Annotated in this window: 48 protein-coding genes and 2 tRNA genes (1 of these 50 only partly in view); 31 read left to right on the top strand and 19 right to left on the bottom strand. The window is 66.4% G+C overall.

What is annotated here, in order from left to right; translation table 11 throughout:
* Window positions 1-353, top strand: a 353-nt coding sequence (locus BM244_RS18485; RefSeq protein ID WP_175518290.1) for a dihydroxy-acid dehydratase domain-containing protein, incomplete at its 5' end; no start/stop codon positions are given.
* Here BM244_RS18485 and BM244_RS18480 read toward each other — a convergent pair.
* From BM244_RS18480 to BM244_RS18460, 5 genes are all read right to left on the bottom strand, one after another.
* Window positions 347-808, bottom strand: coding sequence for a MaoC family dehydratase (locus tag BM244_RS18480; protein ID WP_093400360.1), 462 nt, complete (start codon window positions 806-808; stop codon window positions 347-349). The genes BM244_RS18485 and BM244_RS18480 overlap by 7 nt on opposite strands.
* Window positions 808-2,646 (bottom strand): acetyl/propionyl/methylcrotonyl-CoA carboxylase subunit alpha, encoded by a 1,839-nt coding sequence (locus BM244_RS18475; protein WP_093400359.1) that lies wholly within the window; start codon window positions 2,644-2,646, stop codon window positions 808-810. Before BM244_RS18475 ends, BM244_RS18480 begins: the two co-directional genes overlap by 1 nt.
* A 159-nt stretch (window positions 2,647-2,805) precedes the next feature.
* On the bottom strand, window positions 2,806-3,288 hold the full coding sequence (locus BM244_RS18470; protein WP_093400358.1) for a nuclear transport factor 2 family protein: 483 nt from the start codon (window positions 3,286-3,288) through the stop codon (window positions 2,806-2,808).
* Between the two features lie 4 nt (window positions 3,289-3,292).
* Window positions 3,293-4,894: a carboxyl transferase domain-containing protein gene (locus BM244_RS18465; RefSeq protein ID WP_093400357.1), complete on the bottom strand. Its 1,602-nt coding sequence runs from the start codon at window positions 4,892-4,894 to the stop codon at window positions 3,293-3,295.
* A 115-nt stretch (window positions 4,895-5,009) separates the two neighbouring features.
* Entirely contained in the window at window positions 5,010-6,176 is a 1,167-nt protein-coding gene (locus BM244_RS18460) for an isovaleryl-CoA dehydrogenase (protein WP_093400356.1), read from the bottom strand.
* Between the two features lie 108 nt (window positions 6,177-6,284).
* On the opposite strand from BM244_RS18460, the gene BM244_RS18455 reads away from it, so the two are divergent.
* Complete coding sequence (locus BM244_RS18455; protein WP_093400355.1) at window positions 6,285-7,184, top strand: LysR family transcriptional regulator; 900 nt, start codon at window positions 6,285-6,287, stop codon at window positions 7,182-7,184.
* Between the two features lie 44 nt (window positions 7,185-7,228).
* On the opposite strand, the gene BM244_RS18450 is transcribed toward BM244_RS18455, so the two are convergent.
* Together BM244_RS18450 and BM244_RS18445 are read right to left on the bottom strand one after the other, a co-directional pair.
* Window positions 7,229-7,304, bottom strand: a tRNA-Ala gene (locus BM244_RS18450).
* Between the two features lie 82 nt (window positions 7,305-7,386).
* On the bottom strand, window positions 7,387-7,713 hold the full coding sequence (locus BM244_RS18445; RefSeq protein ID WP_031395784.1) for a TIGR02300 family protein: 327 nt from the start codon (window positions 7,711-7,713) through the stop codon (window positions 7,387-7,389).
* 99 nt (window positions 7,714-7,812) lie between these two features.
* Here BM244_RS18445 and aroA point away from each other — a divergent pair, with 99 nt between their 5' ends.
* Both aroA and cmk read left to right on the top strand, forming a co-directional pair.
* Window positions 7,813-9,147, top strand: a complete 1,335-nt coding sequence (gene aroA, locus BM244_RS18440) for a 3-phosphoshikimate 1-carboxyvinyltransferase (RefSeq protein WP_093400354.1) — start codon at window positions 7,813-7,815, stop codon at window positions 9,145-9,147.
* 1 nt (window position 9,148) lies between these two features.
* Entirely contained in the window at window positions 9,149-9,787 is a 639-nt protein-coding gene (cmk, locus tag BM244_RS18435) for a (d)CMP kinase (RefSeq protein WP_093400353.1), read from the top strand.
* A 249-nt stretch (window positions 9,788-10,036) separates the two neighbouring features.
* On the opposite strand, the gene BM244_RS18430 is transcribed toward cmk, so the two are convergent.
* Window positions 10,037-10,294 (bottom strand): SemiSWEET family transporter, encoded by a 258-nt coding sequence (locus BM244_RS18430; protein WP_093400352.1) that lies wholly within the window; start codon window positions 10,292-10,294, stop codon window positions 10,037-10,039.
* A 276-nt stretch (window positions 10,295-10,570) separates the two neighbouring features.
* Here BM244_RS18430 and rpsA point away from each other — a divergent pair, with 276 nt between their 5' ends.
* From rpsA to BM244_RS18370, 12 genes are all read left to right on the top strand, one after another.
* Window positions 10,571-12,289: a 30S ribosomal protein S1 gene (rpsA, locus tag BM244_RS18425; protein ID WP_055879635.1), complete on the top strand. Its 1,719-nt coding sequence runs from the start codon at window positions 10,571-10,573 to the stop codon at window positions 12,287-12,289.
* A 170-nt stretch (window positions 12,290-12,459) separates the two neighbouring features.
* Window positions 12,460-12,738 (top strand): integration host factor subunit beta, encoded by a 279-nt coding sequence (locus BM244_RS18420; RefSeq protein ID WP_056060417.1) that lies wholly within the window; start codon window positions 12,460-12,462, stop codon window positions 12,736-12,738.
* 63 nt (window positions 12,739-12,801) lie between these two features.
* Window positions 12,802-12,885: transfer RNA gene (locus tag BM244_RS18415), tRNA-Leu, on the top strand.
* Window positions 12,885-14,336 carry an ABC transporter substrate-binding protein gene (locus BM244_RS18410; protein ID WP_093400351.1) on the top strand — a complete coding sequence of 484 codons (1,452 nt, stop codon included), beginning with the start codon at window positions 12,885-12,887 and terminating at the stop codon, window positions 14,334-14,336. The genes BM244_RS18415 and BM244_RS18410 overlap by 1 nt, the downstream gene beginning before the upstream one ends.
* A 6-nt stretch (window positions 14,337-14,342) precedes the next feature.
* Complete coding sequence (locus BM244_RS18405) at window positions 14,343-14,768, top strand: DUF4112 domain-containing protein (RefSeq protein WP_093400350.1); 426 nt, start codon at window positions 14,343-14,345, stop codon at window positions 14,766-14,768.
* A gap of 87 nt (window positions 14,769-14,855) precedes the next feature.
* Window positions 14,856-15,416 (top strand): RNA polymerase sigma factor, encoded by a 561-nt coding sequence (locus tag BM244_RS18400; RefSeq protein WP_093400349.1) that lies wholly within the window; start codon window positions 14,856-14,858, stop codon window positions 15,414-15,416.
* Window positions 15,413-16,348 (top strand): FecR family protein, encoded by a 936-nt coding sequence (locus tag BM244_RS18395; RefSeq protein ID WP_254784554.1) that lies wholly within the window; start codon window positions 15,413-15,415, stop codon window positions 16,346-16,348. Before BM244_RS18400 ends, BM244_RS18395 begins: the two co-directional genes overlap by 4 nt.
* Window positions 16,349-16,427: 79 nt before the next feature.
* Window positions 16,428-19,355, top strand: a complete 2,928-nt coding sequence (locus BM244_RS18390; protein WP_093400347.1) for a TonB-dependent receptor — start codon at window positions 16,428-16,430, stop codon at window positions 19,353-19,355.
* Window positions 19,355-20,677: a histidine-type phosphatase gene (locus tag BM244_RS18385; protein ID WP_093400346.1), complete on the top strand. Its 1,323-nt coding sequence runs from the start codon at window positions 19,355-19,357 to the stop codon at window positions 20,675-20,677. The genes BM244_RS18390 and BM244_RS18385 overlap by 1 nt, the downstream gene beginning before the upstream one ends.
* Before the next feature lie 93 nt (window positions 20,678-20,770).
* The gene (locus BM244_RS18380) at window positions 20,771-21,493 is read left to right on the top strand and encodes a response regulator (protein ID WP_093400345.1); all 723 of its coding nucleotides are present in this window, start codon (window positions 20,771-20,773) and stop codon (window positions 21,491-21,493) included.
* A 37-nt stretch (window positions 21,494-21,530) separates the two neighbouring features.
* Window positions 21,531-22,871, top strand: coding sequence for a sensor histidine kinase (locus BM244_RS18375; protein WP_254784552.1), 1,341 nt, complete (start codon window positions 21,531-21,533; stop codon window positions 22,869-22,871).
* Between the two features lie 71 nt (window positions 22,872-22,942).
* On the top strand, window positions 22,943-23,671 hold the full coding sequence (locus tag BM244_RS18370) for an EF-hand domain-containing protein (RefSeq protein ID WP_175518289.1): 729 nt from the start codon (window positions 22,943-22,945) through the stop codon (window positions 23,669-23,671).
* A 90-nt stretch (window positions 23,672-23,761) separates the two neighbouring features.
* On the opposite strand, the gene BM244_RS18365 is transcribed toward BM244_RS18370, so the two are convergent.
* Both BM244_RS18365 and BM244_RS18360 read right to left on the bottom strand, forming a co-directional pair.
* Entirely contained in the window at window positions 23,762-24,274 is a 513-nt protein-coding gene (locus BM244_RS18365; protein WP_093400342.1) for a Spy/CpxP family protein refolding chaperone, read from the bottom strand.
* Window positions 24,275-24,644: 370 nt separating this feature from the next.
* Entirely contained in the window at window positions 24,645-25,241 is a 597-nt protein-coding gene (locus tag BM244_RS18360) for a cysteine hydrolase family protein (protein ID WP_093400341.1), read from the bottom strand.
* A gap of 83 nt (window positions 25,242-25,324) precedes the next feature.
* Between BM244_RS18360 and pncB the strand changes: the two genes are divergently transcribed.
* Window positions 25,325-26,629, top strand: coding sequence for a nicotinate phosphoribosyltransferase (gene pncB / locus BM244_RS18355; protein WP_093400340.1), 1,305 nt, complete (start codon window positions 25,325-25,327; stop codon window positions 26,627-26,629).
* 140 nt (window positions 26,630-26,769) lie between these two features.
* On the opposite strand, the gene BM244_RS18350 is transcribed toward pncB, so the two are convergent.
* Together BM244_RS18350 and epsC are read right to left on the bottom strand one after the other, a co-directional pair.
* On the bottom strand, window positions 26,770-27,108 hold the full coding sequence (locus BM244_RS18350) for a DUF2794 domain-containing protein (RefSeq protein WP_056051400.1): 339 nt from the start codon (window positions 27,106-27,108) through the stop codon (window positions 26,770-26,772).
* A 13-nt stretch (window positions 27,109-27,121) separates the two neighbouring features.
* A complete protein-coding gene (gene epsC, locus BM244_RS18345; protein ID WP_093400339.1) occupies window positions 27,122-27,814 on the bottom strand; it encodes a serine O-acetyltransferase EpsC in 693 nt (230 codons plus the stop codon).
* A gap of 156 nt (window positions 27,815-27,970) precedes the next feature.
* Here epsC and BM244_RS18340 point away from each other — a divergent pair, with 156 nt between their 5' ends.
* Window positions 27,971-28,744, top strand: a complete 774-nt coding sequence (locus BM244_RS18340) for a sulfite exporter TauE/SafE family protein (protein ID WP_093400338.1) — start codon at window positions 27,971-27,973, stop codon at window positions 28,742-28,744.
* A gap of 113 nt (window positions 28,745-28,857) precedes the next feature.
* Here BM244_RS18340 and BM244_RS18335 read toward each other — a convergent pair whose 3' ends face one another.
* Window positions 28,858-29,376, bottom strand: a complete 519-nt coding sequence (locus BM244_RS18335) for an alkylhydroperoxidase, AhpD family (RefSeq protein ID WP_056051403.1) — start codon at window positions 29,374-29,376, stop codon at window positions 28,858-28,860.
* 130 nt (window positions 29,377-29,506) lie between these two features.
* Window positions 29,507-30,052 (bottom strand): peroxiredoxin, encoded by a 546-nt coding sequence (locus BM244_RS18330; RefSeq protein ID WP_093400337.1) that lies wholly within the window; start codon window positions 30,050-30,052, stop codon window positions 29,507-29,509.
* A gap of 147 nt (window positions 30,053-30,199) precedes the next feature.
* Here BM244_RS18330 and BM244_RS18325 point away from each other — a divergent pair, with 147 nt between their 5' ends.
* The 3 genes from BM244_RS18325 to BM244_RS18315 all read left to right on the top strand — a co-directional run bounded on the left by BM244_RS18325 (window position 30,200) and on the right by BM244_RS18315 (window position 32,750).
* On the top strand, window positions 30,200-31,102 hold the full coding sequence (locus BM244_RS18325) for a hydrogen peroxide-inducible genes activator (RefSeq protein ID WP_093400336.1): 903 nt from the start codon (window positions 30,200-30,202) through the stop codon (window positions 31,100-31,102).
* A gap of 241 nt (window positions 31,103-31,343) precedes the next feature.
* Window positions 31,344-31,976, top strand: a complete 633-nt coding sequence (locus tag BM244_RS18320) for a fasciclin domain-containing protein (RefSeq protein ID WP_175518288.1) — start codon at window positions 31,344-31,346, stop codon at window positions 31,974-31,976.
* A gap of 135 nt (window positions 31,977-32,111) precedes the next feature.
* Window positions 32,112-32,750 carry a fasciclin domain-containing protein gene (locus BM244_RS18315; RefSeq protein WP_093400335.1) on the top strand — a complete coding sequence of 213 codons (639 nt, stop codon included), beginning with the start codon at window positions 32,112-32,114 and terminating at the stop codon, window positions 32,748-32,750.
* A 111-nt stretch (window positions 32,751-32,861) separates the two neighbouring features.
* Here BM244_RS18315 and BM244_RS18310 read toward each other — a convergent pair whose 3' ends face one another.
* The 3 genes from BM244_RS18310 to pgsA are packed head-to-tail and all read right to left on the bottom strand — an operon-like array spanning window position 32,862 to window position 34,119.
* The gene (locus BM244_RS18310) at window positions 32,862-33,311 is read right to left on the bottom strand and encodes a molybdenum cofactor biosynthesis protein MoaE (protein ID WP_093400334.1); all 450 of its coding nucleotides are present in this window, start codon (window positions 33,309-33,311) and stop codon (window positions 32,862-32,864) included.
* Complete coding sequence (gene moaD, locus BM244_RS18305) at window positions 33,308-33,565, bottom strand: molybdopterin converting factor subunit 1 (RefSeq protein ID WP_093400333.1); 258 nt, start codon at window positions 33,563-33,565, stop codon at window positions 33,308-33,310. Before moaD ends, BM244_RS18310 begins: the two co-directional genes overlap by 4 nt.
* A gap of 2 nt (window positions 33,566-33,567) precedes the next feature.
* On the bottom strand, window positions 33,568-34,119 hold the full coding sequence (pgsA, locus tag BM244_RS18300; protein WP_093400332.1) for a CDP-diacylglycerol--glycerol-3-phosphate 3-phosphatidyltransferase: 552 nt from the start codon (window positions 34,117-34,119) through the stop codon (window positions 33,568-33,570).
* 114 nt (window positions 34,120-34,233) lie between these two features.
* Here pgsA and BM244_RS18295 point away from each other — a divergent pair, with 114 nt between their 5' ends.
* The gene (locus BM244_RS18295; RefSeq protein ID WP_093400331.1) at window positions 34,234-35,559 is read left to right on the top strand and encodes an MFS transporter; all 1,326 of its coding nucleotides are present in this window, start codon (window positions 34,234-34,236) and stop codon (window positions 35,557-35,559) included.
* Window positions 35,560-35,705: 146 nt separating this feature from the next.
* Here BM244_RS18295 and BM244_RS23230 read toward each other — a convergent pair whose 3' ends face one another.
* The gene (locus tag BM244_RS23230) at window positions 35,706-35,870 is read right to left on the bottom strand and encodes a hypothetical protein (RefSeq protein ID WP_175518287.1); all 165 of its coding nucleotides are present in this window, start codon (window positions 35,868-35,870) and stop codon (window positions 35,706-35,708) included.
* A gap of 195 nt (window positions 35,871-36,065) precedes the next feature.
* Between BM244_RS23230 and BM244_RS18290 the strand changes: the two genes are divergently transcribed.
* Together BM244_RS18290 and BM244_RS18285 are read left to right on the top strand one after the other, a co-directional pair.
* Window positions 36,066-37,184 (top strand): DUF47 family protein, encoded by a 1,119-nt coding sequence (locus BM244_RS18290; protein WP_093400330.1) that lies wholly within the window; start codon window positions 36,066-36,068, stop codon window positions 37,182-37,184.
* A gap of 306 nt (window positions 37,185-37,490) precedes the next feature.
* Window positions 37,491-38,489 (top strand): inorganic phosphate transporter, encoded by a 999-nt coding sequence (locus BM244_RS18285; RefSeq protein WP_093400329.1) that lies wholly within the window; start codon window positions 37,491-37,493, stop codon window positions 38,487-38,489.
* 120 nt (window positions 38,490-38,609) lie between these two features.
* Here BM244_RS18285 and BM244_RS18280 read toward each other — a convergent pair whose 3' ends face one another.
* Complete coding sequence (locus tag BM244_RS18280) at window positions 38,610-39,056, bottom strand: phasin family protein (RefSeq protein ID WP_093400328.1); 447 nt, start codon at window positions 39,054-39,056, stop codon at window positions 38,610-38,612.
* 131 nt (window positions 39,057-39,187) lie between these two features.
* Between BM244_RS18280 and BM244_RS18275 the strand changes: the two genes are divergently transcribed.
* The 7 genes from BM244_RS18275 to BM244_RS18245 all read left to right on the top strand — a co-directional run.
* Window positions 39,188-40,489: a UDP-glucose dehydrogenase family protein gene (locus BM244_RS18275; RefSeq protein ID WP_093400327.1), complete on the top strand. Its 1,302-nt coding sequence runs from the start codon at window positions 39,188-39,190 to the stop codon at window positions 40,487-40,489.
* 64 nt (window positions 40,490-40,553) lie between these two features.
* Entirely contained in the window at window positions 40,554-41,168 is a 615-nt protein-coding gene (locus BM244_RS18270; protein WP_093400326.1) for a TetR/AcrR family transcriptional regulator, read from the top strand.
* 315 nt (window positions 41,169-41,483) lie between these two features.
* A complete protein-coding gene (locus tag BM244_RS18265) occupies window positions 41,484-41,882 on the top strand; it encodes a hypothetical protein (RefSeq protein WP_093400325.1) in 399 nt (132 codons plus the stop codon).
* Between the two features lie 95 nt (window positions 41,883-41,977).
* A complete protein-coding gene (locus BM244_RS18260; protein WP_093400410.1) occupies window positions 41,978-43,156 on the top strand; it encodes an efflux RND transporter periplasmic adaptor subunit in 1,179 nt (392 codons plus the stop codon).
* Window positions 43,157-43,292: 136 nt separating this feature from the next.
* Entirely contained in the window at window positions 43,293-46,472 is a 3,180-nt protein-coding gene (locus BM244_RS18255) for an efflux RND transporter permease subunit (RefSeq protein WP_093400324.1), read from the top strand.
* A gap of 10 nt (window positions 46,473-46,482) precedes the next feature.
* Complete coding sequence (locus BM244_RS18250) at window positions 46,483-47,892, top strand: efflux transporter outer membrane subunit (RefSeq protein WP_093400409.1); 1,410 nt, start codon at window positions 46,483-46,485, stop codon at window positions 47,890-47,892.
* Window positions 47,893-47,975: 83 nt separating this feature from the next.
* A protein-coding gene (locus BM244_RS18245) for a hypothetical protein (RefSeq protein ID WP_139226969.1) crosses the window boundary here: on the top strand, window positions 47,976-48,200 show its 5' portion. The gene runs 45 nt beyond the window's last position; the window shows 225 of its 270 coding nt (coding positions 1-225); its start codon is at window positions 47,976-47,978; the stop codon falls past the right edge of the window.

Genomic DNA, 48,200 nt, shown 5'->3' with positions numbered 1-48,200 from the left:
TTCCCTGCATCGGCGATGGGCGCCAGTCGGGGACGTCGGGGTCGCCCTCGATCCTCAACGCCTCGCCCGAGGCGGCGGCCATGGGTGGGCTTGCGTTGATCCGGACTGGCGACCGGGTTCGCATCGATCTCGCCAAGGGCAGCGCCAACGTGCTGATCTCCGACGAGGACCTCGCCGAGCGCCGTCGCGCGCTGACCGAGGCGGGTGGCTATGCCTATCCGCGTTCGCAGACGCCTTGGCAGGAAATCCAGCGCGCCACCGTTGGCCAGATGGAGACGGGTGCGATCCTCGAAGGTGCCGAGAAGTATCAGCGGATCGCGCAGACGATGGGCCTACCGCGCGATAATCATTGAGGCGGACTTGCGCGCCGCTCGATCAGGGCGGTGCGCAGGCATTGGCAGACGATCTCGTCGCGCTGGTTGATGAGGCGGTGCGTGAAGGTGACGATGCCCGCGTTGGGGCGGGACTTGCTCGGCTTCAGCTCGGTCACTTCGGTCTCGCAGCGCATCGTGTCGCCGATGAAGACAGGCTTCGGATGCACGAGCTTGTCGTATCCGAGATTGGCGACGAGCGTGCCGAGCGTCGTCTCGCCGACCGACAGCCCGACCATCAGCGCGAAGGTGAAGGTGCCGTTGACGAGGATTTGGCCGAACTCGCTTGCCTTGGCCGCCTCGATATCGAGGTGGAGCGGTTGCGGGTTGTGCGTCATCGTCGAGAACAGGAGGTTGTCCGTCTCGGTCACGGTGCGGCGGATCTCGTGCTCGATCCGGTCGCCGATGCTCCAGTCGTCGAAATAGCGGCCGGCCATCAGGAATCCTTCTCGATGCGGACGAGCATGGTGCCCTCGGTCACCTGCCCGCCCTCGATTGCGTTGAGGTCCGCGACGATGCCGTCGAACGGGGCGGTCAGCGAATGCTCCATCTTCATCGCCTCGAGCGTGACGAGCTTCTGGCCCTTGGTGACGGTATCACCGGCCGAAACGTCGACCGCGATGATGCGGCCCGGCATCGGCGACAGGATCGCACCGTCCGCTGCTCCGCCCGCAGCGACACCCGACGCACGCCAAGGCTTGAGCTGCCAGGTCTGGCCGGCTTCGGAGATCAGGACGTCTTCGAATGCCGACGTCGTTCCGGCCTGCCCGTCGAGTTCGACCTCGACTGGCTCGCTGTCCAGCAGGAACGTCGCGGTACGGCGCGGCGCGGCGTTGAGACGGAAGCCGGCGATCGGATCGGCGGATACGAGCGCGCCTGCGGCGTCGGCCAACGCCTCTTCGGTCGGGTGGGTCGGCGGCATGAGCGCGTCGCCTTCGCGGGCGATCAGACCGGTGTCGAGTGTGCCCGCCACGAAGTCGGGATGGTCGAGCGCCTCGACGAGGAACCCGGCGTTGGAGCGTACCGGCCAGACGACCGCGCCGTCGAGCGCGTACGCCAAGGCTTCGCGCGCGGTCTCGCGGTCTTCGCCCCAGGCGATGACCTTGGCAATCATCGGGTCGTAGAAAGGCGAGATTTCAGCGCCCTGCTCTACCCCGGTATCGACGCGCGCGGTGGTGCCGAGATCGAAGCGTTCGAGCGTTCCGATCGACGGCAGGAACCCCTTGGCGGGATCTTCGGCATAGAGCCGCGCTTCCATCGCCCAACCATCAATGGCCAGTTCGTCCTGACGCTTGGGCAGCGGCTCACCGGACGCGACGCGGAGTTGCCATTCGACGAGGTCCTGGCCGGTGATCTCTTCGGTGACCGGGTGCTCGACCTGGAGCCGCGTGTTCATTTCCATGAACCAGATGCGGTCGGCGCGGAGGCCTTCGCTGGCGTCGGCGATGAACTCGATCGTGCCGGCGCCGACGTACTCGACCGCCTTGGCCGCCTTGACCGCGGCGGCGCAGATCGCTTCGCGAGTGGCGGCGTCCATGCCGGGTGCGGGGGCTTCCTCGATCACCTTCTGGTGACGGCGCTGGAGCGAGCAGTCGCGTTCGAACAAATGGACGACGTTGCCGTGACTGTCGCCGAAGACCTGCACCTCGATATGGCGCGGCGAGAGGATGTATTTCTCGATCAGGACGTCGGTGTTGCCGAACGACGAGGCCGCCTCGCGTTGGCATGACACGAGCGCGTCGGCGAACTCTGCGGCCGTATCGACACGGCGCATGCCCTTGCCGCCGCCGCCGGCGACCGCCTTGATGAGGACGGGGTAGCCGATCGCGTCGGCCTCTGCCTGCAATCGGTCGGGGGACTGGTCTTCGCCGAGATAGCCGGGCGTGACGGGTACGCCAGCGGCGATCATGCGCTGTTTCGCGGCGTCCTTCAGGCCCATCGCGCGGATGCTGTCGGGGTTGGGGCCGACCCAGATCAGTCCGGCGTCGAGCACGGCTTGGGCGAAGTCGGCATTCTCGGACAGGAAGCCGTAACCGGGGTGGATCGCCTCGGCACCGGTCTGCTCCGCGGCGGCGATGATGCGGTCGCCGACCAGGTAGCTTTCGCGCGCTGGGGAGGCGCCGATGTGGACGGCTTCGTCGGCCTGGCGAACGTGGAGCGCGTTCGCGTCGGCGTCCGAATACACCGCGATCGTGCGGATGCCGAGCGCCCTTGCGGTGCGGATGATGCGGCAGGCGATCTCGCCGCGATTGGCGATCAGGAGCGATTCGATCATTAGTTCTGCCGAGTGAAGTATAGGAAGTGTAGACGCCCGCGCGATGTGCACTTCGTGTTGGAAAGGGTGTCGCGGGCTTGGATATCGACGGACGGGATCGGCTGTTTCAGCATGGCGATCCCGGCATAGGCCGATGCGGGCGGTGTAGGACAGAGCATCTCAGTTCGCGCAGCCGGTGGTGCGCTTCGACCAGGTGAGGTTGGCGATCTTCCAGCGACCGGCTTCGCGGACCATGTCGAAATGGTCGGTGCCGCAGTGCGCGACCTTGCCGTCGATCGTGAAGACGTAGGGCGACCAGACCATCGCGATGTCGCCGTCGATGTCGACCGCGGGATCGGTGAGGCGTTCGGCGTAGCGTTCGGGACCGGGCTTCAGCGCGGCGGCGAAGTCGGTCCAGCTCGTGCGGCGGATGCTGCGCGTGCCGTCGGGTTTTTCCTCGGCGACGGTGGCGCCGCCGTCGGATCGGACCTGGGCGAGGATCGCCTGCCCGTCGCGCGCGGCGAGCGCGGCGAAGAGCGCGTCGATCGGGACCATGACGCCGGCCTCTTCGGTCATGGCCGCGGGCGGCAGGCCGGTGCCCTTGAGGATCGGCTGGACCGGGGTGACCTGACCGGCGGCGAGGAGAAGTGGCAGCAGGATCATCGGGTTACATCCTGAACACGCCGAACGCGGGGCGTTCGGGGATGGTAGCGTTGAGCGTCGCAGCGAAGGCGAGGCCAAGCACGTCGCGGGTCTGGGCGAGATCGATGATGCCGTCGTCCCAGAGGCGCGCGGTGGCGTACCAGGGGTTGCCCTCGTCCTCGTATTTCTGGCGGACCGGCGCCTTGAAGGCTTCGGCCTGTTCGGGGGTCCAGCTGTCCGCGTCGCGGTGGACGGTGGCGAGGACCGAGGCGGCCTGTTCGCCGCCCATCACGCTGATCCGGCTGTTGGGCCAGGTGAACAGGAAGCGCGGCGAATAGGCGCGGCCGCACATCCCGTAATTGCCCGCGCCGAAGCTGCCGCCGATCAATACCGTGATCTTTGGGACGGTCGCGGTGGCGACGGCGGTGACGAGCTTGGCGCCGTGCTTGGCAATGCCTTCCGCCTCGTACTTGCCGCCGACCATGAAGCCGGAGATGTTCTGGAGGAACAGCAGCGGGATGCGGCGCTGGCACGCGAGTTCGATGAAATGCGCGCCTTTCTGTGCGCTCTCGCTGAACAGCACGCCGTTGTTGGCGAGGATCGCGACCGGGATGCCCCAGATATGCGCGAACCCGCAGACGAGCGAGGTGCCGTAGAGCGCCTTGAACTCGTGGAACTCGCTGCCGTCGACGAGGCGCGCGATGACTTCGTGGACGTCGTAGGGTGCGCGGACGTCGCTCGGGACGATGCCGTACAGTTCTTCGGGGGCGAACTTGGGCGGCCTGGGCTGCTGGAGGTTCACCGCGGTCTGCGCCTGCGGTTGCAGCGTCGAGACGATGTCGCGGACGATCGTCAGCGCGTGCTCGTCGTTCTCGGCGACGTGATCGACCACGCCCGAGCGGCGTCCGTGCGTGTCGGCACCGCCCAGCTCCTCGGCCGAGATGACCTCCCCGGTCGCGGCCTTCACCAGCGGCGGCCCGGCTAGGAAGATCGTTCCCTGCCCGCGAACGATGATCGTCTCGTCGGACATCGCGGGAACGTACGCGCCGCCCGCGGTACAGCTGCCCATGACGCAGGCGATCTGCGGGATGCCGAGCGCGGACATCTGCGCCTGATTGAAGAAGATCCGGCCGAAATGATCGCGGTCGGGGAAGACTTCCGCCTGATGCGGCAGGTTGGCGCCGCCGCTGTCGACGAGGTAGATGCAGGGCAGGCGGTTTTCCTGCGCGATCTCCTGCGCGCGGAGGTGTTTCTTGACGGTGAGCGGGTAGTAGGTGCCGCCCTTCACCGTCACGTCGTTGCAGACGATCATGCACTGGCGGCCCGAGACGCGGCCGATGCCGATGATCAGGCCGGCGCCGGGGACTTCGTCGTCGTAGAGGCCGTTGGCGACGAGCTGGCCGATTTCGAGAAAGGGGGAGCCTGGGTCGAGGAGGCGTTCGACGCGGTCGCGGGGGAGGAGCTTGCCGCGCGACGTGTGGCGCTCGCGGGACTTGGCGTTGCCGCCTAGCGCTGTGCGGGCGGCGTCCTCGCGGAGGGTTTCGGCGAGGGCGCGGTTGTGGGTCGCATTCGCGCGGAAGGTTTCGCTGTCGGGGGACAGCGCGGAGGTCAGGACGGGCGCGGTCACTTGATTCCCCTCCCGCTTGCGGGAGGGGTTAGGGGAGGGAATGCGGCGATGAAGGACACTCGCGGCCTGCCCTCCCCCGACCCCTCCCGCAAGCGGGAGGGGAGCAGTAAGCCCCTCACTGTGCCACCTTGGGGGCGGCGCCTATCAACTCTCTGCCAATCAACATCCGCCGAATCTCGTTCGTTCCCGCGCCAATGTCGAGCAGCTTCGCATCGCGCATGAAGCGTTCGACCGGCCAGTCCTTGGTATACCCTGCCCCACCCAGCGCCTGGATCGATTCGAGCGACACCTTCACCGCGCTCTCGCTCGCCAGCAGGATCGCACCCGCCGCGTCGAACCGCGTGGTCTTGCCCGCATCGCACGACTTCGCGACCGCATAGACGTACGCGCGCGCCGAACTCAACGCGACGTACATGTCGGCGACCTTCGCCTGGATCAGCTGGAACTGGCCGATCGCCGTCCCGAACTGCTTCCGCTCGCGCACGTACGGGATCACGACGTCGAGGCACGCCTGCATTATGCCGAGCTGGATCCCGGCCAGCACCGCGCGCTCATAGTCGAGGCCCGACATCAGCACGCCGACGCCGCCATTCTCCGGACCCATCACGTTTTCGAACGGCACTTCGCAATCGGTGAAGACGAGTTCGGCGGTCGGCGAGCCACGCATACCCATCTTGTCGATCTTCTGGCCGATCGCGAAGCCCGGCATGCCCTTCTCGATCAGGAACGCGGTGATCCCGCGCGAACCCTCGCCGGTCTTCGCGTAGACGACCAGCGTGTCGGCATAGGCCGCGTTGGTGATCCAGAACTTCGTGCCGTTGAGGACGTAGCCGGTGTCGGTCTTCACAGCCTTGAGCTTCATCGAGACGACATCGGAACCCGCGCCCGCCTCGGACATGGCGAGGCTGCCGACGTGCTCGCCCGACACGAGCTTGGGGAGATACTTCGCCTTCTGCTCGGGATTGCCCCAGCGGCGGATCTGGTTGACGCACAGGTTCGAATGCGCGCCGTAGCTGAGCCCGATCGACGCGGACGCGCGCGAGACTTCCTCGACCGCGACGACGTGTTCGAGATAGCCGAGGCCGAGGCCGCCAAACTCTTCCTCGACGGTGATGCCATGCAATCCGAGTTCGCCCATCGCCGGCCACAGCTCGCGCGGGAACCAGTCGTCGGCGTCGATCTTCGCGGCCAAGGGCGCGATCTTGTCGGTGGCGAAGCGGTGCGTGCTCTCGCGGATCATGTCCGCGGATTCGCCGAGCGCGAAATCGAAATCGGGTATCATGCAGCCTCTCCAGACCTTGTGTTGCGACGATGATACTCGGTCGCGGCCCTCTAGAGAAATTGATACGACCGAACACATGCGATAGATCGTGTCTATGGTCGTCCCGCTATGATCGAACGCTATGTTTTGCGCTATTTCCTGGCGGTCGTCGACCAGGGCAATTTCACGCGCGCCGCCGCACAGTGCCGGATTTCGCAGCCGACGCTGTCGGTCGGGATCGCCAAGCTCGAGGCGTCGTTGGGCCAGACGCTGTTCCTGCGGACCAACCGGCGGATCGAACTCACGCCCTCGGGCACGCGGTTCGCGGTGCATGCGCGTCGGATCGAAGCCGAGTTCGCCGCCGCCGAACGGGATTTACAGGACACGGCTCCGACCAAGCTCGTCCGCCTCGGGATCGCGACGACGTTGCCACCGTCCTGGATAGCGGCCGCGCTAAGCCGGGCGCGACGCGCCTCCACCACCGAACGCCTTGAAGTCGTCGAGGGACGGAGCAGCGAACTCGTCGCACTGCTCGATCGCGGGCGGATCGACGTGATGCTCGGCGCGATCGGGGACGATGCACGCGGTCGGGTGCTGTTCGAGGAAGGATTCGCGGTCGCGGTGGCGAGCGACCACCGACTGGCCGGACGCGCCACGCTCGCGGTCGCCGACGTCGCGGAGGAAACGATGATCGTCCGCCGCCACTGCGAAGCGCTGGCCGAAACGAGCCGCTTCTTCACCGCGCGCGGCGTGCGGCCCTTCATGGCCGCCCGCACCGTCAGCGACGACCGCGCGCTGACCTATGTCCGTGCGGGACTGGGTATGACGGTCATGCCGCTCAGTTTCGCGAGCGAGGGCATCGCGATGATTCGGTTGACGGGCTTCGACCAGACGCGGCGCGTGGGCGTGCTGGTGGCGAACGATTGCGCCTCGCGCATCGAAGGAAGCGTCATGGTCGCGGCGATCGAGGAGACGTTCAGGGACCTGCACGCGGCGGAAGCGGGAGCCGGTGCCGACAATCTTATCTGACGCTATGTAAAAAGCTGTCCCGGCGGACCGGTCATCAACGGAAATGGTGGAGCCGAGGGGGATCGAACCCCTGACCTTTCGCATGCCATGCGAACGCTCTCCCAGCTGAGCTACGGCCCCATTCCCGTTGGGAGGCGGGTCACTAACCGGACCCGCCCTGGTTGGCAAGCGGCGTAAATGCCGCCTGCCAAATTTATTCCGATTAACGCTCGTGCTCGTCCTGCGGCGTCTCGACGCCGAGGTCGTCGTCGCCGCCGAGATCGACTTCGTCGTCCGCCGATGGCTCTTCGTCCTCGCCGGTGATCGAGGCGATGTCCTCTTCCTCGTCACCCTCGAGATCCGCGTCGGGCTTCTTGGTGTCGGGCTTGGCGACCTCGAACGGCAGCGGCTGCTTCGACTTCAGGATGGGCTCGGGCTCCCACGCATACCCGCATTCGATGCAGGTCACGGGGTCGGCTTTTTCGAGGTCGTAGAAACGCGTCGCGCATTTCGGGCACGAACGCTTCGTGCCCCATTCCGGCTTGATCATGCCGATAGAACCTTTCGGATGAATGGATTGCGGGGGGATACCCTCGCAAAGTGGGCGCGCCTTGCCATAGCGCAAGGCCACTGTCAAAAGCCCGGCCCCATGGCACACCCTCTCCCCACTTCGATGCACGTCGTCGCACGCGGTCCACTGACCGGTTCGATCGCGGTCCCCGGCGACAAGTCGATTAGCCACCGCGCGTTGATGTTCGCGAGCTTAGCTGTCGGCACCAGTCGGATCGAAGGGTTGCTGGAGGGCGAGGATGTGCTCGCCACGGCGGCGGCGATGCGCGCGATGGGCGCGACGATCGAGCGTGGTGAGGACGGGATCTGGACGGTCGACGGGGTTGGCGTGGGCGGGTTGCTCCAGCCCGAGACTGCGCTGGAGATGGGCAATTCTGGCACGTCGACGCGGTTGCTGATGGGCCTCGTGTCGAGCCATCCGATCACCTGCACCTTTACCGGCGACGCGTCGCTGTCGGGTAGGCCGATGGGGCGCGTGATCGAGCCGCTTTCGCAGATGGGGGCGGACATTACGTCTTCGCCGGGTGGGCGACTGCCGTTGATGGTGCGCGGGATGTGTCCCGCGGTGCCGATCGAATACACGCTGCCGGTCGCGTCGGCGCAGGTGAAGTCGGCGATTTTGCTGGCGGGGCTCAACACGCCGGGGATCACGCGCGTGATCGAGCCGGTCGCGACGCGCGATCATAGCGAACGAATGCTGACCGGGTTCGGCGCGAAGTTGACCGTCGAGGAAACGAACCGGGGCCGCGTTATCTCGATCACCGGCGAAGCGGAGTTGCGGCCGCAGGATATCGTGGTGCCGGGCGATCCGTCGTCGTCGGCATTCTGGCTGGTCGCGGCGTCGATCGTGCCGGGGTCGGATATCGTGGTGCGCAACGTCGGGCTGAACCCGACGCGGATCGGGATCGTCACGGCTTTGCGGATGATGGGTGCAGATATTACCGAGCTCGATCCGCGCATCGTCGGCGGCGAGCCGGTCGCCGACCTGCGCGTCCGTCATGCGCCGCTGACTGCGATCGAGGTGCCGGCCGATCTCGCGCCGAGCATGATCGACGAATATCCGGTGCTGTTCGTGGCGGCGGCTTTCGCGACCGGGACGACCGTCGCGCGCGGCGCGCACGAGCTGCGGGTGAAGGAATCGGACCGGATCACGACGATGCGGATCGCGCTCGAAGCCTGCGGGGTTGTTTGCGAGGAGTATGAGGATGGCATGGCGATCACCGGGTCGGGCGGCGCGGCGATTCAAGGTGGCGCTCAGGTGGCCTCGAAACTCGACCATCGCATCGCAATGAGCATGGTGGTGGCTGGACTTGGGAGCCGCGAGCCCGTCACGATCGATGATGTATCGCCGGTGGCGACGAGCTATCCCGTGTTCTTCCGGTCGCTCGACGCGCTTACCGGCCGGGGGAATTAAGATGATCATCGCAGTCGACGGTCCGGCGGCATCGGGCAAGGGCACGATCGCGCGTGCCTTGGCCAAGCATTACAAGCTGCCGTATCTCGATACCGGGCTGCTGTACCGTGCGGTCGCGCTGAGCGTGGCGCGGATGGGGCTCGATCCGGAGACCGAGGCCGACGCGGTCGCCGCGTGCGATTTCAGCGATGCGCTGCTGAGCGATCCGGCGTTGCGTGATGACGATGTCGGCGCGCTCGCGTCGGTGGTGTCGGCGCATCCGCTGGTGCGTGCGGCGTTGCTGCACCGGCAGAAGCGGTTTGCTGCGCAGGAGGGTGGCGCGATTTTGGATGGGCGCGACATCGGGACGGTGATCGCGCCGGATGCTGATGCCAAGCTGTTCGTGAAGGCTACGCCGAATATTCGGGCGCAGCGGCGGCATGCGGAGTTGCAGGCTCGGGGTGGGACTGCGAGCAAGGATCGGGTGTTGGCGGATATTCGGGCTCGGGATGCTCGGGATAGTGGGCGGTCTACTGCGCCGTTGGTGATGGCGGCGGATGCTGCGTTGCTGGATACTAGTTTTTTGTCGATTGAGGCTTCGGTGCAGCGGGCGGTTGCGTTGGTGGAGGCGCAGCGGGCGAAGAGGGCCGCTTCGGTTTAAGCCTTTCGCCTTCCAGAAAAGCTGCGCCACCCCGGCGGAGGCCGGGGCCCAGTTGGGGGACTTTGCTAACTGAGGGCAGCGCTAAGTTACTGCGACCTTTCCAACTGGGCCCCGGCCTTCGCCGGGGTGGTTGCCCTGGGGTGAAGTAAACTTGTTTCCCCGCGAAGGCGGGGACCCAGACTGGGCTCCCGCCTTCGCGGGAGAACAAGGAAGCAGGTGCCGCCCGCCTTTACAGTGCCGCGGCCTGCCCTAAAGCGCAGTAACCAGCGCCACCGCCCCGAACACCACCCCCGGCGCATTCGCCACGACGATCGGCCAATCCCGCTTGTCCTTCAAAAACCCGTACCCGACCCACAGCGCGCAATTCACCATCGTCGCGAACGGCTGGACCACCGATCCCTTCTGACCCGCAAGGTTCAGCATGATCTGGTCGATGTACGACAGGTACGTCACGATCGCCGTCACGGTGGCGACCCAGCCCAGCACGAGAATGCCGCGTTCGTTCAAATCTTCGCTCCTGTTGTGAGCGGCCCCTAACGAAGCAGCGGCGAACTTGCTCCGAGACCCGGTTTCGGCTATACGGAACCGTCCGGCGAGCGATGCTCGTGGAGGAAGGCGCGGAGACCCTCGAGTCTCACGCGCCGTTTTCGCATTCAGCGTCTACGTCCTCCGCGCCTCGTGCCGTCCGGATGCCGCGTTCGACGTTCGGTCGTCGCGGCAACGAAGGCCAAGACCAGCGGACCCAACCGCTTGGCCGGAAACAGACTAGGATTACTGAATTCTATGGCAACCCAGGTAATGCCGACCCGCGACGATTTCGCGGCGATGCTGAACGAAACGCTCGGCGACGCCGACAGCTTCGAGGGCCGCGTGGTGCATGGCACCGTGACCGGCATCGAGAACGACATGGCCGTCATCGACGTCGGTTTGAAGTCGGAAGGCCGCGTGCCGCTTCGCGAATTCGCAGCGCCGGGCCAGAAGGCTGACCTCAAGGTCGGCGACGAAGTCGAAGTCTATGTCGACCGCGTCGAGAACGTCCACGGCGAAGCGATGCTCAGCCGCGATCGCGCCCGTCGCGAAGCCGCATGGGACAAGCTGGAAACCGAATTCTCCAAGACGACCCGGGTCGAAGGCGTGATCTTCGGCCGCGTGAAGGGTGGCTTCACCGTCGACCTGAACGGCGCCGTCGCGTTCCTGCCCGGCTCGCAGGTCGATATCCGCCCCGTGCGCGACGTCACCCCGCTGATGGATATCCCCCAGCCGTTCCAGATCCTGAAGATGGACCGCAAGCGCGGCAACATCGTCGTGTCGCGTCGTGCCGTTCTCGAAGAGACGCGCGCAGAGCAGCGTTCGGGCCTGATCCTCAGCCTGGCCGAGGGCCAGATCATCGACGGCGTCGTCAAGAACATCACCGATTACGGTGCGTTCGTTGATCTCGGCGGCATCGATGGCCTGCTGCACGTCACCGATCTCAGCTACAAGCGCGTCGGTCACCCGAGTGAAGTCCTGAACATCGGCGACACCGTCAAGGTGCAGATCATCCGCATCAACAAGGATACCCAGCGCATCAGCCTCGGCATGAAGCAGCTGGAGAGCGATCCCTGGGATGGCGCGATGGTCAAGTACCCGGTCGGCGCAAAGCTCACCGGCCGCGTCACGAACATCACCGAATATGGTGCGTTCGTCGAGCTGGAAGCGGGCATCGAAGGCCTCGTCCACGTGTCGGAAATGTCCTGGACCAAGAAGAACGTCCACCCGGGCAAGATCGTGTCGACCTCGCAGGAAGTCGACGTCATGGTCCTCGAAGTCGATTCCGAGAAGCGTCGCATCTCGCTCGGCCTCAAGCAGGCTCAGGCCAATCCTTGGGAGGCCTTCGCTGCCGCTCATCCGATCGGTTCGACCGTCGAAGGCGAAGTCAAGAACGCGACCGAGTTCGGTCTGTTCATCGGCCTCGACAACGACGTCGACGGCATGGTCCACATGTCCGACATCGCATGGGGTGTTTCGGGCGAGGACGCGCTCAACCTGCATCGCAAGGGTGAGACCGTCGAGGCCGTCGTGCTCGACATCGACGCCGAGAAGGAGCGTATCTCGCTCGGCATGAAGCAGCTCGAGCGCGGCGGGCCATCGGCCGGCGGCATCGCAGCAGCAGGCGACAAGCTGAACAAGAACGCGATCGTTACCGTGACCGTTCTCGAAGTCCGCGACGCGGGCCTCGAAGTGCAGCAGGGCGACGATGGCGCGACCGGCTTCATCAAGCGCACGGATCTGGGTCGCGATCGCGACGAGCAGCGTCCGGAGCGCTTCCAGGTCGGCCAGAAGTTCGACGCGATGGTCACCGGCTTCGATCGTTCGAAGAAGCCGACCTTCTCGATCAAGGCCATGCAGATCTCGGAAGAGAAGCAGGCTGTCGCTCAGTATGGTTCGTCCGACTCGGGCGCGACCCTCGGCAACATTCTGGGCGAGGCTCTCAAGGCCCGTACGGAAGCCGAAAAGAAGTAAGCTCAACGGCTTAGCGACGATTTGGCCCGGCATGTCTCGAACATGCCGGGCTTTTTCGTTTCTAAGGCACTTTGGTTTTTGACTGCACCCGAATTAGTGCTAATGCCTCGCAGGTTGACCTGTATCAACTTTCCACCAACGCGTATATTCACAGATGGGCGGGGGCTCGAATGATCCGATCCGAATTGGTTCTGAAGATCGCTGAGGCGCATCCGGACCTGCAACCGAACGAAGTCGAGCTGATCGTCAGCACCTTCTTCGACGAGATTTCCAAGCGCCTGGCCGCAGACGGCCGGGTCGAACTGCGTGGGTTCGGTGCCTTCTCGACGCGCGCGCGCGATGCCCGCACTGGCCGCAACCCGCGCACCGGCGAAGTCGTCGAGGTCGAGGCGAAACGCGTGCCGTATTTCAAGCCCGGCAAGGAAATGCGCTCGCGTCTCAACGTGTGAGGCACCCGATTATGCCCGACATGGGTTGACCCGGCGGGCGACCTCGTCTTCTTGGGCCCGTGTGCGGACGTGGCGAAACCGGTAGACGCAGGAGACTTAAAATCTCCCTCCCTAGGAGTGCGGGTTCGAGTCCCGCCGTCCGCACCATGCGCACCCTGCTGGCAGGCAGCTTCGCGGCGTCCGCGTTCGTCGTGTCCGGATGCGATCGCCGGCCCGACACCGGGGTGGTCGTCGCCAGCGCGATCGGCGCCCCCCCGCGCGTCGCCGATGCCAGCCGCGTGGCGCTCGACATGCCCTCCCGCCTGATGATGGATTCGACCGCGCAGGGCCTGGTGCGGTTCGACGCGGGTGGACAGATCGAGCCCGGCCTCGCCGAACGCTGGATCGTGATCGACGGCGGCATGAGCTACATCTTCCGCCTGCGCGAGGGTGATTGGGGCGATGGCACGCCGGTCACCGCCGAACAGGTGGTGGCGATGCTGGAGCACCAGATCGCGCCGGCCTCGCGCAATCCGCTCGCGCCGTTCCTGACGGCGATCGACGAGATCGTGGTGATGACGCCGCAGGTGATCGAGGTCCGGCTATCGCGCCCCCGCCCAGATCTGTTGAAACTGTTCGCGCAACCCGAACTCGCGTTGCTGCGGCTTCGGCCGACCGGCGGGACCGGCCCGTTCCGGGTCGCGCGCCGCGGCCGCGCGCCGCTGCTGCGGCCGGCGTTCGATCCCGGACAGGCCGATCCCGACGACCAGCGCGCGGCAAAACCGGAGGAGGACGTGCGGCTGATCGGCGAACGCGCCGCGCGTGCGATCGCGCGGTTCGCCAATCGCGACGCGGACCTGGTGACAGGCGGCAGCTTCGTCGACTGGCCCCTGCTGGCAACGACCGACATCGCGCCCGCCAACGTCCGCATCGATCCCGCCGCAGGCCTGTTCGGCCTCGCGATCGTCCGCCGCGACGGGTTCCTCGCCGAGGCGCAGAACCGTGCGGCGGTCGCGGCGGCGATCGACCGGACAGCGCTTACCGCGGCGATCGCGCCGGCCTGGGATCCAGCCGACCGGATCCTGCCCGACATCCTCGATTCCGCCGCGCTGCCGCAGGTTCCCGCGTGGACGCTGCTGACGCAGGACGAGCGCAGAACGGCGGCCCGCCAGCGCGTCGCCGCCTGGACCGGTGGCCCGATCACGCTGCGCATCGCACTGCCGACCGGTCCCGGTGCGACGCTTCTGTATGCGCAGGTCGCGGCGTCGCTGCTCGCGGTCGGGATCACGCCGGCTCGGGTCGCGGTGGACGCCGCGGCCGAGCTGAAGCTGATCGACGCGGTCGCACCGTACGACAGCGGCCGCTGGTATCTCGCCACCGCCTGCGTGGTGTGCGGCGACGCGGCGCAAGCGGCGCTCGAGGCGGCGCGGCAGGCGCCCAACCTGGCGGAGCGCGGCGCGCGGATCGCAGCGGCGGATGCGGCAATGAACGAGGACGTCGCCTTCATCCCGCTCGCGCGTCCGCTCCGCTGGTCGCTGGTATCGCCCCGGCTGCGCCAGTGGCAGGCGAACCCGCGTGCCTGGCACCCGTTGAACCGGCTGCGTGCCGATACCAACTGATATCGCATGAACCCTCGCGTCACCCGCATCGCCTCAGGCTCGATCCTGGACACCCTGCCGATCGGCAAGGACGCGCTGTCCGTGCGCCGCCGCGTCGAGGCGGTGGAGCGCGTGATGGAGGGGCTGTTCGTCATCCCCGGCACCAATCGCAAGGTCGGCATGGACGTCGTGCTGGACCTGGTTCCGTTCGCGGGCAGCACGATCGCCGCGGCGATCGGCGGCTGGATGGTCTGGGAGGCGCGCAACATCGGCATGTCGAAGATCCAGATGGCGCGGATGTTCGGCAATGTCGGGGTCGACTGGGCGCTCGGCATGATCCCGTTCGTCGGCGCGGTCCCCGATTTCTTCTTTCGCTCGAACACACGCAACCTGCGGATCATCAAGCGGCATCTCGATCGGCATCACCCGTCGACCACCACGCTCGAGGGCTGACCAACCCGGCGTCGTTTCGCCTCTGTCACGACGCGGTCGCGGGCCGGTCATCAAACTGTATCCGATGCACCATAACGCCATCGTTCCATGGATGGTACGTACCTTGCCGACGGATGCCCGCACGCGGCGACCAGCCGACTGTGGAGCAGCTGGGCGCGTTTGCGGACTCAGGTCGAGCGGCTGACGCGCCGGTCCGACGGCGACGATCTGCTTCAGGACGCCTATGTCGGCATGACGACGCTGGCCGAGCCACCGCGCAATGCCGAGGCGTTCCTGGTTCGCGCGGCCGTCAATCGCGGTCGCGACGCGTATCGGCGCGAGGCCGTTCGCGGTGATGGCCAGACCTGCCGCGACGATCGGGCCCGTACCGACGACCTGGCACGCGGCCCTGCCCCGGACCCGATCGCGTGCCTGCGCGATCCGGCGCCGCTCCAGGACGAGATCATGATCGCCCATGCCCGCCTCGACCGAGTCCGCGACGGCATCGACCGGCTCAGCCCGCGTACGCGCGAAATCTTCCTGATGCAGCGGCTCGAAGGCTACAAATACCGCGAGATTGCCGAACGTCTCGAAATCAGCCAGAGCGCGGTCGAGAAACACATGGCCAAGGCGATGACCTTCCTGGCCGACTGGACGGAGGATTGGTGAACCCCTTCATGAACGGCGATCGTTCTTCGAACGGGCCGTCCCCGAACCGAACCGCCGGGCAGTGGATCGCGCGCCTCAACGCCGACGATTGCACATCCGCCGACCGCCGCGCCTTCCGGACGTGGCTCGCCGCCAACCCCGCCGAGGCCGATCGCTTCGAACGCGTCACCGACCTGTGGGACATGGTCCCCGGCAGCGCGTCGCCGGCCTTGCCCGCCGCGCCACGCCATCGCGCGCCGGTCACGCGCCGGCGCGCGCTTGCCGGCCTCGCGACGCTGGCCGTGGTCGGCGGAACCAGCACCGTCGCGTTCCAGGCCGCCTATGCGGGCACGCTGTACGAAACTGCGATCGGCGAACAGCGTCACGTGCGCCTCGCCGACGGATCGACCATGCTGCTCGACACCGACACGCGCGCGCGCGTCGTCGCGACGCCCGAGCGTCGCCGGTTGCAGCTTGCGCGGGGCCGGATCGACCTGATCGTCGCACCACTGGCGGTCCCCTTCATGCTGGAACTCGGGGCCGCCCCGGTCACCGCGACGGCCGGCCGGTTCGACCTGCGACGCGATGCGGAAGACCGGTTCGCGCTCACCACGATCGAAGGGCGCGCGCACTACGCGGTCGCCGACGCGGTCCGGCCCCTGACCGCCGGCGAGCGGCTGCAGGACGGCCGCGTCGACCGCCCCGATCTCGCCGCGACGCAGGCGTGGCAGAGCGGACGGGCGGTGTTCGACGGCGATACGCTGGCGCAGGTCGTCGACGAGGCCAACCGCTACAGCACCACCAAGCTGATGATCGCCGATCCCGCCGCCGCCCGCCTGCGGGTCAGCGGCCTCTACCGCGTCGGCGACAACGTCGCGCTCGGCCGCTCGCTCGCCACGCTGTTGTCGCTGCGGTTCCGGACGGTCGAGGGCGCGGTGCTGATCGGCGGATAAAAATCGACGCCGGGGGGTGGGGTAGATCGGTCCTGTCGCGTCGAGGACATGCGGCACCAACGCCGCCTTCCTTGGGGGGATGATCACCGTGACGACCAACCGCCGGCGCTTGCGCCGCTCGTTCGCGCTGGGCGCAGCAGCCGCCGCCACCGCCGCCGCACTCGCCGCATCGCCTGCCGCCGCGCGTACCGCCGCGACCGCCGACGCGCCCGACCACGCCGTCCGCATCCATATCGTCAGCCAGCCGCTTGCGAAGGCGCTCGATACGCTCGCGCGGCAGACCGGCGCCGACATCCTCTACACGCCAGAAGCAGTCACCGGCCTGACCGCCGCAGCGCTGGACGGCACGATGCCGGCGCTGGCCGCAGTCGAACGGCTGATCGCGGGCAAGGGCCTGACCGTTCGCCGCGGAGGCAATGGCGCGTTGCTGATCGCCCGCGCGACTGCCGTCGTGCCCGTTACGGCGACCATCGACACCGCCGAGCCCGGCCCCGACATCGTCGTCACCGGCTACGCCAGCAGCCTGACCGGCGCGCTCGCGCAGAAGCGCAAGGCGACCAACGTCATCGACGTGGTGAAGGCCGAGGATATCGGCAAATTCCCCGCGCAGAACATTGCCGAAGCACTCCAGCGCGTCCCCGGCGTGTCGATCGTCCGCGATCGCGGTGAAGGCGTGTTCGTCCGCATCCGCGGGCTCGGCGCCAATTTCCAGGTCGTCACGCTCAACGATCGCTCGGTCGCGGTGAACGAGAATGTCCGCGACAGCGGCCAGAGCGGCCGCCAGTTCCGCTTCGACACGCTGCCGTCCGAGTTGATGTCCGCGGTCGAGGTGATCAAGAGCCCGCGCGCCAGCCTGGACGAGGGCGGCATCGGCGGCACCGTCAATCTGCGCACCTTCCGTCCGCTCGACCTGAAGAAGCCGGTGCTCGCGCTGTCCGCGACCGCCAGTTCGCCGCGGCTTGCCGATGCGGTCGATCCCCGGCTGTCCGGGATGGTCAGCTGGGCCAGCCCCGACGGCAGGTTCGGCGCGCTGATCGCCGGCGTCTACGACGAGCGCACCACGCGACAGGACCGCGTCACCGGAGTCGCCTGGGCCGACGGCAAGATCGACACCGACGGCAACGGCACGCTCGACAGCGACACGATCCTGGTTCCGACCGCCACCCGCCCGACGCTGGAGCGCGAAAATCGCGACCGGATCGGGATCAACGGCGCGGTCCAGTGGAAGCCGGACGATCGCTTCGAACTCAACATCGACGGACTGTGGAGCCGGCTGAACGTCGATTACGACGAACTGACCTATTCGACCGATTTCTCGAACACGACGGGCAAGGCGATCGTGCCCGGCACCGCGGTGATCGAGAACGGCGTGCTGACCGCGGCGACGGTCGCCACCTCGACGCAGATCGGCCGCGAGACGTCGACGCTCCAATACAAGAACTGGCTGGTCGGCGCGAACGCGAAATGGACGGCGAACGGCTGGACGCTCGCCGCCGATGCCAGCCTCGGCCGCGCCTTCTCGAACACGCCGACGCCGATCTATCGCACCCGCCTGCTCGGCAACGTTGGCAATGTCAGCTTCGACTTCGGCAAAGCGGGTGATCGCCTGCCCAACATCAGCTTTGCGACCGCCGACCTGGAATCGGCGTCGACCTTGCCGGGGCGTCGCGTCGAATACCGCGTCAACGACTCGCTCGATCGGGAGCGCGCCGCCAAGTTCGACGTGACGCGCGAGCTCGGCGGCGTGTTCGGCGCGCTGCAGGCCGGCGTCAAATACCAGAAGCGCGACCGCGCCTATAATCGTCGCGACATCAACTTCACCAGCGGGATCGCCGGCAAGAAATTCGATGCCAGCTATTTCGACGCGTTCCCGGTCGACGACTTCCTCGACGGGGTCGACGGGAATTTGCCGAAGAGCTGGCTGATGCCGGACCCCGCAACATTTTTGGCGGCAGCGACCGGCAAGGAAGCGCTGCTCGCGGCACCGCTTGCCCGCGGCGACCTGCGCAACAGCTATGCGATCGGCGAGGAGATCATCGCCGGCTACGGCATGGCGGATTTCTCGCTGCCGCTCGGCGGGGTGACGGTGCGCGGCGATGTCGGCGTGCGTTATGCCCATACGCGCCAGACCTCGTCGGGTCATGCCGACAACGGCACCGTGGCGACCCCGGTCAGCTTCGAGCGCAATTACGGCAACGCGCTGCCGGCGCTCAACCTGGTCGCCGAGCTGTCCTCGACGCTGCAAATGCACGTCGCCGCGTCGAAGGTCATCACCCGGCCGTCGCTCGCCGATCTCGCGCCGCGGCTGACGATCAATTCGAACCCGACCGTCCTGACTGCGGTCGGGGGCAACCCCGAGCTCAAGCCGTTCGAGGCCTGGCAATATGACGGCACGGTCGAATGGTATTTCGCGCCGGGCAGCGCACTGATCGCGGGCGCGTTCTACAAGGACATCACGACCTTCGTCTTCCAGCAGACAGCCAATTTCGTGCTCGATGGCCAGACCTACCGGCTGACCGCGCCGCGGAATGGCGGCGACGCGTATGTCGCCGGCGTCGAGATCGCGTACCAGCAGCTGTTCAAGATGCTGCCCGCGCCGTTCGATGGCCTCGGTGCGCAGGCCAACTATACGCACACGAGCAGCGCCGGCACCTATGCGGTGGCGACCGGCGGCACGTTCCGCGATGCGCTGGTCGACGTTGCCAAGGACAGCTTCAACCTCACCGCGTTCTACGAGAAGAACCGGATCGGCGCGCGCGTCAGCTACAGCTGGCGCGGCGACGTGTTGCGCGACGTCGGCGGCGCGGGCCTTGCGGCGAACAACGACAGCCCGTTCGGCAGCCTCGATTTCGACGCATCGTACAAGGTCACGCCGAACGTGACCTTCGTCGTGCAGGGGATCAACGTCGCGGGTGGCGTCCAGTGGCAATATGTCCGCGACAACCAGTTCGCGGGCTATACCGATTATGGCCGCACGTTCACCGCCGGCGTCAGGGCGAAGTTCTGATGCGGCTGATGCGAGCACCCATTGTCGTCCTCGCCTGCGCGGTGACGCTATCGAGCGGATCGGTCGCCGCGAGGGCCCGGACGTCCCTGCCCCCGACGACCGGGCCCGCATCGCCGGCACAGGCGAGCCCGGCGGATACGCTCGAACGCGTCGTCATCGTCATGCGCCACGGCGTGCGCAGCGCGATGTCGAGCCCGGCCGAGCTCGGTCGCTACAGTCGGCGGCCATGGCCGGCCTTCGCCGTGCCGCCGGGCAACCTCACCGCGAACGGCGCGGTGCTCGTGACGATGCTAGGCGACTGGTATCGCCGGAATTACCAGGCCCTGGGCCTGCTCGGGACGGCCGATTGCGCGGTCTATTACCAAGCGAACCATACCCAGCGGACCGAGGCGACCGCGACGGCGTTTGCCGCCGGCCTGACGCCGCGATGCCCGACCGCGATCCACCAGACAGCCGCTGCGCCGGATCCGCTGTTCGAGGCACCGCTGACCCCGCTCGCGCCGCTCGATTCGCCCCGGATCCTGGCGGCGATATCGGGGCGGGTCGGCGGCGATCTCGGCGCATGGGACGCTCAGCAACGGGCCGGGCTCGATCGGTTCGAGGCGCTGATGCTGCAATGTCGTCGCGCGACGTGCGACGCGACCGAGCGGCGCGGTATCGCGCGCCTGTTGCGCGATACGCCGGTCAGGCTCGCGATCGGCCCGGACCATAAACTGGAGATCACCTCGCCCGCATTGCAGGTCGCCGGCATCGCCGAGAGCCTGATGATGGCCTATGCGGATGGCCTCGTCTTCAAGGGCTGGCGCGGGATCGATGCGAAGACGATCGGCGAGGCGATGACGGTTCACGCCGCCGGTATCGACCTGCGCACGCGCACGCCGGAAGTCGGGCGCCAGACCAGCAGCTATCTGGCGATGCGGCTGCTCGCCACGATCCAGCGCGGCGCGGGCGTGCCCGTCCTGGCCGACCCGATCGGCGATGCGGAGAAGATACTTGTCCTCAGCGGCCATGACGGCACCGTGACCATGCTGGCCGGACTGCTCGGGCTCGACTGGCAATTGCCGGGCTATGGCGCGAACCAGGCAGTGCCCGGCGGCGGACTGGTATTCGAGCTATGGCGTCGTGCTGCGGACGGACGACAGGTGGTGCGGGTTCGGTATGTCGCGCAGGGTCTGGACCAGATGCGGTTTCGCACGCCGCTGGCGGCAACTGCCGGCCCGCTGAGCGCGCCCGTTGCGGTTCCCGGATGCGTCGATGCCGATCTCAGCTGCCCGCTGACCGGTTTTACCGCGCACCTGCTCGCAGCGGTTCAGGGCGAATAGACCAGCGGGTTTTCTTCGCGAGGACACGGGCTTAGGGTCACCGGGCAGTCGTGCGGAAACATACCGAACACATGGCCGCACTAGGATCGATCGATGTTATCCGATTCCGTACCCGATCTGGCCAATCCCGTATTGCTGGTGGTCGACGACGACCACATGATCCGGACCCTGCTTGCGCAGAGTCTCGGCATGCACGGCTATCAGGTCGAAACCGCGACCAATGCGCGCGAGATGGACGCGGTGCTCGCGCGCCGGTCGGTGTCGCTGATCCTGCTCGATGTCATGATGCCCGGCGAAGACGGCCTGTCGGTGTGCCGGCGGCTTGCCGGCGCCGGGGCACCGCCGGTCGTGTTACTGAGCGCGCTAGGCGACGAACCCGACCGTATCCTCGGGCTCGAGATCGGCGCGAGCCATTATCTGTCGAAACCGTGTAGTCCGCGCGAGATCCTGGCGACCGTCCGAGCCGCGTTGCGCGCGCGCGAAATCCAGGATGCGGGCGAAAGCCGATCGTTCGGGTTTCTCGGCTGGCGAGTCGATTTCACCGCACACGAACTGCTCGATCCCGAGGGCACGCTGATCGACCTCACCGATGGCGAGTTCGCGGTGCTGCGCGTGTTCGTCGAGCGACCCCGCCGCGTCCTGGCCCGCGACGCGCTCCTCGAAGCCGCCCGCGGCCCCGACACCGAAGCGTTCGATCGCGCCATCGACGTCCAGGTCAGCCGCTTGCGACGCAAGCTCAGGTCGCGCAGTGACGAGATCATTCGGACGATCCGCAACGAAGGGTATTTTTTCGTTCCTCGCGTCACTCGCCAGTGACCGCCGTAGCCGAATGCGTGACGATCGGCTCCGGTCGATGACGGTCGGCGTCCGACGGTCCTGGCCGCTGTTCCTGCGTATCTTCGCGCTGATGCTGGCGACCGTTCTCCTGGTCCAGATGCTCAACTTCGCGATCGTGCTGATGATGCCGCCGCCTTCGCCGGTCATATATTCCGCAAGTCGCGTTGCCGCAGTCGCTCGTTCGGGTACCGATTCAACCGGTCTGCTGAGGGCGTCGCTGTCGTCCGGTCAGCCTCGACCGAGTGACAATCCGCGCGATACCCACATCGCGGCATTGATCGCGGGCGACCTTCGATTGAGTCCCAAACAGGTCATCGTCGAGACCGAAAGGTCCGCGATGCCGCTGCTCGGCGGTGTGTTCCGGCCACCGCTGCCGATGGGTCTTGGCAGGCGGCCGCCGCCACATATGATGGCGTTCGAGACCGCGCTGTTTGGCGCGTTCAAGGTTTGGATCAAGACACCCGGCAACCAGTGGCTGGTGGTTCGACCTTCGGGCAGTTCCATCGGGCCGTGGCGAATGCGGATCATATTGTGGTTTCTGGTCGCGATGGCAGTGGTCGCGCCGATTGCGTGGCTACTGGCGCGCAGGGTCGCCAAACCGATCGGCCTGTTCGCCGCCGCCGCCGAACGGCTCGGACGCGATCCGCGAACCGATCCGTTGCGCGTATCCGGACCGCCCGAGATCGCGGAGGCGGCCAGCGCGTTCAACCTGATGCAGGAGCGGTTGAATCGCTACGTCGAGGATCGGACGACGCTGATCGCCGCGGTGGCGCACGATCTGCGGACGCCGTTGATGCGGCTGTCGTTGCGACTGGAAAAGGCGCCGGACGACATCCGCTCCTCCAGCGAAGCGGATATCCAGGAAATGAGCGAGCGGATCGGGTCGGCGATGGCGTTCGTGCGCGATATGACCCGCCACGTCCGCCGGCAGCGGCTCGACCTGCGATCGCTTGCAGAAAGCGTGACCGACGATTTCACCGATCGCGGCGATTCGGTCGTGCTGCACCCCGGAGCGGCGTTGACGATGGAAGGCGATGCCCCGTCTTTGAAGGCCGTGCTCGCCAATCTGGTCGGCAACGCGATCAAATATGCCGGCCACGCCGACGTTCGACTGCGGCGTGAAGGCGGTACGGCCATCATCGAGGTCTCCGACACCGGGCCAGGCATGGCGCCTTCCGACCTGGCACGCGCGTTCGAACCGTTCTTTCGCGCCGAACAGTCGCGCAACCGTGATACCGGCGGCAGCGGACTGGGGCTGGCGAGCGTTCGTGCGGTCGCTCGCGGGCATGGCGGCGATGCGACCATTGCCAATCGACTGGGCGGCGGCTTGATCGCGCGCGTGACTTTACCGGGGTAAAGCGCGGCCGCCGACACATTGCGGCAATGATGGGCGTGTCAGTCGCCTGTCCAACCGCACGAGGAGTCTGCATGCGTATCGCCCTTCTGATCGGTCTCGTCGGCGCCTTTGCAGGATGGTCTGCGACAGGGTTCGCGCAGTCCGCGGCTGACGGACCAAAGCCGGAGCAACGTGGTCGAGGCCAGTTGTTCATAAGCCCCATGGGCGAACCGTTCCGCGCCTCGCATCGCCTGGGTGCCGCACAGGATCTGTGGTTTGCGGGGGCCGATGCAGACGACGACGGCCGGATCACGCTCGCCGAGTTCCAACGCGATGCGACACGCTTCTTTTTGGTGCTCGATCGCGGCAAGGACGGGGAGATAGATCCGGACGATATCGACTTCTACGAAACCACATTGGTCCCGGAAATTCGCGTCACGTCGACCGGTCGCGGACCGGCTTCGGGCGGGCATCGTGGTAGCGGTGGTCGAGGCCCCGGCGGGGGCGGCTCGGGCGGACAGGGCATGCGCCTCGGCGACAGCGATTCGAAAAAGAGTGCGACGACCGTTCGCGAACGACTGGGCGCGGCACGGTTCGGCTTTTTCGATCTGCCCGAACCCGTGGCCGCTGCCGATATCAACCTCAACCGCGGCATCGACCCTGCGGAGTTCGCCCGGGCCGCGTCGATCCGGTTCGCCGCGCTCGACCGCAATCATGACGGTGCACTGACCCGCCACGAATTACCCCGTGCAGGGGCCGAGACGTGGCGGAACGGATCGGACACGGTCATCGTCCCGCCGGCGGACCGTACGGACCGCTGAGTCGACTGCCCCGATCTTGGCTGGTCGGGGCCGGTATTCCTGGGCCGGTATTCCCGGGTCGGGAATACCGGGGGAGCAACGGCCGCCTGTTCAGCGGCGCGGCGGCATGCCGCCCATCGGCGGCGGCGGAGGTCCTTCGCCGCCGTGCATCGGCTCGTGCGGTCCCGGGCCGTGACGCAACCGCATCACCGCTTCGAATGCGCGTCGCTGGGCCGGATCGAGACCGTCGTAAAAGGTTCGCATCGCCCCGATCCGACGTCCGTCGTCTGCTGTGCGGCGGGCCGCGTCCTGCGTCATGCGCTCGATCTGCTCGCCAAAACCGTCGGCCGATGGCGCGACCTCGGGTGGCCTGCGCCCGCTATCGCCGATCATCGGTCCCTTTATCGGTGGCCGCATCGTCTTCACGAACGCCTCCAGCGCCGGGCGCTGTGCCGGCCGCAAATTCAACAGCAGCGCGATATCGTCGGCTTCGCGTTGCTGGAACTGCGCCATCATTTCGGGCGTCGGCGACCGCCCGCCCATACCGTCCTCCGCAGACACCGACCCCGGAAGCGACAGCAGCACACAACCGGCCGTGATGCCGGCCCAAACCCTTTTATTCATAATCTTTCCTTATGATGCGCGTACGTTCAGCCGAGCATTCCGGACACGATCCAGCGCCGACTGACGGCGGATTTGACGATCGTCTCGCCACACCCCCGGCATGCCGTTCGCTGGATCGGTTCACTCTCGATGTCGCGGTGCCGGGATCGCGGCATGTGACGACCGAGCGCGCAGTCTACCGATCGTGAAGATTGTACCTGCATGCCCATGCCCCCTCGCCCCAACCGTCTTGCGATCCAAGGGCGTGTCTGACAGGCAAATTTGTCCGGCATGTTTCGCGCGGGGACACGTTCCAAACCGCGCGGCAGCGGCAGCCGGATCGAGATGATCGCGTTGGTGGCGATGCCCTGCTCAAGGCTGGGCCATCGATCTAGACAGGCTGCAACACTACCGATCGACCGACGAAATCCTCCGCGACGACCGTTTCAATCTGGCGCTCGATGCCGCGCGTCAGCGACACCGGCACGGAGACTGCGAAGCCGTGGCCGATCAGCCCTTCGACAGCCCACCGGACGCAATAATCGGCCGCGACGCCGATGACCGTGACGTCGGCAACGCCACGTGCAGACAACGCGGTGAAGAACATCTCGCGCGCAATCGACGGCCGGCTCGCATCCCGCGCGTCTTCGATCACGAGACCCGGTTCGGCCCACATGTCGAACACCCCCTTCTCGATCCGCCATGCCGGTATCGCCGGATCGACCAGCGCGACATCGAGCATGTTGGCCCAGCCTTGCGTGCCGCGAACGCAGTGGATCGGGAACATCGCTGCCTCGGGCGAGGCAGCGTAGGTTTCGCGGAAATGCGTGTCGAAGGTGAACAGGACGCCCGCCGTCTCGACAGGCTTCAACGACGACAGCCACGCCTGCATCGGCGCGACCAGGTCTTCGGCCTCCGCCACGCTCAGCGCGCCCTTGTCGGCCATGAAATCCCACTGCGTATCCACCACGACCACGAACCGCGCCATCGTCCGTCTCCTTTGCCCGCTGCTTGACACAAACGCGTCTTCTCGGACACCCGCAGCCCACGCAAACGCAGGAGCCCGCGCGCATGGCCGTGACCGATATCGCCACCCGGACGTACAATCACAATTTCCGGCTCGATCCGATCGTCCGCAGCCTGCTCGATACCGATTTCTACAAGCTGCTGATGTTGCAGATGATCCGGCAGGTGTATCCCGACGTCAGCGCCACCTTCGCGCTGATCAACCGGACGAAGACGGTGCGGCTGGCGGAGATCGTCGACGAAAGCGAACTGCGCGCACAGCTCGATCATGCGCGGACGTTGCGGTTCGCGAAAAAGGAGCTGATCTGGCTCGCGGGCAATAGCTTCTACGGGAAGCAGAAGATGTTCGGGCCCGAGTTCCTGGCGTGGCTCGCGGAGTTCCAGCTGCCGGCGTACGATTTGCGGAAGGTCGACGGGCAGTATGAGCTGCATTTCGAGGGCCCGTGGACTCACACGACGATGTGGGAAATCCCTGCGCTGACGATCATCAACGAGCTGAAGTCGCGCGCAGCACTGCGCGATCGCGGTCGGTTCGCGCTCGACATCGTCTATGCGCGCGCCAAGGCGAAACTGTGGGAGAAGGTCGAGCGGTTGCGCGAGCTGCCCGACCTCGTGTTGTCGGATTTCGGCACGCGGCGGCGGCACGGCTTCCTGTGGCAGCGCTGGTGCGTGGAGGCGCTGAAGGAAGGGCTCGGCGATCGGTTCATCGGTACCTCGAACGTGCTGCTGGCGATGGACGCCGACCTGGAAGCGATCGGGACGAACGCGCACGAACTGCCCATGGTGACCGCAGCGCTGGCGAACAGCGACGCCGAGCTTGCCGAGGCGCCGTACCGCGTACTCGAGCATTGGCGGCAACATTATAACGGCAATTTGCTGATCGCGTTGCCCGATGCGTTCGGGACGACCGCGTTCCTGCGCAACGCGCCACACTGGCTGGCGGAGTGGACCGGCTTCCGTCCCGACAGCGCGCCGCCGATCGCTGGTGGCGAGCAGATCATCCGCTGGTGGGAGGAACAGGGCGTCGATCCCAAGACCAAGCTGCTGATCTTCTCCGACGGGATGGACATCGACACGATCGAGCAGACGTATCGGCACTTCCATGGGCGGGTGCGGATGAGCTTTGGCTGGGGGACGAACCTGACCAACGACTTCCGCGGTTGCGATCCCGATGGGGCGGCGGCGCTGGAGCCGATCTCATTGGTCTGCAAGGTGATTGAGGCGAACGGGCGACCGGCGGTGAAGCTGTCGGATAATCCGGCCAAGGCGACCGGCGAACCGGCGGAGATTGCGCGATATCTGCGGGTGTTCGGGGAAGCTGACCGAGCGACTGCACCCGTGCTGGTGTGACAGGCCCCATCCCAACCTTCCCCCCTTCCTGGAAGGGAGGGGTCGGGGGTGGGTCGGCTTCCGGATCAGGCAACGTTGCGACACGAGCTGGCCGACCCACCCCCTACCCCTCCCTTCCAGGGAGGGGAGCAGCTTGCGCCCTAGTCCTCGACCAGTTTCATGAACCGTCGCTCCACTGGGGCCAGCACTGGCCCGAGTTCATGCCCGCGCTTCACCACAGCGCCTGCTTCGCCGATCAGCGCCCACATGCCCTGCTTGTTGCGCAGAGAAGGCCGTTTCTCGATCCTGAATTCAGGCCGTTCGGCGGCCCGGCGGAAGGCAGCGAACACCGCGGCATCCTTGCCGAGATCGATCGCATAATCGCGCCAGTGGCCCGCCGCGACCATCCGGCCGTACAGGTCCAGGATGCGGTTCAGTTCGAGGCGTTCGAAGCCGACCTGTGTCGCCTTGGACGGTGTGGGAAAAGGGACGACGCCCATCAGTTATCCACCATCATGCGCGGTCGCGGCGGTCCTCTGGATGCTCGTCGGCGAGCAGCGCGTCGAGCCGCTTGCGCATCGTCTCCAGCTCGCAGCGCATGATCTCCATCTTCTGCGTCGCGGGATCGAACATCTCGCTGCACGGCGTACCGTAGGGCACGAAGCGAGGCACCTCGGGCGCGTTGCCGCCTTCGATCGTCGTCGCGCGCGCGGGGATGCCGACGACCGTCGTGCCCGCCGGCACGTCGCGCGTGACGACCGCGTTGGCGCCGACCCGCGACCGCTTGCCGAGCGTGATAGGCCCGAGCACCTGCGCGCCTGAGCCGATGATCGCGCCATCGGAGATGGTCGGGTGGCGCTTGCCTTGGACGCCGTTATCCGGGCTGGTGCCGCCGAGCGTGACGCACTGGTAGATCGTGACGTCGTCACCAATCTCCGCAGTCTCGCCGATCACGACGAAGCCGTGGTCGATGAAGAAGTTGCGGCCGATCGTCGCGCCCGGATGGATGTCGATCGCGGTCGTGAAGCGCGACCAGTGGTTGACGCAGCGCGCGAGGAAATAGAGCTTCGCCTTGTACAGGCGGTGCGCGACGCGGTGATACCCGAGCGCCCAGACACCTGGGTACAGCATGATTTCGGCGCGCGAATGCGGGGCGGGATCGCGGGCGCGGATCGAATCCAGATAGGCCAGTAATCCGCTCGACATCCGCAGTCCCCTTCGCGATTTCCGTATCTAGGGTATCGAACGATCGATTTCCAGAACCGCGCGTGTGGGTCGCCTCACGCCATAGGGATCGGGGTAAAGCCTATCTTTGTTGTGGGATAAGCCCGCGCGTTGCAGTCTGGGCGGAATATTGAGGGGATGCCGATGTTCGACCTGACGACCTTGAGCTTCGAAACGCTCCTGCCCTTCATCCTTGTCGGGTTCGCCGCGCAGATCGTCGATGGTGCGCTGGGGATGGCGTTCGGGGTGATTTCGAACACGTTGCTGCTGTGGGTCGGCGTGCCGCCGGCCGCGGCATCGGCGGGCGTGCATACCGTCGAGACCTTTACCACCGCGGTGTCGGGGATCAGCCATGTGCTGCACAAGAACGTCAACTGGACGCTGTTCCTGCGGCTGATGATCCCGGGCGTGATCGGCGGCGTGCTGGGCGCTTACGTGCTGTCGAACATCGATGCGAGCACGGCGAAACCGTTCATCCTCGCGTATCTGACATCGATCGGCGTGTACCTGCTGTACCGCGGGCTGCGCTATCCGCCGAAGCAGAAGGAGCCGAAGATCGTCGAGCCGCTGGGGCTGGTCGGCGGGTTTCTCGACGCGGCGGGCGGTGGCGGCTGGGGGCCGGTGGTGACGTCGAACCTGCTGGTGCAGGGTGCATCGCCGCGGACCACGATCGGGACGGTGAATACGGCGGAGTTCTTCCTGACCGCGACGATCTCGGCAACGTTCATCACGCAGCTCGGTTGGGCGGCGTTCACGCAGGCCACCGTAGGGTTGCTGATCGGCGGCGTGCTGGCGGCGCCGTTCGGGGCGATGCTGGCGAAGCGCGTGCCGGCGAAGACGTTGATGGTGCTGGTCGGGGTGATTTTGACGATCACCAGCCTCTTCGGGCTGTACCGCGCCATCTGGCACTGACCAACTCCCCTCCCGCTTGCGGGAGGGGTCGGGGGAGGGCGTGCCAAATACGACGCCGTGCTTGAGGCCAGCCCCTCCCCTAACCCCTCCCGCAAGCGGGAGGGGAACAGAAGTCACAGCGTCGCGTGGACCGTCGCGACCGCCGCCATCACGGCGCCGATGCGGACCGAGGTCTGGATCGCTTCCGCGGTAACGCCGGCCTTCTTCAAAATCTGCTCGTGGCTGTCGATGCACATGCCGCAGCCGTTCATCGCAGACACGGCGAGACTGAACAGCTCGAAATCGACCTTGTCGATGCCGGGCTGGCCGATCACGTTCATCCGCAGCTTGGCGGGCATGTTGCGGTATTCCTGGTTCCCGGCGAGGTGCGTGAACCGGTAATAGACGTTGTTCATCGCCATCACCGCAGCCGCCGCGCGCGCCGCGTTCGCAGCCTCAGGTGAAAGCTTCGGCGCGCATTCGGCTTCGGCGGCTTCGACCAGCGGCTTGTAGCCCGAACCGTGTGCGCAGGTGAGCAGCAGGCCATATTTGCGCTGATCGGTCAGATGCGTCTCGTTCAGCAGGGAGCCGACGTTGAGGCGGATGTCCTTGGCGTAGTCGGGCAATTGCCCTGCGAATTCCTTGAGTGACATAGACTTCTTCCTTCTGCTCCCCTTCCGCCTGCGGGAGGGGTCGGGGGAGGGACTGGAGACAAAAAGAGAGGGCGGCCCGTATGGACACGCCCTCCCCCAACCCCTCCCGCAAGCGGGAGGGGAGTTTCAGTTACGCAGCGAGCTGGAGGACGTCGTCGCCCTTGTTCCAGTTGCACGGGCAGAGCTCGTCGGTCTGCAGCGCGTCGAGCACGCGGAGCGTCTCGGCGGGGTTGCGGCCGACGTTCAGACCGTTGACCTGGACCGCCTGGATGACGTTGTCCGGATCGATGATGAACGTCGCACGGAACGCGACATGCTCGTTCTTGTCGACGATGCCGAGCGCGTCGGCGAGCTTCGCACCGTTATCCGCCAGCCATGGGAAGTCCGCTGCAGCAAGGTCCGCATCCGACTTGCGCCAAGCGAGGTGGACGTGCGCGGTATCGGTCGACGCGCCGATCAGCACGGCGTCGCGATCCTCGAAATCGCCGCGGATGTCGCTGTAGCCGACGATCTCGGTCGGGCACACGAACGTGAAATCCTTCGGCCAGTAGAACAGCACCTTCCACTTGCCGGGATACGCCGTCGTCAGGTCGAGCGTCTCGCCGGCGGGCAGCGCTGCAATGCCCTGCTGGACGGGAACGGTCATCGAGGGGAACTGGTCGCCGATGGTCAACATGATGGAAGCCTCCTGGAAAAATCTTTGCTCCAGGCATCCTCGAGGACGGCGGTTGGCCCGCTCGGTCGTTGTGCAATGCGGTATATGGGGACTGGTGTAATCGATCCAACGCTCTATTTATCATCTGATGATCGATAGAGGCGATTAATGGCTGCGACCTACCTACCTACGTTGAAACAGTTGCAATATCTGGTTGCGCTGAAGGACCACGGCCATTTCGGCCGCGCCGCGGAGGCGTGTTTCGTGACGCAATCGACGCTGTCCGCGGGCCTGCGCGAGCTGGAAACGCTGATCGGCGTGGTGCTGGTCGAACGCACCCGGCGAGTCGTGCGGTTCACGCCGCTGGGCGACGGGATCGCCGACAAGGCGCGGCGCGTGCTGCGCGAGGCGGAGGAACTGGGCGACATGGCGCGCGCCGCCGGCCAGCCGCTGTCGGGCGACATGCGGATGAGCGTGATCCCGACGATCGCGCCGTTCATGCTGCCCCGCATCCTGCCGCGGCTGCGTAAGGATTATCCGGACCTGAAGCTGTTCCTGCGGGAAGAGCCCAGTGGCCCGGCGTGCGAGGGGCTGCACAACGGCCGCACCGACTGCGTGCTGCTGGCCCTCCCCTATGCGTGCGGCGAGGTGACGTCCCAGACATTGTTCGAGGACAGGCTGTTCGTTGCGTATCCGTCGGGCGAGGAGCCGACCGCATTGCCCGCGATCCCGGCCTCGGCGATCGACGAGACGCGGCTGCTGTTGCTCGAGGATGGGCATTGCCTGAAGGATCATGCGTTGGGTGCGTGCAACCGGCCTGAGCTGCGCGCGGAGGCAACGATGCTGGGTACGTCACTGCATACGATCGTGCAGATGGTCGACAACGGGCTTGGCATCACGATGCTGCCGGAGATGGCGCTGAAAGCCGGCATCCTCGACAACACCAACATCACCGCGCGGCCGCTCGACGAGATCAATGCGGTGCGCAAGATTGCCTTGGTGTGGCGGCGGGCGAGCCCGCGGGAGAAGGACTTCCGGTTGATGGCGAAAGCGCTGGCCGACGTTCAATAAGCGCTGTGCCTGCTTCTGCTCCCATCCCTGAAAGGGAGGGGTTGGGGGTGGGTCGGTTTTCGTATCGGGCAACGTACGCGACACAAGCTGGCCTACCCAGCCCCAGCCCCTCCCTTTCAGGGATGGGAGACCGTTGCGAACCGGGCGCACTCGGTCTTCACCTCACCCCGAGATCGACACGCTTGCGCAACCAACGCGGCGTTCGATCGTATGATTCCCACTTCCCGCTGGAGACCCGATGATGTCGAAGACGCTTCCGCTATTGCTGATGACGAGCGCGCTGGCGCTTGCTGCGTGCAGTGGCAAATCGAAGGACGACGTGGCCAGTGCGTCGACCACGCCCGCCAATCCCGCGCTTGCCGTACCGAACGGCCCGCCCGCGGTCGCCAACCCGACCGTCGGCGGCGTGCCGATGATGGCGACGCGGACGATCGTCGACAACGCGTCGGCTGCACCGAACCTCTCGACGCTGGTCGCCGCGGTGAAGGCTGCCGACCTTGTCGGCACGCTCTCGGGTCCGGGTCCTTTCACCGTGTTCGCGCCGACCAACGACGCCTTTGGACGCCTTGCGCCAGGCATGGTCGACACGCTGTTGAAGCCCGAGAACAAGGCATCGCTGACCAAGGTACTGACGTATCACGTCGTGCCGGGCGTCATCACCGCCGACGATCTGCGCCAGCGTATCGCTGCCGGTGGCGGTACGGCGACCTTGACCACGGTCGAGGGCGATCCGATCACGGCGACGCTGGTTGGCGCGGTGATCGCACTGACCGACGTAAATGGTAACAAGAGTTACGTCGAGACTGCAGATGTTCGCCAGTCGAACGGCGTCGTGCACGTCGTAAACGGCGTGATCGTGCCGAAACTCGGCTGAACCGTGTGAAGTCAGCCTCGGTTCGTCGCGCCCATGCTACGCCTTGTCGGCAAAATGCTTGAGCCTGACTTACTCGTTACCCAAGTTTATTCATTCGAGTTTCACAAGTCCCATTCACAATCTCTGGAGTTGCAGATGACTGTCAAGACCAACCTTATGATCGCAGCCGCATCGAGCCTGCTCCTCGCGACCGGCGCGACCGCACAGACGACCGCACCAGCCACTCCGCAGACCGCCGCGCCGACCACGCCTGCGACGCAGGGCACGACCGCCACGCCGGGCACGACCGCCACGCCAGCCGCCCCTGCCGCTGCTGCGACCACGACGATCGCCGCTGCGCTGCCGACGCTGCCCAACCGCGCCACGCTGGCCAAGCTGGTAACTGCCGCCAAGTTGCAGACGACGCTCGCGGGGCCCGGCCCGTACACGCTGTTCGCGCCGAGCGATGAAGCTTTCACGCGTCTGCCAGCCGGTGCGCTCGACACGCTGCTGAAGCCCGAGTCGGCGCCGACACTAGCGACGATCATCAAGTATCACGTGGTTGCTGGCGCGGTGACGGCGGATCAGTTGAAGGCGCAGATCACGGCGGGCGGTGGCAAGGCCACGCTGACGACGCTGGCGGGGCAGCCGCTGATCGCGTCGCTCGGGCCCAATGGTAACATCGAGCTGACCGATACCGCCGGGATCAAGTCGTACGTCGATACGGCAGATATCAAGGAGACGAACGGGGTCGTTCATCTCACCAACGGCATGAGCGTTCCGAAGCTCGGCTGAGTGACTGAGGGCCGCGATCTCCTCGGAGACCGCGGCCCTCACTACCATGTTTTCCCGAGAAGGCGGGCATCCAGTCTGCGCTCCCGCCCTCGCGGGAGAACAAACCCTTAATTAGCCGTTCGGCTTATCCCAGCGTGCAGCCGCGGCATGATCGCCGTCACGCGCTTCAACCCAGCTAGATCCGACACCACGCGTTTCGCGCTTCCAGAACGGCGCGTCGGTCTTCAGCCGGTCGATCAGATACGCGCAGGCCTCCAGCGCCGCGCCGCGGTGCGGCGCCGTCGCCGCGACGAACACGATCCGCTCCCCCGGATGCATCGGCCCCACGCGGTGGACGATGATCGCGGCACGCAACGACCAGCGTTCGATCGCACCCTCGGCGACCTTCAGCAACGCGGCTTCAGTCGCGCCGGGGTAATGTTCGAGCTCCAGCGTACCGACGCCGTCGTCCGCACGGACGAGCCCAGTGAAGGTCGCGACCGCGCCTGCTCCCGCCGCTTCCGCCCGCGCCATCTCGGCGGCGATATCGATCGGCGATAGCTGGACCGAAATGTGGATCATCCGCCCGTCACCGGCGGAAAGATCGCGATCTCATGTGCGCGGCCGATCGGCGTATCCAGTGGGACGAACTCCTGATCGATCGCCGCACGCAACCGCGATCGGTTCTCGAAAGCCCCCGCATGCGCCGGGCTCGTTTCGGCCAGCCAGTCGACGAGGTCCGCCACGGTCACGACGCTCGCGGGCGGCTCGACCGATTCCTCACCCGTGCCGATACGCTCGCGCACCCAGGCGAAATACACCATTCGTATCGTCATGATCAGTCCATGTGCTTCAGGCCGACGCGGAGATAATCCCATCCGGTCAGCAACGTAAGGACAGCCGCGCCCCAGAGCGCGACGATGCCGACGGTATGCACCCAGACCATCTCGGGCACGGCGCCGCCGAGGATGATGCCACCGAGTGACACGAGCTGCAGCGTCGTCTTCCACTTCGCCAGCTGCGAAACGGGGACGGACACCTGCACCTGCGCCAGGAACTCGCGCAGGCCCGACACCGCGATTTCGCGCAACAGGATCACCAGCGCCCCGATCACGTGGATGCCGGCGATATCGCGCGTGCCGACGAGGATCAGGATCACCGCCGCGACCATGATCTTGTCCGCGATCGGATCGAGGAAGATCCCCAGCCGCGACACCGCGCCGCTCGACCGCGCGAGATAGCCGTCGAAATAATCGGTGATGCCCATCAGGCAGTACAGCACGAAGGCGATGCCGTACCCCGCCTCCCAGTCGGGCCACCACAGGAACCAGACCAGCAGGGGCACCGCGACGATCCGCGACAATGTCAGGAGGTTAGGCAAGCTCAGCACCCGCCACCCCTATACCGGTCGGTCGCGGGGCGAAACCGGTTTAACGTTGGCGCGCGGATGACGCTCGGCTAAGGGTTCGACATATTACCGCAACGATCAGGGCTATTTCCCGTCATGCTCAATGCCCTCGGGTTGCTGAAGCAACGTCGCTTCCTGCCCCTGTTCACCACGCAGTTTCTCGGCGCGTTCAACGATAACCTGTTCAAGACCTCGATGGTCCTGTTCGCAACCTATGCCGTCTTCAACGACCCGAAGATGGAGGCAAACTTCAACGCGCTGGCGACGGGACTCGGCATCCTGCCGTTCTTCCTGCTGTCCGCGCTCGCCGGGCAATTGGCGGACAGCGAAGACAAGGCGCGGATCATTCGGATCGTGAAGACGGTCGAGATCGGCATCATGCTGCTCGGCGCGACCGGCCTGATGGTCGCCCGCGCGGGGCATCCGTCGCTCGGGATCGGGCTGATGCTCGGCGCGGTGTTGTGCCTCGGCGTGCATTCGACGTTCTTCGGGCCGATCAAGTACGCGATCCTGCCGCAGCATTTGAAGCCGTGCGACGTGCTCGGGGGCACGGGCCTCGTCGAAGCCGGGACGTATCTCGCGATCCTGCTGGGCACGGTGACCGCAGGCTGGATCCCGATCGAGGGCGCCGCCGCCAGCGTGTTGATCGTAGCGGTGATCGGCTGGTTCTCCGGCCGGCAGGTGCCTCCCGCACCGCGCGAAGGCCCGCCGCTGAAGCTCGACTACAACCCGTTCACGGCATCGTGGCGGTTGATCAGCGCGACGTTGCACATCCCGCGGCTGTTTCTCGCGATCGTCGCGATCAGCTTCTTCTGGACGATCGGCGCGGTGCTGATCATCGTCTTCCCGCCGCTGGTGAAGAACGTGCTGACCGCCGACGAGCGCGTCGCCAGCTTCGTGATCGCGGTGTTCTCGGTCGGGGTCGCGATCGGCTCGGTGGTGATCAACTCGATGCTCAAGGGGCGGATTTCCGCGAAGTTCTCGCCTGCGTCGGTGATCGCGATGGGCGGGTTCGTCGTGTTGTTCTCGTTCCTCGCGCGCAACTGGACGCCGGCACCGGCAGGGCATTATTACGATTGGGCCGGCTTCATCCATCAGCCGGGTGCGATCCCCGTGCTCGCGACGCTGCTGGCGATCGCGATTACCGGCGGGATGTTCGTGGTGCCGCTCTACGCGTTCCTGACGACGACCGTCGAGAAGGACCAGACCGCGCGCACCGTGGCGGCGAACAACGTCGTCAATTCGGGCGCGATGACGATCGGCTCGATCCTCGTCATCGGCATCACCGCGATGGGCGTGACGCCCGAGGACATGCTGTTCCTGGTCGCGGCGATGTGCCTCGTCTCCGCGTGGCTGGCGCAGAAGCTGCATCGGGCTTGTGATGACGATGCGGCAGGATGTTTGCCGACGCTTCGGAGTTAAGCGCCGACGGTGCGATACTCCCCCGCCAGGGGGGGGTGGCAGGCGTCAGCCTGACGGAGGGGGAGGCAAACGCAACATCTGCTCCGTATCCTCCCCCTCCGTCGCCTTTGGCGCCACCTCCCCCTAGCGGGGGAGGATTGCTCGCCTCAGAAAATGAAGCTGTAGAAGCAGGTGAAGAACGCCGCGAAGCTGAGCAGGAACAGCTTCACGTCCTGATCGTCGTTCCTGGCGCGCGCGATCACCGGCGGCGGGAGCGATCGGCGCAGTGGATGGCGGGCGGCTTCGTTGGTGAGGACTAGGCGTCTGGTCATGATGCAAACGTTAACGTCGCGTTTACTAATTCGACCAGTGGCAAAAGTGGTTAAGCCGGCGGCGTCCGGCAATGGGACAGAAACAGGCAGTCGGTAATCGCCAACGAAGCTTCCGCCGTACCGCTATCCTTGTGTAAATGCGGAGTATAAGCTCCTCGCTTTCCCCGCGATTCTGCGGATGCGAGGACCCGGACCATCGAGCAGATCGGCGCCCTTCCCTATGTGATCGACGAGACCGGGCACGCGCGCGTCATGCTGATCACGTCGCGCGATACCGGCCGGTGGGTGATCCCCAAGGGCAACCCCATCACAGGCCTCGCCAGCCACGAGGCCGCCGCGCAGGAGGCGTATGAGGAAGCCGGCATCCGCGGCATCCCCTGCCCCGCGCCGGTCGGGCAATTCGCGTACCGCAAACGCCGCCGCACGGGCCGCTACCGCGACATGGTCGTGACGGTATTTCCGCTCGCATTCGTCGAGCAGGTCGAGGAATGGCCCGAGCGTCATCAGCGCGACACACGCTGGTTTACGCTTGATCGCGCGGCGGAGGCTGTCAATGAGCCCGGCCTGAAGGCGCTGATCGCTGCCTTCCGTGAGCCGCCGATCCCGGCATCGCTCGCGCAACGTATCTTACCCGTCGTGCGCACAAGTGCGAAAAGGAGAATTCCGATGCTGGGCTGGTTCCAGTCGCTGATGCCGAAGCAGGGGCGATTCTTCGAACTGTTCGACGCGCATGCCGCGACCCTGGTCGCCGGCGCCGATGCGCTTGCACGGCTGCTCCACGGCGAAGGCTCGATCGAGAGCCAGATCGCCGAGATCGTCAAGCGCGAGCACGAGGCTGACGATATCACGCGCGAGGTGCTTCAGGACGTCCGCCGCGTGTTCGTGACGCCGTTCGACCGCAGCGCGATCACCGACCTGATCGGCGTAATGGACGACGCGATCGACCAGATGAACGGCACCGCCAACGCGATCGCGCTGTACGAGGTCACCGTATTCTCGCCGCAGATGCGCGACATGGCCGGCATCATCGTCGAGGCCGCACGGATTACGGCGGAGGCGATCCCGCTGCTGCGGTCGCTGGGGACCAACGCGGGACGGCTACACGACCTGACCGCGCGGCTGATCCAGATCGAGGGGCATGCCGACGACATCCACGACACCGGCCTGCGCGCGCTGTTCCAGGCGTCGAAGATCAGCGCGGACCCGATGACCTTCATCATCAACCGCGAAATCTACAGCAGCCTGGAAAAGATCGTCGACCGCTTCGAAGACGTCGCGAACGAGATCCAGGGGCTGGTCATCGACCATGCTTGATGTGTTTGGGTCCGAGAGTTTCCACGAAGCTCCCCCCCGGCGAAGGCCGGGGCCCAATTGGGGGACGGCAATAACGAAGGACCGCGCGCCGTTACTGCAACCTCTCCAATTGGACCCCGGCCTTCGCCGGGGTGGGGCCTGTGGCCGAGCAACGACGGTCGGAGCAACCGCATCTGCTCCCCTCCCTGGAAGGGAGGGATTGGGGGTGGGGCGGCCCGAGATGGATCGTGACACCCGCCCCATACCGACCCACCCCCTGCCCCTCCCTTCCAGGGAGGGGAGTCCGACGGCGTCCGGAGCGGCGGCATGATCCTCTCCCTCCCGCTCCTCATCGGCCTGATCGGCATCGCGCTGCTGTTCGACTTCCTGAACGGCCTGCACGACGCGGCGAACTCGATCGCGACCGTCGTCTCCACCCGCGTGTTGAAGCCGCAATACGCCGTGCTCTGGGCCGCGTTCTTCAACTTCATCGCGTTCGCGGTGTTCGGCCTCCACGTCGCGCAGACCGTCGGCACCGGGATCGTCCAGGCTCACGTTATCGACGCGCAGGTGATCTTCGCCGCGCTGATGGGTGCGATCGCGTGGAACGTCATCACCTGGGTACTCGGCATCCCGTCGAGCAGCAGCCATGCGCTGATCGGCGGGCTGCTCGGCGCCGGCATCGCCAAGGTCGGCTTCGGCGCGATCGTCTGGAAGGGCGTCATCGCCACCGTCCTTGCGATCTTCGCCTCGCCCGCGATCGGCCTGGGCCTCGCACTCGTGCTGGTGCTGATCGTCGCCTGGACCAGCCTCAAGCTCACCCCGCTCGGGGTCGACAAGCGCTTTCGCAAACTCCAGCTGGTCTCTGCCGCGCTCTATTCGCTCGGCCATGGCGGCAATGATGCTCAGAAGACGATGGGGATCATCGCCGTGCTGCTCTATTCGCAGGGGCTGCTCGGGGGTGAATTCCACGTGCCGCTCTGGGTGGTGCTGTCCTGCCAGGCGGCGATGGCGCTGGGCACGCTCTCGGGCGGCTGGCGGATCGTCCACACGATGGGCTCGAAGATCACGCGCCTGACGCCGGCGCAGGGGTTTTGTGCGGAGACCGGCGGCGCGATCACGCTGTTCGCCGCGACGTATCTCGGCATCCCCGTCTCGTCGACTCACACGATCACCGGATCGATCGTCGGCGTAGGAGCGGCGCGGCGCTTGTCCGCCGTCCGCTGGAACGTGGCCAGCAATATCGTCGTCGCCTGGACGCTGACGTTGCCGGCGGCAGGTCTTATCGGCGCGGGCACGTATCTGTTGGTCGGAGTGTTCGTCTAAGTCTGGAAACCGTCAAGGCTGGCGGGCCACGGCTCCGTCATCCCGTTGGAGCGGCGGCGTTCTTGCTCGTCCGTACGCCGCTCCACCGCGAAACGGGGAGCGGCGTATCGGCCAGACCGCCTATTTGGTCCCGCCGCCCTGCAACGGCGCGACCGCGTCCTTGCCGAACTTCATGATCAGCTCGCCGATCTCGCGCGCCTGGCTCATGCTCCGCTGGCTCTGCTCGCGCAGATAGTCGCCCTGGATCTTCATCACCTGCGTCAGGTCGCTGGCGCTTGCCGCCTCGCGCATCGCCGCGAAGGCCTCGCGCGCGTTCTGCTCGGCCTGATCGATCATCGCCTTGCCAATCGTCGCGCCGCCCTCCGCGATCTTGCCGCCGGACTCCTTCATCGCCTCGCCTGCGCGCCGCGCCGGATCGACGATCTTCTCCGAGAATGCACCGCGCGCCTTATCGGCATTCTCGCGCATCGTGTCTGCTGCGCCTTTGGCGGCATCCGCCGCGCGGTCGGTCGCCGCCTTGCTTGCGTTCGCGCCATCATCGACTGCCTGCTTGAAGTCGTCCGCCATCGTCTCGCTCCTGTGTTGCGCCATCGGTTGGTCGAAGTTTCAACCGGTATGATCGGCTTTGGTTGCGCCCGCCAGCTTGCACGCGCGCGCATTACTCACGATAGGTCGCGCGGCTTTTACGGGGAACGTCCATGCGCATCACGATGATCGGTTCTGGCTATGTCGGCCTGGTGTCCGGCGCCTGCTTTTCGGATTTCGGCCATGACGTGATCTGCGTCGACAAGGACCAGTCGAAGATCGACGCGCTGCTCTCCGGTCGCATGCCGATCTTCGAACCCGGCCTCGACCAGCTCGTCGCGTCGAACGTCGCCGCGGGCCGGCTGACTTTCACCACTAATCTCGCCAGCGCGGTCGCGGGCGCCGACGCGATCTTCATCGCGGTCGGTACGCCGTCGCGGCGCGGCGATGGCCATGCCGACCTCAGCTACGTGTTCGCCGCGACCGAAGAGATCGCCGCGGCGGTCACCGGCCCGACCGTGGTCGTGACCAAGTCGACCGTCCCCGTCGGCACCGGCGACCGAGTCGAGGCGATCTTCCGCGAGAAGCGTGCGGACGTCGACGTGGCGGTCGTCTCGAACCCCGAATTCCTCCGCGAAGGCGCCGCGATCGGCGACTTCAAGCGCCCCGACCGCATCGTCATCGGTACCGAGGACGAGCGTGCCAAGCAGGTGATGCGCGACGTGTATCGTCCGCTCTACCTCAACGAATCGCCGATCCTGTTTACCAGCCGTCGCACGTCGGAGCTGATCAAATACGCGGCGAACGCGTTCCTCGCGACCAAGATCACCTTCATCAACGAGATCGCGGACCTGTGCGAGGCAGTCGGCGCCGACGTGCAGGACGTGTCGCGGGGGATCGGGCTCGACAACCGGATCGGCAAGAAGTTCCTTCACGCCGGGCCGGGCTATGGCGGCTCGTGCTTCCCCAAGGACACATTGGCGCTGCTGAAGACGGCAGAGGATTACGACACGCCGGTCCATATCGTCGAAGCCGTCGTGAAGGTGAACGACAGCCGCAAGCGCGCAATGGGCCGGAAAGTCCTGCACGCACTCGGCGACACCCCCCGCGGCAAGACGGTCGCGCTGCTCGGGCTGACGTTCAAGCCGAACACCGACGACATGCGCGACGCCCCCAGCCTCGCGATCGCGACCGCACTCGCCGACGCCGGGGTGACGGTCCGCGCGCACGACCCCGAGGGCATGGCACCGGCCAAGGCGATGATGCCCGACCTCGTCTACTGCACGGACGCCTATGACGCGGCCGAGGGTGCCGACGCGGTCGTGATCGTGACCGAATGGGATGCGTATCGCGCACTCGACCTCGCGCGGCTGAAGCGCGTGATGACCGGGCCGGTCATGGTCGACCTGCGCAACGTCTATCAGCGCGCGGACGTCGAACAGGCTGGGTTCGCCTACACCGCGGTCGGTCGGTGAGCACCCCCGGCAACATATTCCAGTCACTGGACCTTTTGCGCGCCCTCACTATATACCGAACGGTATGAATAGGCTTTGCACGCTCACCGCCCCCAAGGGCCGCCCCCGCGAGTTCAATCTCGACGAAGCGCTGGCGGGTGCGTTGCGCGTGTTCTGGCGGAATGGTTACGAGGGTGCATCGATGGCGGAACTGACCGCCGAGATGAAGATCACCAAGCCCAGCCTGTACGCCGCGTTCGGCAACAAGGAGGCGCTGTTCCACAAGGCGCTCGACCTCTACGAGCGCGAGAAGCTCGCCTATATGACGTCAGCGCTCGACGCGCCGACCGCGCGTGCCGTAGCGGAAAACCTGCTCCGCGGTGCGCTTCAGATGCAGATGAGCACCTGCGACCCCAAGGGGTGTCTCAGCGTCATCAGCAGCGTCGCGTGCAGCGCCGAAGCCGAGCCGATCAAGGCCGAGGTCGCCAAGCGCCGCGCGTCGTCCGAAGCCGCGCTGATGAAGCGGTTCGACGAAGCCAAGGCTGCGGGCGAGTTCCCCGAAGGTCTCGAGTCGCATGCGCTGATGCGGTACCTCTTCGCGATCATGCAGGGGCTGTCGATCCAGGCCGGTTCGGGGGCGAGCTGCACCGAGCTCCAGCAGCTCGTCGAGACCAGCATGCTGATGTGGCCAACCAAATAGACACGGTTTCTACCGCGCCGCGGGAAAAAATACCGGCCGGTACAAAAGTCTTGTTGACTAGATGAACGTCAGGTTTATATACCGACTGGTATCGAAGCTCTCTCCTACTTCGGATGGAGCAGCCGGGGACACCAACCCATGACCACGGTTCAAACCTAAGACGGCTTCGGCCTGATTTTCGAAAATTCCATGCGGGCAAGCGCGGCACGGGGATGTGCCGACAACGACCGCGCACGCCTTGCGACCAGCTGACGTCGGTGGACCGTCCACCGACGAAGGCCAGCGCTTGCCCAAGATCAAAAGGGGGACAATCCCATGGCTTATCTCGACCTCGACAACATGTTCGCTTCGCCCGTCACCAGCCGCACGCAGGCCGTGGCAGCCCCTGCCCCGACCGGCTTCTCGGCATTGGAATGGAGCGTCATCGCGCTCGCCAAGCGCGACACGTTGCGCAGCCTGTCCGGCCCGAGCCGCATGTCACGCGCGATGGGCAGCCTGTTCGGGCTGAGCACCGCGTCGCGGCTCGCCGATCCCCGGCTGGAGGCGTTGCGGCGGATGGCCGTGTACGCCTGGCGGCGTGGTTTCGCGCTGCCGATGGCTGAGATCCAGGGCTTCCTCGCCGCCGGCTTTGCCGAGGCACAGATCGAAACGCTCGTCGAGAGCGTGACCGGCATGCGCGTCGGCATCCAGCAGAAGCGGAGCATCGCAGCGTGAACCAACTTACCACGATCACGGCCGCGAACGACGCCAATGTCGCGTCGTCGCCGCCCGCGGACCGTCACCGACGACCGGCATGGCAGCGCGGCGCGATGGTGCTCGTGCCGATCGCGCTGCTCGGTGCGGTCGGCGTGAAGATGTTCGACCATCCCGACGCGGCGATGGCAGCCCCCCCGCCCGCCTCCGTCACGGTCGCGTCGCCGCTGGTGCGGCAGGTCAGCGAATGGGACGATTATGTCGGCCGCTTCGCACCGAGCCGGACGGTTGAGATCCGTCCGCGCGTTGCCGGCGAAGTCACCGGTATCCATTTCCGCGACGGAGAAATCGTCAGCAAGGGGCAGCTGCTCTTCACGATCGACTCCCGCCCGTTTGCCGCAGCTCTGGCTGAGGCACACGCCAACGTCGCCAGCGCAAAGAGCGCCTTGTCGCTGGCTCGCACCGACCTTGGTCGCGCCCAGCGATTGGTCGCCGATGAAGCGGTTTCGGCAGGCGAAGTCGACGCGTTGCGTGGCAAGCTGGAAGCAGCCCAGGCCGCACTCGCCGCGGCACAGGCTCGCGAACGTGCCCGTGCGCTCGATGTCGGCTTCACGCAGGTTCGCGCACCGATCGGCGGTCGCATTTCCGATCGCCGCGTCGATGCGGGTAATCAGGTCGCGGGCGGCGAAGGTACCGGCGGCACGGTGCTGACGACGATCAACGCGCTGGATCCTATCTACTTCACGTTCGACGGCTCCGAGGCGCTGTACCTCAAGACGCAGCGCGCACGGCAGCCCGGCGCGACGCCGGCGGCGGTCGAGATCCAGTTGCAGGACGAGACCGAGCATCGCTGGAAGGGCAAGCTCGACTTCACCGACAACGGCCTCGACCAGCGCTCGGGCACGATCCGCGGCCGCGCGGTCCTCGCCAACCCGGGGTATTTCCTGACGCCAGGGATGTTCGGCAACATGCGCCTCGCGAGTGCGGGGACGCGGCAGGCCCTGCTGGTGCCCGACGATGCGGTGCAGACCGATCAGGCGCGGAAGGTCCTGCTGACGATCGATGCGAAGAACGTCGTGAGCCAGAAGCCGGTCGAGCTTGGGCCCGTGGTCGATGGCCTCCGCATCGTGCGCTCGGGGATCGGGCCGAACGACCGGATCATCATCCAGGGGACTCAGATGGCGATGCCGGGTGCCACGGTTGCGCCGAAGGTTGGCCGGATCGTGGTCGCCTCGGGTACGAGTGCGCCCGCCTCGGTCCAGCCCATCTCGGGTGAGGCCACGCTCGCGAGATAGGCGTCCACCCCGGCGAAGGCCGGGGCCCAATTGGGTTAGCGTTTCGACTTAATCACTGCGGTTCGCCCAATTGGGCCCCGGCCTCCGCCGGGGTGGCGTTGGTGTGTGCCCGCGCCCCTCTACCGAGGAAATTCCCATGCGCTTCTCGCGCTTCTTCATCACCCGGCCGATCTTCGCGGGCGTGATCGCGGTGATCATCACGATCGTCGGTGCGATCGCCTACATGACGCTGCCGGTGTCGCAATATCCCGACATCGTCCCCCCCACCGTCACCGTCAGCGCGACCTATCCCGGCGCGTCCGCCGAGACGGTCGCCGAAACTGTCGCTGCGCCGATCGAGCAGGAGATCAACGGCGTCGACAACATGCTGTACCAGTCGTCGCAATCCACCGGCGACGGCAAGGTCACGATCACCGTCACCTTCAAGATCGGCACCAATCTCGACGCAGCCCAGGTGCTCGTCCAGAACCGCGTCGCGGTCGCCGTCCCGCGCCTACCCGAAGACGTCCAGCGTCTTGGCGTGGTGACGCGCAAGACGTCGCCCGACTTCCTGATGGTGGTGAACCTCGTCTCGCCCGACAACTCGCTCGATCGCGGCTACATCTCTAACTACGCGCTGACCCAGGTCCGCGATCGCCTCAGCCGTATCGACGGCGTCGGCGACGTGCAGCTGTTCGGTGCACGCGATTACTCGATGCGCATCTGGATCGACCCCGGCCGCGCCGCCGCGCTAGACCTCACCGCCGGCGAGATCGTCGCGGCATTGCGCGCGCAGAACGTCCAGGTCGCCGCCGGTACGCTCGGCCAGCCGCCCTATGACAAGGGCAACAGCGCGTTTCAGCTCAACGTCGAGACGCAGGGCCGCCTGACCGATCCCAAGCAGTTCGCCGACGTCGTCATCCGCACCGACGCGCAAGGCCGTCAGGTCCGCGTCTCGGACGTCGCCCGCGTCGAACTCGGCGCGCAGGATTACGGCGCCAACACCTATCTCAGCGGCAAGCCGACGGTCATCGCCGCGGTCTTCCAGCGTCCCGGCTCGAACGCACTCGGCGCGGCACAGGCCGTCACCGCCGAGATGGAGAGCATGTCGAAGCGCTTCCCCAAGGGTCTCGAATACAAGGTCATCTACAACCCGACCGAGTTCATTGCGCAGTCGATCGACGCGGTGAAGCACACGCTCTTCGAGGCGATGGTCCTCGTCGTGCTCGTCATCCTCGTCTTCCTGCAGAAGTGGCGCGCGGCGATCATCCCGATCGTGGCGATCCCGGTCTCGCTGATCGGTACCTTCGCGGTGCTGGCCGCCGCCGGGTACAGCCTCAACAACCTGTCGCTGTTCGGCCTAGTCCTCGCGATCGGCATCGTCGTCGATGATGCGATCGTCGTGGTCGAGAATGTCGAGCGCAACCTCGAGCACGGGCTCTCCCCGTTGGAGGCGGCGCGCACATCGATGGACGAAGTGTCGGGCGCGCTCGTCGCGATCGTGCTCGTGCTGTGCGCGGTGTTTATCCCGACCGTGTTCCTCACCGGCCTCTCGGGCGCGTTCTACCGCCAGTTCGCGGTGACCATCTCGACCGCGACGATCATCTCGCTGCTGATCTCGCTGACACTGTCGCCGGCACTCGCCGCGATGCTGCTCAAGCCGACCGCCCCCGCCGATTCCGGCAACCGCGTGACCCGCACCGTGCGACGCGCCGGCGACGCCTTCAACCGCGGGTTCGAGCGGATGAGCGACAGCTATGCCCGCCTCACCGCCCGCCTAGTCACCGCGCCGCGCCGGATGATGATCGCCTATGCCGCGTTGATCGCGGTCACGGTCGGCGTGTTCACGATCACCCCGTCGGGCTTCGTGCCTGCGCAGGACCAGGGCTATTTCCTGACCGTCATCCAGCTTCCGCCCGGCTCGTCAGTCGAGCGCACCGACGCGGTCATGCAGAAGGTCGCGAAACGCATCCTGCCGCTCGCCGGCGTCAAGGGAGCGGTCATGCTCGCGGGCTTCGACGGTCCGTCGCAGACGCTCGCCCCCAACTCGGCCGCCGCCTACATCCCGCTGAAGAGCTTCGAGGAACGCAAGAAGCTCGGCGTCACGCTCGCGAGCATCATGGCGGAATCGCAGAAGGCGACCGGCGACATCACCGAAGCGCGCCTGCTGATCGTCCCGCCGCCGCTCATCCAGGGCATCGGCTCGGCCGGCGGCTATCGCCTGATGGTGCAGGACCAGGGCGGCCACGGTTACGCCGACCTCGGCAAGACGAGCTACGCGCTGATCGGCCAAGCGAACCAGACCAAGGGTCTCGCCCAGATCTACACGTTCTTCGACACCGCCACCCCGCGCATCTTCGCCGATGTCGACCGCGCCAAGGCCAACCTCTTGGGCGTCCCACCCGAGCGCGTGTTCGAGGCGTTGCAGGTCTATCTCGGCTCGGCGTTCGTCAACGACTTCAACCTGTTGGGCCGCACCTACCGCGTCACCGCGCAGGCCGACGCACCGTTCCGCAACACCACCGCGGACATCGCCAACCTCAAGACTCGCTCCAATTCGGGCCAGATGGTCCCGGTCGGCTCGGTCTCGACGTTCAAGGACAAGACCGGCCCGTACCGCGTGGTCCGCTACAACCTGTTCCCCGCGGTCGAGGTCGATGGCGACACCGCCAAGGGCTATTCCTCGGGCCAGTCGCTGGTCGCGATGGAGAAGCTCGCCGATGCGTCGCTCCCGGCAGGCTACGCGCATGAATGGACCGGCATCGCCTATCAGCAGAAGGCCGCCGGCAGCACCGCCGCGCTCGTCTTCGGCATGGCGGTGGTGTTCGTCTTCCTCGTGCTCGCCGCGCAATATGAGAGCCTGACGTTGCCGCTCGCGATCATCCTGATCGTGCCGATGTGTCTGCTCGCGGCGATGACCGGCGTGAACCTGCGAGGTATGGACAACAACGTCCTGACGCAGATCGGCCTGGTCGTGCTGATTGCGCTCGCCGCGAAGAACGCGATCCTCGTGGTCGAGTTCGCCAAGCAGGCCGAGGAACAGGACGGCCTCACTCCCGTCGAGGCGGCGGTGCGCGCGGCGAAGGACCGGTTGCGGCCGATCCTGATGACCAGCTTCGCGTTCATCCTCGGCGCGGTGCCGCTGGTGATCGCGACCGGTGCGGGTGCGGAACTCCGCCAGGCGCTCGGGACCGCGGTGTTCTTCGGGATGATCGGCGTGACCGGGTTCGGTCTGCTCTTCACCCCCACCTTCTATGTCGTCGCACGGGCGCTGGCGCTGCGGTTCGAACGCCGCAAGCCAACCGCTGCCGCCCCGACGCTTCAGCCAGCCGAATAGGACCAGCATCATGAAGTCCGCCCTCCTCGCGAGCCTGTCGGCGCTGACGCTCGCCGCCTGCGCCGCCGGCCCCGACTACGTCGCGCCGATCACCCCACCCAAGGCGGCCGCATCGTTCGTCACCGCGAATGCAGCCACCGTCACTACCGCGCCCGACAACGACTGGTGGCGGATGTACCGCGACCCGGTCCTCGACGGGCTCGTCGCGGATGCGCTCGCGGCGAACACCGACCTCCGCGTGGCAGTCGCCCGGCTCGACAGCGCCCGCGCATCGTTGCGCGGCGCGAAGACCGACCGCGAGCCACAGGTGAACGCGGGCGCGAGCAGCAACTACGCCCGCACCTCGCAACTCCAGAACCTGCCCGGTCTCGATCGTGAGCGCGCCACCTACGACGTAGGCCTCGACGTCAGCTACGAGGTCGATCTCGCCGGCCGAGTCCGCCGCAACGTCGAGGCAGCCCGCGGTGACGTCGGCGCCGCGCAGGCCGATGCGGACGCCGTCCGTGTCTCGATCGTTGCCGCCACCACGCGCGCCTATGTCGACGCAGCCTCGTCCGCCGAACGCCTCGCGGTCGCGCGGCGGATCGTCGACCTGCTCGACAAGTCGAACACGCTGACCGGCAAGCGCGTCGACGCCGGTCGTGCAGCCCGCCTCGATCAGGTCCGGATCGCCGCCCTGCGCGACCAGCGCGCCGCCAACATTCCGCAGATCGAGGCCGAGCGCCAAGCCGCGCTGTTCCGCCTCGCCACGCTCACCGGCCGCACGCCGCAGGACCTGCCCGCAACCGCCGGCGCGCGCACCACCACGCCGCGCCTCGATCAGCCGATCCCGATCGGTGACGGTGCGGCGTTGCTAGCACGCCGCCCCGACGTCCACGCCGCCGAACGCCGGCTTGCGGCGGCGACCGCGCGGATCGGCGTGCAGACCTCGCAACTCTATCCACAGATCTCGCTTGGTGGCTCGATCGGCTCGACCGCACTCAGCGTCGGCGACATCTTCACCGGCGGCCCGATCCGCTGGCTGCTCGGGCCCCTCCTAAACTGGTCGCTCAACCAGTCGGCGGCTCGCGCGCGCATCGCCGGCGCCGAGGCGGACTCGCGTGGCGCACTCGCCAATTTCGACGGCAGCGTCCTCACCGCACTCGAGGAAACCGAGACCGCGCTGTCGAACTACGCCCGCGAACTCGATCGCCGGACGCAGCTACAGTCCGCGCACGACAACGCCGCCACCGCCGCCCGCATCACCCGCGCCCGCCAGCGCGAAGGCCAGATCGACTTCCTCGACGTCCTCGACGCCGAGCGTACGTTGGCCGATACGGACACGGATCTCGCCGCCGCCGACGCGCGGATCGCCGGGGCGCAAGTCGACCTGTTCCGCGCGCTGGGCGGTGGCTGGCAAACTGCATCCAAGCCCGTCTGATAACCGGATTGCCGCATTAACCTACATTTGAAACATGCCGGAACCTAAACAGGATCAAGTCGGTCGCGATGTTGGAGTTCATCATGACCGACCCGAGCCTAGCCGAAACCAAGTGCGCGCAGGCGTGGCATGCACAGGTCCAGTATCACCAGGAGCGTGCTGCGCAGGAACAGGGGCTTGCGCGTCGATCGCGGTCTGAGACTGCACGCACGGCGCATCGCGTGCTCAGCGAGCGGCATCTTCAACTCGCAGCCTCTGCCGAACTCGCCGCCGGCATGGCGGGTGCGGAGTCGCCGCAGAGTTCGTCG

Origin of the sequence: Sphingomonas sp. OK281 (assembly GCF_900115295.1) — a bacterium.
Taxonomy (GTDB): Bacteria; Pseudomonadota; Alphaproteobacteria; order Sphingomonadales; family Sphingomonadaceae; genus Sphingomonas.
Note: the sequence above shows the minus strand (reverse complement) of the source record. Positions and strands in the feature narration are given on the sequence as shown.

What these genes read in the sequence shown, in the direction of transcription:
- BM244_RS18315 (WP_093400335.1), top strand. Translation starts at nt 32,112, where the DNA reads ATGACTGTCAAGACCAACCTTATGATCGCAGCCGCATCGAGCCTGCTC.
- BM244_RS23230 (WP_175518287.1), bottom strand. Translation starts at nt 35,870, where the DNA reads ATGACCAGACGCCTAGTCCTCACCAACGAAGCCGCCCGCCATCCACTG.
- BM244_RS18310 (WP_093400334.1), bottom strand. Translation starts at nt 33,311, where the DNA reads ATGATCCACATTTCGGTCCAGCTATCGCCGATCGATATCGCCGCCGAG.
- BM244_RS18420 (WP_056060417.1), top strand. Translation starts at nt 12,460, where the DNA reads ATGATCCGATCCGAATTGGTTCTGAAGATCGCTGAGGCGCATCCGGAC.
- BM244_RS18250 (WP_093400409.1), top strand. Translation starts at nt 46,483, where the DNA reads ATGAAGTCCGCCCTCCTCGCGAGCCTGTCGGCGCTGACGCTCGCCGCC.
- BM244_RS18320 (WP_175518288.1), top strand. Translation starts at nt 31,344, where the DNA reads ATGTCGAAGACGCTTCCGCTATTGCTGATGACGAGCGCGCTGGCGCTT.
- BM244_RS18470 (WP_093400358.1), bottom strand. Translation starts at nt 3,288, where the DNA reads ATGATCCTGCTGCCACTTCTCCTCGCCGCCGGTCAGGTCACCCCGGTC.
- BM244_RS18360 (WP_093400341.1), bottom strand. Translation starts at nt 25,241, where the DNA reads ATGGCGCGGTTCGTGGTCGTGGTGGATACGCAGTGGGATTTCATGGCC.
- BM244_RS18280 (WP_093400328.1), bottom strand. Translation starts at nt 39,056, where the DNA reads ATGGCGGACGACTTCAAGCAGGCAGTCGATGATGGCGCGAACGCAAGC.
- BM244_RS18255 (WP_093400324.1), top strand. Translation starts at nt 43,293, where the DNA reads ATGCGCTTCTCGCGCTTCTTCATCACCCGGCCGATCTTCGCGGGCGTG.
- BM244_RS18480 (WP_093400360.1), bottom strand. Translation starts at nt 808, where the DNA reads ATGGCCGGCCGCTATTTCGACGACTGGAGCATCGGCGACCGGATCGAG.
- rpsA (WP_055879635.1), top strand. Translation starts at nt 10,571, where the DNA reads ATGGCAACCCAGGTAATGCCGACCCGCGACGATTTCGCGGCGATGCTG.
- BM244_RS18370 (WP_175518289.1), top strand. Translation starts at nt 22,943, where the DNA reads ATGCGTATCGCCCTTCTGATCGGTCTCGTCGGCGCCTTTGCAGGATGG.
- pncB (WP_093400340.1), top strand. Translation starts at nt 25,325, where the DNA reads ATGGCCGTGACCGATATCGCCACCCGGACGTACAATCACAATTTCCGG.
- BM244_RS18350 (WP_056051400.1), bottom strand. Translation starts at nt 27,108, where the DNA reads ATGGGCGTCGTCCCTTTTCCCACACCGTCCAAGGCGACACAGGTCGGC.
- BM244_RS18455 (WP_093400355.1), top strand. Translation starts at nt 6,285, where the DNA reads ATGATCGAACGCTATGTTTTGCGCTATTTCCTGGCGGTCGTCGACCAG.
- BM244_RS18260 (WP_093400410.1), top strand. Translation starts at nt 41,978, where the DNA reads ATGGTGCTCGTGCCGATCGCGCTGCTCGGTGCGGTCGGCGTGAAGATG.
- BM244_RS18390 (WP_093400347.1), top strand. Translation starts at nt 16,428, where the DNA reads ATGATCACCGTGACGACCAACCGCCGGCGCTTGCGCCGCTCGTTCGCG.
- cmk (WP_093400353.1), top strand. Translation starts at nt 9,149, where the DNA reads ATGATCATCGCAGTCGACGGTCCGGCGGCATCGGGCAAGGGCACGATC.
- BM244_RS18445 (WP_031395784.1), bottom strand. Translation starts at nt 7,713, where the DNA reads ATGATCAAGCCGGAATGGGGCACGAAGCGTTCGTGCCCGAAATGCGCG.
- moaD (WP_093400333.1), bottom strand. Translation starts at nt 33,565, where the DNA reads ATGACGATACGAATGGTGTATTTCGCCTGGGTGCGCGAGCGTATCGGC.
- BM244_RS18285 (WP_093400329.1), top strand. Translation starts at nt 37,491, where the DNA reads ATGATCCTCTCCCTCCCGCTCCTCATCGGCCTGATCGGCATCGCGCTG.
- BM244_RS18400 (WP_093400349.1), top strand. Translation starts at nt 14,856, where the DNA reads ATGGATGGTACGTACCTTGCCGACGGATGCCCGCACGCGGCGACCAGC.
- BM244_RS18460 (WP_093400356.1), bottom strand. Translation starts at nt 6,176, where the DNA reads ATGATACCCGATTTCGATTTCGCGCTCGGCGAATCCGCGGACATGATC.
- aroA (WP_093400354.1), top strand. Translation starts at nt 7,813, where the DNA reads ATGGCACACCCTCTCCCCACTTCGATGCACGTCGTCGCACGCGGTCCA.
- BM244_RS18270 (WP_093400326.1), top strand. Translation starts at nt 40,554, where the DNA reads ATGAATAGGCTTTGCACGCTCACCGCCCCCAAGGGCCGCCCCCGCGAG.
- BM244_RS18275 (WP_093400327.1), top strand. Translation starts at nt 39,188, where the DNA reads ATGCGCATCACGATGATCGGTTCTGGCTATGTCGGCCTGGTGTCCGGC.
- BM244_RS18265 (WP_093400325.1), top strand. Translation starts at nt 41,484, where the DNA reads ATGGCTTATCTCGACCTCGACAACATGTTCGCTTCGCCCGTCACCAGC.
- BM244_RS18330 (WP_093400337.1), bottom strand. Translation starts at nt 30,052, where the DNA reads ATGTTGACCATCGGCGACCAGTTCCCCTCGATGACCGTTCCCGTCCAG.
- BM244_RS18385 (WP_093400346.1), top strand. Translation starts at nt 19,355, where the DNA reads ATGCGGCTGATGCGAGCACCCATTGTCGTCCTCGCCTGCGCGGTGACG.
- BM244_RS18410 (WP_093400351.1), top strand. Translation starts at nt 12,885, where the DNA reads ATGCGCACCCTGCTGGCAGGCAGCTTCGCGGCGTCCGCGTTCGTCGTG.
- BM244_RS18335 (WP_056051403.1), bottom strand. Translation starts at nt 29,376, where the DNA reads ATGTCACTCAAGGAATTCGCAGGGCAATTGCCCGACTACGCCAAGGAC.
- BM244_RS18380 (WP_093400345.1), top strand. Translation starts at nt 20,771, where the DNA reads ATGTTATCCGATTCCGTACCCGATCTGGCCAATCCCGTATTGCTGGTG.
- BM244_RS18405 (WP_093400350.1), top strand. Translation starts at nt 14,343, where the DNA reads ATGAACCCTCGCGTCACCCGCATCGCCTCAGGCTCGATCCTGGACACC.
- BM244_RS18325 (WP_093400336.1), top strand. Translation starts at nt 30,200, where the DNA reads ATGGCTGCGACCTACCTACCTACGTTGAAACAGTTGCAATATCTGGTT.
- BM244_RS18295 (WP_093400331.1), top strand. Translation starts at nt 34,234, where the DNA reads ATGCTCAATGCCCTCGGGTTGCTGAAGCAACGTCGCTTCCTGCCCCTG.
- epsC (WP_093400339.1), bottom strand. Translation starts at nt 27,814, where the DNA reads ATGTCGAGCGGATTACTGGCCTATCTGGATTCGATCCGCGCCCGCGAT.
- BM244_RS18340 (WP_093400338.1), top strand. Translation starts at nt 27,971, where the DNA reads ATGCCGATGTTCGACCTGACGACCTTGAGCTTCGAAACGCTCCTGCCC.
- BM244_RS18475 (WP_093400359.1), bottom strand. Translation starts at nt 2,646, where the DNA reads ATGATCGAATCGCTCCTGATCGCCAATCGCGGCGAGATCGCCTGCCGC.
- BM244_RS18375 (WP_254784552.1), top strand. Translation starts at nt 21,531, where the DNA reads ATGACGGTCGGCGTCCGACGGTCCTGGCCGCTGTTCCTGCGTATCTTC.
- BM244_RS18365 (WP_093400342.1), bottom strand. Translation starts at nt 24,274, where the DNA reads ATGAATAAAAGGGTTTGGGCCGGCATCACGGCCGGTTGTGTGCTGCTG.